45 protein-coding genes are annotated in these 54370 nt (G+C 48.8%); 31 read left to right on the top strand and 14 right to left on the bottom strand.

Annotated features, from left to right (window positions below; genetic code table 11):
* From AMS66_RS34060 to gcvPB, 11 genes are all read left to right on the top strand, one after another.
* A partial coding sequence (locus tag AMS66_RS34060; RefSeq protein WP_236703557.1) for an LTA synthase family protein occupies positions 1-1130 on the top strand: 1130 nt, incomplete at its 5' end.
* Positions 1131-1447: 317 nt separating this feature from the next.
* Positions 1448-3154, top strand: a complete 1707-nt coding sequence (locus tag AMS66_RS21410) for an amylo-alpha-1,6-glucosidase (protein WP_053782706.1) — start codon at positions 1448-1450, stop codon at positions 3152-3154.
* A 193-nt stretch (positions 3155-3347) separates the two neighbouring features.
* Positions 3348-5093, top strand: a complete 1746-nt coding sequence (locus AMS66_RS21405; RefSeq protein ID WP_053782705.1) for a sensor histidine kinase — start codon at positions 3348-3350, stop codon at positions 5091-5093.
* A complete protein-coding gene (locus AMS66_RS21400) occupies positions 5071-6255 on the top strand; it encodes a response regulator transcription factor (protein WP_053782704.1) in 1185 nt (394 codons plus the stop codon). Before AMS66_RS21405 ends, AMS66_RS21400 begins: the two co-directional genes overlap by 23 nt.
* Before the next feature lie 129 nt (positions 6256-6384).
* Positions 6385-7647, top strand: a complete 1263-nt coding sequence (locus AMS66_RS21395; protein ID WP_053782703.1) for an ABC transporter substrate-binding protein — start codon at positions 6385-6387, stop codon at positions 7645-7647.
* Between the two features lie 24 nt (positions 7648-7671).
* Positions 7672-8661: a carbohydrate ABC transporter permease gene (locus AMS66_RS21390; protein ID WP_053782702.1), complete on the top strand. Its 990-nt coding sequence runs from the start codon at positions 7672-7674 to the stop codon at positions 8659-8661.
* Positions 8661-9473: a carbohydrate ABC transporter permease gene (locus tag AMS66_RS21385; RefSeq protein ID WP_053782701.1), complete on the top strand. Its 813-nt coding sequence runs from the start codon at positions 8661-8663 to the stop codon at positions 9471-9473. The genes AMS66_RS21390 and AMS66_RS21385 overlap by 1 nt, the downstream gene beginning before the upstream one ends.
* Before the next feature lie 29 nt (positions 9474-9502).
* On the top strand, positions 9503-12628 hold the full coding sequence (gene ebgA / locus AMS66_RS21380; RefSeq protein WP_082350845.1) for a beta-galactosidase subunit alpha: 3126 nt from the start codon (positions 9503-9505) through the stop codon (positions 12626-12628).
* Positions 12621-13403: an SDR family NAD(P)-dependent oxidoreductase gene (locus AMS66_RS21375; RefSeq protein ID WP_053782700.1), complete on the top strand. Its 783-nt coding sequence runs from the start codon at positions 12621-12623 to the stop codon at positions 13401-13403. The genes ebgA and AMS66_RS21375 overlap by 8 nt, the downstream gene beginning before the upstream one ends.
* A gap of 49 nt (positions 13404-13452) precedes the next feature.
* Positions 13453-14853 carry an aminomethyl-transferring glycine dehydrogenase subunit GcvPA gene (gcvPA, locus tag AMS66_RS21370; RefSeq protein WP_053782699.1) on the top strand — a complete coding sequence of 467 codons (1401 nt, stop codon included), beginning with the start codon at positions 13453-13455 and terminating at the stop codon, positions 14851-14853.
* A gap of 27 nt (positions 14854-14880) precedes the next feature.
* Complete coding sequence (gcvPB, locus tag AMS66_RS21365; RefSeq protein WP_053782698.1) at positions 14881-16458, top strand: aminomethyl-transferring glycine dehydrogenase subunit GcvPB; 1578 nt, start codon at positions 14881-14883, stop codon at positions 16456-16458.
* 185 nt (positions 16459-16643) lie between these two features.
* On the opposite strand, the gene cidR is transcribed toward gcvPB, so the two are convergent.
* Positions 16644-17528 carry a cidABC operon transcriptional activator CidR gene (cidR, locus tag AMS66_RS21360; protein WP_053782697.1) on the bottom strand — a complete coding sequence of 295 codons (885 nt, stop codon included), beginning with the start codon at positions 17526-17528 and terminating at the stop codon, positions 16644-16646.
* A gap of 165 nt (positions 17529-17693) precedes the next feature.
* On the opposite strand from cidR, the gene AMS66_RS21355 reads away from it, so the two are divergent.
* From AMS66_RS21355 to AMS66_RS21335, 5 genes are all read left to right on the top strand, one after another.
* On the top strand, positions 17694-18065 hold the full coding sequence (locus tag AMS66_RS21355; protein ID WP_053782696.1) for a CidA/LrgA family protein: 372 nt from the start codon (positions 17694-17696) through the stop codon (positions 18063-18065).
* Positions 18062-18742 (top strand): CidB/LrgB family autolysis modulator, encoded by a 681-nt coding sequence (locus AMS66_RS21350; RefSeq protein WP_053782695.1) that lies wholly within the window; start codon positions 18062-18064, stop codon positions 18740-18742. Before AMS66_RS21355 ends, AMS66_RS21350 begins: the two co-directional genes overlap by 4 nt.
* Before the next feature lie 105 nt (positions 18743-18847).
* Positions 18848-19366: an AbrB/MazE/SpoVT family DNA-binding domain-containing protein gene (locus AMS66_RS21345; protein WP_053782694.1), complete on the top strand. Its 519-nt coding sequence runs from the start codon at positions 18848-18850 to the stop codon at positions 19364-19366.
* A 143-nt stretch (positions 19367-19509) separates the two neighbouring features.
* Entirely contained in the window at positions 19510-20205 is a 696-nt protein-coding gene (locus AMS66_RS21340) for a Crp/Fnr family transcriptional regulator (RefSeq protein ID WP_053782905.1), read from the top strand.
* Between the two features lie 78 nt (positions 20206-20283).
* A complete protein-coding gene (locus AMS66_RS21335; protein WP_053782904.1) occupies positions 20284-21120 on the top strand; it encodes a DNA alkylation repair protein in 837 nt (278 codons plus the stop codon).
* A gap of 122 nt (positions 21121-21242) precedes the next feature.
* Here AMS66_RS21335 and AMS66_RS21330 read toward each other — a convergent pair whose 3' ends face one another.
* The gene (locus AMS66_RS21330) at positions 21243-21629 is read right to left on the bottom strand and encodes a DoxX family protein (RefSeq protein ID WP_053782693.1); all 387 of its coding nucleotides are present in this window, start codon (positions 21627-21629) and stop codon (positions 21243-21245) included.
* A gap of 410 nt (positions 21630-22039) precedes the next feature.
* Here AMS66_RS21330 and AMS66_RS21325 point away from each other — a divergent pair, with 410 nt between their 5' ends.
* Complete coding sequence (locus AMS66_RS21325) at positions 22040-22324, top strand: winged helix-turn-helix transcriptional regulator (protein ID WP_053782903.1); 285 nt, start codon at positions 22040-22042, stop codon at positions 22322-22324.
* 114 nt (positions 22325-22438) lie between these two features.
* Here AMS66_RS21325 and AMS66_RS21320 read toward each other — a convergent pair whose 3' ends face one another.
* The 5 genes from AMS66_RS21320 to AMS66_RS21295 form a co-directional block, all read right to left on the bottom strand.
* Complete coding sequence (locus tag AMS66_RS21320) at positions 22439-23443, bottom strand: Gfo/Idh/MocA family protein (RefSeq protein ID WP_053782692.1); 1005 nt, start codon at positions 23441-23443, stop codon at positions 22439-22441.
* A gap of 68 nt (positions 23444-23511) precedes the next feature.
* The gene (locus AMS66_RS21315) at positions 23512-25170 is read right to left on the bottom strand and encodes a glycerol-3-phosphate dehydrogenase/oxidase (protein WP_053782691.1); all 1659 of its coding nucleotides are present in this window, start codon (positions 25168-25170) and stop codon (positions 23512-23514) included.
* Between the two features lie 392 nt (positions 25171-25562).
* Entirely contained in the window at positions 25563-27050 is a 1488-nt protein-coding gene (gene glpK, locus AMS66_RS21305; protein ID WP_053782689.1) for a glycerol kinase GlpK, read from the bottom strand.
* 23 nt (positions 27051-27073) lie between these two features.
* Positions 27074-27652, bottom strand: a complete 579-nt coding sequence (locus tag AMS66_RS21300) for a glycerol-3-phosphate responsive antiterminator (protein WP_053782688.1) — start codon at positions 27650-27652, stop codon at positions 27074-27076.
* Between the two features lie 254 nt (positions 27653-27906).
* Positions 27907-28674 (bottom strand): GTP cyclohydrolase II, encoded by a 768-nt coding sequence (locus AMS66_RS21295; RefSeq protein WP_053782687.1) that lies wholly within the window; start codon positions 28672-28674, stop codon positions 27907-27909.
* 323 nt (positions 28675-28997) lie between these two features.
* Here AMS66_RS21295 and AMS66_RS21290 point away from each other — a divergent pair, with 323 nt between their 5' ends.
* From AMS66_RS21290 to gntK, 4 genes are all read left to right on the top strand, one after another.
* Positions 28998-30272 carry an ABC transporter substrate-binding protein gene (locus tag AMS66_RS21290; protein WP_053782686.1) on the top strand — a complete coding sequence of 425 codons (1275 nt, stop codon included), beginning with the start codon at positions 28998-29000 and terminating at the stop codon, positions 30270-30272.
* 129 nt (positions 30273-30401) lie between these two features.
* Positions 30402-31268, top strand: coding sequence for a carbohydrate ABC transporter permease (locus tag AMS66_RS21285; protein ID WP_053782902.1), 867 nt, complete (start codon positions 30402-30404; stop codon positions 31266-31268).
* 21 nt (positions 31269-31289) lie between these two features.
* Positions 31290-32117: a carbohydrate ABC transporter permease gene (locus AMS66_RS21280; RefSeq protein ID WP_053782685.1), complete on the top strand. Its 828-nt coding sequence runs from the start codon at positions 31290-31292 to the stop codon at positions 32115-32117.
* A gap of 277 nt (positions 32118-32394) precedes the next feature.
* Positions 32395-33945 (top strand): gluconokinase, encoded by a 1551-nt coding sequence (gntK, locus tag AMS66_RS21275; RefSeq protein WP_053782684.1) that lies wholly within the window; start codon positions 32395-32397, stop codon positions 33943-33945.
* Positions 33946-34568: 623 nt separating this feature from the next.
* Here the strand turns inward: gntK and AMS66_RS21270 are convergent.
* The gene (locus AMS66_RS21270) at positions 34569-34958 is read right to left on the bottom strand and encodes a polyketide cyclase (RefSeq protein ID WP_053782683.1); all 390 of its coding nucleotides are present in this window, start codon (positions 34956-34958) and stop codon (positions 34569-34571) included.
* Positions 34959-35123: 165 nt separating this feature from the next.
* On the opposite strand from AMS66_RS21270, the gene AMS66_RS21265 reads away from it, so the two are divergent.
* Entirely contained in the window at positions 35124-35441 is a 318-nt protein-coding gene (locus AMS66_RS21265) for an ArsR/SmtB family transcription factor (RefSeq protein ID WP_053782682.1), read from the top strand.
* Positions 35442-35504: 63 nt separating this feature from the next.
* Entirely contained in the window at positions 35505-36326 is an 822-nt protein-coding gene (locus AMS66_RS21260) for a hypothetical protein (protein ID WP_053782681.1), read from the top strand.
* Positions 36327-36631: 305 nt separating this feature from the next.
* Here the strand turns inward: AMS66_RS21260 and AMS66_RS21255 are convergent, their stop codons facing one another.
* Positions 36632-38956: an ABC transporter permease gene (locus AMS66_RS21255; protein ID WP_053782680.1), complete on the bottom strand. Its 2325-nt coding sequence runs from the start codon at positions 38954-38956 to the stop codon at positions 36632-36634.
* A complete protein-coding gene (locus tag AMS66_RS21250) occupies positions 38956-39660 on the bottom strand; it encodes an ABC transporter ATP-binding protein (RefSeq protein WP_053782679.1) in 705 nt (234 codons plus the stop codon). The genes AMS66_RS21255 and AMS66_RS21250 overlap by 1 nt, the downstream gene beginning before the upstream one ends.
* Before the next feature lie 267 nt (positions 39661-39927).
* Between AMS66_RS21250 and AMS66_RS21245 the strand changes: the two genes are divergently transcribed.
* The 4 genes from AMS66_RS21245 (at position 39928) to AMS66_RS21230 (ending at position 42971) form a co-directional block, all read left to right on the top strand.
* Positions 39928-40296 carry a GntR family transcriptional regulator gene (locus AMS66_RS21245; protein WP_236703556.1) on the top strand — a complete coding sequence of 123 codons (369 nt, stop codon included), beginning with the start codon at positions 39928-39930 and terminating at the stop codon, positions 40294-40296.
* 7 nt (positions 40297-40303) lie between these two features.
* Positions 40304-41173 carry an ATP-binding cassette domain-containing protein gene (locus AMS66_RS21240; RefSeq protein WP_053782677.1) on the top strand — a complete coding sequence of 290 codons (870 nt, stop codon included), beginning with the start codon at positions 40304-40306 and terminating at the stop codon, positions 41171-41173.
* 10 nt (positions 41174-41183) lie between these two features.
* Entirely contained in the window at positions 41184-41852 is a 669-nt protein-coding gene (locus tag AMS66_RS21235) for a hypothetical protein (RefSeq protein ID WP_236703574.1), read from the top strand.
* A 159-nt stretch (positions 41853-42011) separates the two neighbouring features.
* Entirely contained in the window at positions 42012-42971 is a 960-nt protein-coding gene (locus tag AMS66_RS21230) for an MraY family glycosyltransferase (RefSeq protein WP_053782675.1), read from the top strand.
* Positions 42972-43165: 194 nt separating this feature from the next.
* On the opposite strand, the gene cydC is transcribed toward AMS66_RS21230, so the two are convergent.
* Genes cydC through AMS66_RS21210 form a run of 4 tightly spaced genes read right to left on the bottom strand, consistent with a single transcriptional unit; the run spans position 43166 to position 49408 of the window.
* On the bottom strand, positions 43166-45115 hold the full coding sequence (cydC, locus tag AMS66_RS21225) for a thiol reductant ABC exporter subunit CydC (protein ID WP_053782674.1): 1950 nt from the start codon (positions 45113-45115) through the stop codon (positions 43166-43168).
* A 1-nt stretch (position 45116) separates the two neighbouring features.
* Positions 45117-46991, bottom strand: coding sequence for a thiol reductant ABC exporter subunit CydD (cydD, locus tag AMS66_RS21220; RefSeq protein WP_053782673.1), 1875 nt, complete (start codon positions 46989-46991; stop codon positions 45117-45119).
* Between the two features lies 1 nt (position 46992).
* Positions 46993-48009, bottom strand: coding sequence for a cytochrome d ubiquinol oxidase subunit II (cydB, locus tag AMS66_RS21215; RefSeq protein ID WP_053782901.1), 1017 nt, complete (start codon positions 48007-48009; stop codon positions 46993-46995).
* Positions 47993-49408 carry a cytochrome ubiquinol oxidase subunit I gene (locus tag AMS66_RS21210; RefSeq protein ID WP_053782672.1) on the bottom strand — a complete coding sequence of 472 codons (1416 nt, stop codon included), beginning with the start codon at positions 49406-49408 and terminating at the stop codon, positions 47993-47995. The genes cydB and AMS66_RS21210 overlap by 17 nt, the downstream gene beginning before the upstream one ends.
* A gap of 428 nt (positions 49409-49836) precedes the next feature.
* On the opposite strand from AMS66_RS21210, the gene AMS66_RS21200 reads away from it, so the two are divergent.
* From AMS66_RS21200 to AMS66_RS21185, 4 genes are read left to right on the top strand one after another with little or no spacing between them, the layout of a single operon-like run.
* The gene (locus AMS66_RS21200) at positions 49837-51135 is read left to right on the top strand and encodes a tetratricopeptide repeat protein (protein WP_053782670.1); all 1299 of its coding nucleotides are present in this window, start codon (positions 49837-49839) and stop codon (positions 51133-51135) included.
* On the top strand, positions 51132-52043 hold the full coding sequence (locus AMS66_RS21195; RefSeq protein WP_236703555.1) for a glycosyltransferase: 912 nt from the start codon (positions 51132-51134) through the stop codon (positions 52041-52043). Before AMS66_RS21200 ends, AMS66_RS21195 begins: the two co-directional genes overlap by 4 nt.
* A gap of 1 nt (position 52044) precedes the next feature.
* A complete protein-coding gene (locus AMS66_RS21190; protein WP_053782669.1) occupies positions 52045-53478 on the top strand; it encodes a glycosyltransferase family 4 protein in 1434 nt (477 codons plus the stop codon).
* Positions 53475-54146: a class I SAM-dependent methyltransferase gene (locus tag AMS66_RS21185; RefSeq protein WP_053782668.1), complete on the top strand. Its 672-nt coding sequence runs from the start codon at positions 53475-53477 to the stop codon at positions 54144-54146. The genes AMS66_RS21190 and AMS66_RS21185 overlap by 4 nt, the downstream gene beginning before the upstream one ends.
* Positions 54147-54370: the final 224 nt, after the last annotated feature.

Genomic DNA, 54370 nt, shown 5'->3' with positions numbered 1-54370 from the left:
GACAGGGAAATACGTCGGATGCCGAGTTTGTGGTGAATACATCGTTTTACACACCACCCAACGGAGCCGCAACTACCGTCTATGCCAATAAGGAGCTGCCAAGTCTGCCCAGACTAATGTCCGCGAACGGTTACCAGACAGCCACATTCCATACGAATGATGTGCACTTCTGGAATCGCGATCAGTTATACAAGGCGCTTGGATTCGACCATTATTATGATATTAAATATTTCGGAACAGAGGATTCCATCGCCTTCTCAGCATCGGATGAGGTGTTGTACAGCAAGACACTGGATAAACTCGAAGCCATGCAGAACACAGGGCCACCCTTCTATGCACAAATTATTTCCATGTCGGCGCATCACCCTTATCATTTACCAGAAGATAAGGTCAGTCTGACGCTGCCAGAACGGTTCAATAATACGTTGCCTGGGGATTATCTTGTATCCCAGCACTATGCCGATCAGGCGGTGGGGCAATTTATTGAGGGACTGAAAGAACGCGGATTATGGGAAAATAGCTTGCTTGTTGTTTACGGTGACCATCTGGGTCTGCCTATCTACTCACTGGATCGGACCGATGAGAAACTCATGCAGGAAATCTACGGTCGGGAGTACACGTCCGCGGACATGATCAATATTCCATTGATTGTAACGGCTCCTGGCATCACGCCGGCAGCTCAGCTGGAGCAGATCGGTGGACAGGTGGATATTCTGCCAACGATCGCCGGGTTAACCGGTGCCTCTCTACAGAACCAACTGTATTTTGGGCAGGATTTGCTGCGTGAAGGAAATAATCTGCTGCCAGAGCGCTATTATCTGCCCTCCGGTTCGGTATTAAACGATGCTTCACTGTTCGTTCCTGAGACGGGATACGGTGATGGTACGCATTACTCTCTTGCCGATGCCGGGAGACAGGATTTCGTTTCGGCAGATCTTGATCAAGGGATGAATCCGAACAGCCTGAAGGATGAACCCGCAATACCCGCATCCGTCATGCCAACTGAAGAGAAAGAGAAATCGACCTCTTCCGAATATATTACGAAGGAACAGTACGAACGAGCTTTGGATCTTCTACATTTGTCCAACAGTTATCTAAGTCAGTTACCGAATCGAAATGCAGTGAAATGATTCAACATGCAAAATGCACTTATTTTATTCCTTTCAATCCATGATAAAAAAAGACAAGAGCCCATGAAAATGTCCGATACCGGCCTGATTCATGGGCTCTTTCCATTCCGTCTAATCTCAGAAATAATTCCAGTTGGTCAGCTATTTTTTACAATCTAACATTTCCTCCCCAATCCTCTAACAAAAAGACACCTATACCCACTCAAGTCATCCAATACCAACAAATTACCTCTTTAGCAAGAACACCTGGACGTTCCTCCTTCTTGAGCAGCAGGTTACAATGAAAGCGTATTATTCCTTGTTGAAGGAGGACTATCATGAAATTTGATCTGAACATTGTACCCTTCAGCCGCAGAGAGTCGTTCCTTGCAGTCTCTCTTCTGCCTGAAGGCAAGAATAGACAGCAGGGCCTCTACCTTCGAACTGTGCGGGGCGGAGATGATAAATTTGGCGAGGCGTTCCGTATTGAACTGCTGGATCAGCAGAATCAGACGATTCCATTTACGCCGGAGGCTTCTCCAGAAGCCGTGCGGCTAAATTCGTCGGGATCGGCAGTCTTTGCCGAAATCTGTATTTCGGATAGTCGTACCGTTCGATTCCGTTCAACAGGCTGCGGTATCCGGTTAACCTTTATCCCGGCAGCCTATGATTATGCATATGAAGTGAATATAAACAGCTGGGAAGTGAACAGCTTTACCCATGAATGCCGCTTCATGCTGACTGGACTTGTGGGCGATCAGAAGATGGAAGTACCGTGGGATAAGACCAAGAGCTCACGTGTGATTGCAGAGTTCAGTGTGGATATGGACACGAATACGGCGGAGTTTGCCGTTGAGGAGTTCCGTACAGTGTGGGAGCCTCGATTAGAATGGGAATCCTTTGATGATGATGTGGAAGCGACCCGAACTGAATTTAACCAGTGGCTTGACAATAGTCTTACGATCCCTGATCGCTGGCAAGAAGCGCGGGAACTGGCGGCTTACATTACTTGGTCCTGCCTGGTTCCGGCGGAGGGATGTCTGACGCGTCCTGCAATGTACATGTCGAAGAACTGGATGACAAATATATGGAGCTGGGACCACTGCTTCAATGCGATGGCGCTTGTACGCCATGATCCAAAGCTTGCATGGGACCAGTTCATGATCTTTTTTGATCGACAAGATGAGAGTGGCTTGATTCCTGACTTTGTGAACGATAAATATGAGCTGTGGAACTGCAACAAACCTCCTATTCACGGATGGACACTGGCTTGGATGATGCAACGTACAGATTATATCCGCGAGGCGCAGCTTCGAGAAGTGTACGGTCCATTATCTAAGTGGACGAAATGGTGGTTCCGGTATCGTGATGGAGATGGTGATGGTATTCCCCAATATAACCACGGCAATGATTCCGGCTGGGACAACAGCACGGCATTTAATAATGGAATTCCCGTAGAAAGCCCGGATTTAGCCGCCTTTCTGATTATCCAGACGGAGCTTCTTGCTGAAATTGCTGGGTTGCTTGGGCTTACCAAGGAATCATCAGAATGGAGACAGCTGGCCGAAGATACGCTGGAGAAGATGATCAGCCACTTCTGGAAAGATGGAAGATTTATCTCCTTACGTTCAGGTACACATGAGCCTTCAGCTGGAGATAGTCTGCTATTATTCGTTCCGATTCTACTTGGTAAACGCCTGCCGGAACCAATCAGAGATGTTCTTCTGAAAGGGCTCGGGGAGGAGAATCGCTTCCTGACGGAAAATGGTTGGGCGACCGAGAGCATAAGCAGCCCTTACTATATACCAGACGGGTACTGGCGCGGACCGATCTGGGCACCCTCAACCATGCTACTCGTGGAAGGCGTAGCCGCAGCTGGCGACCTGGAGCTTGCTCAGGAAGTATCACGCCGCTTCTGCAGTATGCTTAGCCGAAGTGGAATGGCAGAGAATTTCGACGCGCTGACTGGTGAAGGTCTACGTGACAGGGCATTCACATGGACATCGAGTGTGTTCCTGGTTCTGGGGCACGAGTACGCAACCTAAAACAAATACTGCACGTCTCCGTCTGCTGTTTTAAACAGCTTTCCGGGGACGTGCTTTTCCCGTTCACCCGAAAAATTATATTTGCAAACAGTAATTTGAAAGCGTTACCATGAAATGATTGGATTCTTCTATAGGCTCCCTGTCCATGCTAGAATGCAAGTAGATATAGTTATAGCGAGAGGGGAAATCGTTTATGAACGTCCAGTGGATCAGGCAGCTTAATAAACGCTTTTTCTCTGGTACCTACCGCAGTATACGGACCAAGCTGCTCTTCTGTTTTCTCATCGTGACTCTGATTCCTCTGCTCTCTCTTGGGGCGTTGTCCTATTACCAATCCGCCAAAATTATTAATTCGCAGTTTGGAAAATATGGTGAAAATGCCGTAGCACAGCTGGAACAACAAACGAGTGCATCTTTAAGCCGGATGAAACAAATGAGTGAAACGATCTACTCTTATTTGCTTGATCCAGCCCATACAGATCTAAGGAATCAGGCCCCTGTGAGCTATAGTGAAATCATTGAGAAGAATGACTTTGAAGCCCTACTCAAATCGCTGCGGACAGACCTAACCGCAGGAATCTATATCATTACACCCTCTGGCTATTATTATGGAGAGAACAATTTGAATGTTGATAAGCTGAGAGCTACTCCAGAATGGAAGACAAAGCCTGCTTCTTATAAAGGAATATACTGGCTCGGATTTTATATGCAAAATCATGAAATGAGCAGCTCAGGTGATTCGAATCTCCCCGTCCTTGGGCTCGCTGTTCCGATTCATAATTCCAACGGAACGCAAAACGGCAGTACTATACTAATTGAGGAAAATGCACAGGAACTGATCCATATGTTCAAACTATTTGAGACAGATACGAAGTCGCATCTGACCATTAAAGCTTCGGACGGAAGGATTATATATGAGAGTGCCTCAGCTTTTACGAAGAAGGATAGTGATATTACATGGAACCGGACGCTTGCCGTGAACCAGTGGACCATAGAAGCAAGATTACCTGCCAAAGCCTTCTACCTATCCTCGGGAATTATCCGGTCGAATACCATTGTCGTGGCAGTTATTTCATGTCTGCTTGCTTTTGGACTCGCCTATCTGTTCTCGTCAAGGTTTACAGCGCGTATTCGTACGCTAAAGGATTCAATGCAGAAGGTCAGCTTCGGTAAGCTGGATACACGAATGCCGATCGAAGGTAGAGATGAGCTAGGTAGCCTTGATATGAGTTTTAACCGGATGGTAAGTGGTGTCCAATCGCTCGTGCAAGAAGTGGAACAGAGCGAACGACTTAAGAAGGAAGCGGAGCTGAAGGCTTTCCATTATCAGATTAACCCCCATCTGCTGTTCAATACGTTGAACTCCATTCAGTGGAAGGCCCGTCTGGAAGGGGCTGATGATATTCGTCAGATGTTATATCACTTAACGATGGTGCTGGAAGGAAATCTGGATATATCGCAGGAACTGATCACGTTGGGCAGAGAACTACGCATGATTGAGCATTTCCTGAAAATTCAGGAGATCAGGTACGGAAATGTTTTCAGATATGAGTTGAATTGTGAAGACTCGCTGAAGCAATATCTGATCCCGCGTATGACGCTGCAGCCGCTGTTTGAAAATATATTTTTCCACGGCTTCACGGATGGGATAGGTGTAATCAAGCTGGATGTCATCGTAGAAAGGGATGAGCTTCTGCTGACTCTCAGGGATGATGGAGCGGGTATGACGGAAGAAAAACGGGAGCGGTTGCTTTTGCCAGATCCGAAACGTCGTGGACGCGGAGGATTAGGCGTACAGAACGCAGACCAGAAATTCAAACTGCATTTCGGCCCGCAGTACGGGCTTACGGTACATTCGACTAAGGGTGAGGGCACAGCGATTGTCATTCATTGGCCCAAAGAGGAGGAGCGTCCGGATGGATACAGCAAAGAGAATTAAGGTGCTGATTGCAGATGATGAGAGCATTGTACGGAAAGGTCTACGCTCGACCGTACCTTGGGAGAAATTCGGAATGGAAGTTGTAGCTGACGCGCCCAATGGACAAAAAGCTTGGGAAGCCTTTCTGGAGCATAGGCCGGAAATTGTCATTACAGATATTGTAATGCCAGAGATGGATGGCATTGAGCTGTCTCGCAAGATAAAGGAGATGGCGGCGATGACAAAAATAATTCTGCTCAGTTGCCACCGAGATTTTGAATACGCACAACAGGGAATTCAGCTTGGGGCATCCGGATATCTTTTGAAGACCGCTTTTGAGGACGAAGAGCTTGAAGAGATGCTAAAGAAGTTCCAGCAGGAACTGTCGATCTCCACTCCAGCCTCTCCTAAGGATGAAGAACGTATGGAAACGCTGCTCTTTGCATGGCTGAACGGGCATAGCTATAAATTTCCAGAGGAGCTGGAGAAGCTACATGGCGGGCAATGGCATTTTAATGGTGAGCCGCTGTTGATATATCTGATTCGGACGGCAGAATGCGGAGCATCTTGGACCGGGATACTACAGGATGCGGGGAAGGATGACCGCAGCATGTGCGAGGGTACGATCATTCCTTATGGAGAAGAATACTGCTATTGGATTGTTCCCAATTCGCTCCGGGGAGCTGCAGATAGTCTTCTGATAGAAAGTAAGAGTAAATGCGGTAAGCTGAAATGGACTCGTAAAGAATCCTTGCTCCATAGCCATGATCTGAAACAGGCGTTCCAAAACCTTCATAAAGAAGCTGAGCTAGAGAGGCTCTATGGGATATCCGTAAATCAGTGGCCAGATCCGATCTGGAAAGCCGTGAATCTACTATATGCTAATCCCGCAGCTGACTGGTCAGCCAGCGAACTGGCGGAAGAGGTTGGACTCAGCCGCAGTCATTTCTCCATTCTGTTTAAGAAGGCTGTCGGTGATAGCTTCATTGCGTTCCAATATAAACGTAAACTGCGCCTTGCTTATGGCTTACTGCGGGATACACACCTAACCATGCAGGAAATAGCCGAGCGAACTGGACTTGGTGATAGCAAGTATTTCAGTAAATGGTTCAAACGCTGTACGGGTCAGACACCGAGCCATTACCGGGCCCAACAAAAAGACGACGGGTTCCGAACAGATTGACACCTGCTTCACTAATTCGAACAAAATCACAACAACATTCGAATAGATACACGTTTTGAACCGCTTTCATTCGAGTTACGATGAAAGCGGTTCAATTATTATAAACCTCATTTACAGGGAGCTGACAATATGAAAAAGAGATCTCCACTCATTGTCCTTGCAACGACGCTGGTGGTATGTATGCTGTCTGCATGTGGCGGTAACGCCGAAACAGCCAATCCGGAGAACGGCGGTTCGAATCAGACGAATACGCTTCGCTTTGCAACCTGGGATACGGGGGACGCACTCAAAATTGAGCAGGATATTGCCAAAAAGTTTGAAGCGGAACATCCTGGAACAAAGGTGCAGGTTGAGGCCTATGCGGACGGATTTGACCAGAAGCTTGCCGCAGGTTTTGGAGCTGGTAACCCGCCGGACGTCATGTACATGTGGGACTTCCCTACCTACCATCAATCCCTGGAACCACTGGATAGCTACGCAGAAAAGGATAAAGACCTGAAGATAGATGACTTTTACAAAGGGTTGTTCAACTATGGAAAAATTGACGATAAGCTATACGGCATTCCGGCTGGCTTCACAACTCGGGTTGTCTACTATAACAAGAAGCTCTTTGATGCTGCCGGTGTCCCTTATCCTAAAGACGGATGGGAATGGAGTGAATTCCAGGATATCGCTAAGAAGCTGACGGACAAATCCACGAAACAGTACGGCTTCGGTGCCCGTGCAGAGAATGATACGTATGACTTGCAGGGCTTTGTCTGGAGCAACGGTGGCTCCTTTATTTCCCCGGATGGTAAAACCATCGAAGGCTACATGAACAGTAAGGAAACCGCTGAAGCTATCCAGATGTTTGGTGATATGGTGAAGAACGGCACCGCCGTGCTCACAGGTGGCAAAGGCCAGCAAAGCGGTGATGATATTTTTAAAGGCGGTAAGATCGCCATGTGGGAGAGCGGAATCTGGCCGCTTGAATCATTTAAACAAGCGGGAATTGATGTAGGCACGGTCGAAATTCCGGCTTTTCCTGGCAAACCGGTTAAAGGTGTACTGGCCGAATCTGCGCTGTCTATTGCCAAAGACTCCAAGCACAAAGATCTGGCATGGGAATTCGTTAAATTTTATGTCTCTAATGAATCGATCAAAATGCGCGTTGCTGACCTGCCAGTACGACAAAGTGTTGTAAATGAGCTCAAGAAGGATCAAGATCCGCTCTACAAACCTTATTACACCATGCTTGAACGTTCGGACAATACACCTGCATTTCTACTCAATCCGAAGTGGAATGAAGTGAACCGACAGCTGTCGGCTGCGGTGGAAGCAGTGATGCACGGTAGCAATGCCCAAGAAGCGTTGAATCAGGCGGTTAAGGACAGCGAGCGATATTTGAAATAACAATTGTAGAAAGAAGGTTAGGAGATGGCTCAGACCTACCTGCAGAATACATCGGAACCGACAGCTACCCTTAAGGCCTTGAAAAAGCGTCGTAAATGGGGTGGGGTTGCTCCCTACCTCTTTATCTTCCCTTGGATATTTGGATTTGTTGTCTTCACTTTAGGACCCCTGCTGTTTTCACTGGTCATTTCATTTTTTGATTGGCCCATCGTCGGTAAGGTGACTTTTATCGGTCTAGACAACTACGTAGAGATGTTTTCGAATGATCCGCTTTTTTGGAAATCTCTATTTGTAACACTGAAATTTGCAGCCCTGTTCGTTCCGCTCAATATTGTAGTCGCTCTCGGACTTGCGATGCTGCTAAACCAAAAGGTAAGAGGAAGCGCCATTTTCCGTACGGCATTCTATCTCCCATCTGTGATCTCAGGTGTGGCGCTTGCTATGATCTGGTCTTGGGTATACAGCGGAGACTATGGGATTCTGAACTATTTCTTGTCTGTCTTTGGCATTCAGGGGCCCGATTGGCTGAATGATACGAACTGGTCACTTGTTGCGATGGTCGTTGCCAGCCTATGGGGTCAAGGATCCATGATGCTTATTTTCCTAGCTGGACTTAAAGGCATTCCAAAGGATCTGTACGAATCCGCCTCAATCGACGGAGCAGGAAAGATCCGGAAGTTCTTGAGTATAACCATTCCGATGATTACGCCAACGCTTCTCTTCAATCTGATCACATCGATTATTGCGGCATTCCAGCAGTTAACTCTGGCTCTGCTCCTTACGGGAGGCGGGCCGTTGAAATCAACCTATTTCTATGCGATGTACATGTATGAGAACGCTTTCAAATATTTCAAGATGGGTTACTCTGCTGCCAACGCCTGGTTTATGTTCCTGATTGTGCTTACCTTGACGTTCCTGGTATTCAAATCGTCGGAAGCCTGGGTGTTCTATGAAGGTGAAATGAATAAGAATCCGCAGAAGAAGCTTAAAGCCAGTAAAAGGGGGCGGTCCTGATGAAAAAAGTATTTGCATACGCGTTGCTGATTTTGTTCTCACTGCTGTTCATCGCCCCACTCTTCTGGGCGGTGACCACGGCGCTGAAATCACCGCAGGAGCTTTATCTGTTTCCTCCTAAATGGATTCCGTCCGACTGGAAATTCAGTAACTTCGCAGAGGCATGGAACATCCAGCCCTTTAATTTATTTTTAAAAAACACACTGCTCGTTACGGTTTTATCCACCATAGGTCAGCTGATATCCTGTACGCTCGTCGCTTACGGCTTCGCCAGATTTCAGTTCAAAGGGCGTGATTTCCTATTTCTTGTCGTTCTGGCGACCATGATGATTCCTTGGGAAGTAACGATGATTCCGCAATATATGGAGTTCAACTATTTGGGTTGGATCAACACACTCAAACCGTTGATTATTCCGTCGTGGTTCGGCTCTGCCTATTATATCTTTTTGTTACGGCAGTTCATTATGACCCTGCCCCGGGAGCTGGATGAAGCAGCGACGATTGACGGCGCTAGTAAAATGACGGTTCTGCTTCGAATCATTGTGCCGCTAATGGGTCCTTCGCTGATTCTGGTCTCCGTATTCCAGTTCATGGGATGCTGGAATGACTATCTGGGGCCGCTCATTTTCCTGAATGATCAGTCAAAATATACGCTAACGCTTGGCCTATCTCAATTCAAGGGCATGTACGGCGTTGATATGCAGTCCATCATGGCTATCACCTGCTTAATCTCGATTCCGCCGCTTGCAATTTTCTTCTTCGCCCAGCGTTACATTGTCGGCGGAATTGCCACGACAGGCATTAAAGGATAAAACACACAGAGAGGATGGGAATGACTATCATGGATGTTATGAACATGGGGCGCGACTGGGATAACCTCAGCGTGCTGGAGAGAAATCGTGCGAAGAGTCGCTCCTATTTTATTCCTCATTCCAATAAAGAAAGCGCTCTGAACTATGACAGAGGAAGCTCTCCGTGGTTCAAATCGCTGAACGGTATTTGGAAATTCCAATTTGCTGAGGGGCCTGAGCTGGCCCCCCCGGATTTTCATCAAAATGAATACGATACCTCAGGTTGGGATGATATTCCTGTCCCTGGCCACTGGCAGTTGCAAGGCTACGGAAATCCGCATTACACGGACCTTTACTATCCCTTCCCTGTTGATCCTCCTCATGTGCCTAATGATAATCCAACAGGTAGCTACGTAAAGGAATTTACACTGCCAGACTATTGGGATGGAAGAGTTGTTTCACTTAAGTTCGACGGTGTAGATAGCGCCTTTCATGTATGGCTGAATGGGTCGTTTGTAGGGTACAGCCAAGGCAGTCGCCTGACATCAGAATTTGATCTGACCCCTTACCTGAAGGCGGGAGTTAACCGATTGGCAGTCCGGGTTTACCAGTGGTCTGATGGTAGTTATTTGGAGGACCAGGATATGTGGTGGATGAGTGGCATTTTCCGGGATGTCTATCTGGTTTCCGAGCCTTCAGCGTTCCGCATCACGGATTATCGAATTGTAACAGAGCTAGATACAGAGTTTACGAATGCGGTACTGTCGGTCCGATTAGACCTTGATGGAGAAGAAGTTCAGGGCAAGGTACAGTTGCAATTGCTGAATAAGGTTGGAGCGCAGATCCTGTCTGCTGAGAAGAATCTAAACCATCCTTCAAGGGTCGAGTTCAATCTGCCTGTGGCGAAGCCTTCCTTATGGAATGCCGAATCTCCTTATTTATATCATCTGATCATTTCGGTGGTAGATTCGAAGAATCAAATTATAGAAACAATTGCCCAGCGAGTCGGGTTCCGCCGTGTGGAAGTCAAGGATGGGCAGTTCTTGGTGAATGGCGTAGCGATCCTTCTCAAAGGTGTGAACCGACATGACCATCATCCAGATACGGGACGAACCGTTACGGTATCCACCATGCGCGAAGATATCCAAATGATGAAGCAGCACAATATCAATGCGGTGCGGACGGCACATTATCCAAACGACCCGCGGTTCTATGATCTATGTGATGAGTATGGGCTATACGTGATGGAAGAGACGGACCTGGAAACGCACGGCTTCGAGCCGCTGGGCAATATTTCACGTCTTAGCGACGATCCGGCTTGGAAGGATGCCTATGTTGACCGTATCCGCCGTATGGTGGAGCGCGACAAGAACCACCCTTCCGTAATTTTCTGGTCGCTTGGCAATGAATCCGGCTTCGGCTGCAATTTCCGCGCGATGTCTGAGTGGTGCAAAGCCAATGATTCCACACGACTTATCCATTATGAAGAGGACCGTGAAGCGGAAGTGTGTGATGTGGTGAGCACGATGTATTCTTCTGTGGAGAAAATGGAAGGCTTCGGCCAGCTGACAGATCATCCAAAGCCGCATATCCTATGTGAATTTGCTCATGCAATGGGCAATGGACCCGGAGGGTTACGAACGTATTTTGACACATTTGATGCTTATCGGCGCCTTCAAGGCGGCTTTGTCTGGGAATGGATCGACCATGGGCTTAGCAGAACAACAATCGATGGCAAGGCTGATTATGCTTACGGCGGCGATTACGGAGATGTACCGAATAACAGTAATTTTGTTATTGATGGGCTGGTTCGTCCAGACCGCACCCCCTCTCCGGGACTCATTGAATATAAGAAAATCATCGAACCTGTGAGGGTCCAATTGATAGATGCAGGAAAGGTTCGCGTAACGAATCGGTATGATTTCGTGACACTGGATCATCTCCAGGTCCACTACAGTGTCACGGCTGATGGACGAACGGTTAACAGCGGTGTACTCGTACTTCCGCAGGTTGGTCCAGGTGATAGCGCAGACTTGTTGATTCCAAATTTGGTAGATCAGCAGTCGATCCTTCTCGATCCGGGTACGGAAATGTGGCTGAATGTCGGCTTCACGCTGGCAGCTGACTGCGCTTGGGCGGCGCAAGGGCATGAAGTAGCTTGGGCACAGTTTGCACTGCCGACTCATTCAAGCTCAGCCGTATCTTCCTTGTCGCAGCTGTCTGGAGAGCAGAAATTGTCAGTCACCGAAGAAGGACGCGAGCTAGTCCTTGCGAATGATCGTTTCCGTATTTCGTTTAATCGTCTACGTGCAGGGTTTACGTCCCTTCGCCTGAACGGAAAGGAACTGATTCAAAAGGGACCACGGCTGAATTTCTGGCGCGCTCCAATTGATAACGATATGTATGTGCTTCCGGATTGGCGCAAAGCTCACCTCGATCGACTGACAGAGCGGATAGACGACTTTCGTTGGGAGCAGCTGGACGAAACGTCAGCACGTGTTATCTGGACTTCTCGCATAGCACCACCCGTCCACGATTGGGGATTCCGGTGCGAGACTTCCTATACAGTTACTGCAAGTGGACTAATCATTATGGATGTGAAGGGAATGCCGGAAGGAACACCCCCTGCTATGCTCCCGAAAATCGGTCTTCAAATGGAAGTTCCAGGTGATATAGACCGTGTGAAATGGTATGGGCGTGGGCCGGGTGAGAGCTATTCAGATAGCCGGGAGGCCGGACGCTTCGGCATATATCAGAGCAGTGTAGATGGGTTGTTCACGTCGTATATCTATCCTCAGGAGAACGGAAACCGGACAGATGTAAGATGGGTGTCGATCGCTGATGGAGCAGGAATTGGTCTGCTGGCAGCAGGAGTGCCGACACTTGATTTCAGCGCCAGACGTTACACGGACAGCGATCTGGAGAAGGCGCAGCATATGAGCGATTTGGCACCTCGTGATTTCATCACACTGAACCTGGATTACAGACAGAATGGACTGGGAAGCAACAGCTGCGGCCCAGCACAGTCGCCAGAGAATACGGTTACGCCGGAAGCGTTCCAGTTCCGCATCTTGCTTCAGGCATATATGGCAGAGGATAGCTCTCCTGAACGGCTTAGCCGCCGAATAAGTATAGAAGCGATGCAACATGAAATGGAGGAGAATAAGCATGCTTAATACACAGGACGTTTTGAATTTATCTGGCAAGGTAGCCGTCATTACTGGTGGGGCATCGGGCATTGGGCTGGCTACTGCTGAGCTTCTGGCAAGCTTCGGGGCACATGTTGCCTTGATTGATATCAATGGGGCTGCGGGTAACGAGGCAGTCGCCAGTATCCGTGAACAGGGCGGTGAGGCTAGCTTTTACTGCTGCAACGTGACCTCTTCCGCTGACTGTGAACGCACAGCATCAGAGATTGAATCAGTGCTTGGAGGGATTCACATCCTGTTCAATAATGCAGGCGTCATCCGCCGCAAAACGGTTACCGAGTTGGATGAAAGAGACTGGGATCTTGTACTGGATGTCTCGCTCAAAGGCGTCTTTCTCCTCTCAAAATATGTAATTCCCATTATGGAGCATAGCGGCGGAGGCAGCATCATTAACACTGGCTCAGGCTGGGGACTGAAAGGTGGAGACCGCGCAGCAGCTTATTGCGCGGCAAAGGCAGGCGTTGTCAATCTGACGCGTGCGATGGCTATCGACCATGGCGCAGCGAACATTCGAGTCAACTGTGTATCACCAGGGGATACGGATACACCGCTCCTGCGTGACGAAGCGAAGCAGCTGCAGCAAGATGAGTCAGCATTTCTGGTTGCCTCTGCAGGAGGCAGACCGTTGGAGCGTCTAGGTACACCACGTGATATCGCGAATGCCGTATTATTCCTGGCGAGTGATTTGTCCTCATGGGTAACGGGTAGTGTGCTCGTTGTTGACGGAGGCGGAATCGCTTAGGGCGGATAAGGAAGAATATTTTCTCAACATATGAACGGAGGCGTTAATTGTGGCTGACAACAAAATATATGCCCATCCCTATATTCCAAATACCGTTCCGGAGGTCCGGGACGCGATGCTAAAAGAAATTGGTTTAACGTCTATGGAGCAGCTCCATGACGCAATTCCTGACAGCCTGAAGCTGCAGCGGGAGATGGACATTCCGCCAGCCATGAACGAGTATGAACTGCGCCGACATATTGATGGACTGCTAGCGAAGAACAAGCACGGTGCTGATTATCTTAATTTTCTAGGCGCAGGATGCTGGCAGCATTTCATTCCGGCTGTATGCGACGAGATTAATCAGCGTTCTGAATTCGTGACAGCCTATGCTGGAGAGCCTTATGAAGACCATGGCCGGTTCCAAGCCCTGTTCGAGTATCAGAGCCTGCTTGCTGAGCTGGTGGACATGGATGTCGTGAATGTTCCAACCTTTGACTGGGCTCAGGCGGCTTCCACTGCGATCCGTATGGCGGGGCGTATTACAGGGCGCAAGATCGTGTTGCTCCCACGTTCCGTAGATCCAGACAAGGCGGCGATTATTCGAAATTACTGCACTCCGGTCATGGATATCCAGTATGTTGACATCGATCAGGCAACAGGAAGAATGGATCTGAATGATCTTCGTAGCAAGTTAAGCGACGATACAGCTGCGATATACTTTGAAAATCCCGGATACCTTGGAATCATTGAGGACCAAGGAGCTGAAATATCTGAGCTTGCTCATAAGATAAATGCGGTTTCTATTGTAGGTGTTGACCCCATATCACTCGGAGTTCTGGAGCCACCAAGCCGTTACGGAGCGGATATCATTTGCGGAGATTTGCAGCCGCTGGGTATGCATATGAACTTTGGAGGCGGTCAGGCTGGTTTTATCGCAACACATGATGAGGAAAAGTTCGTAATGGAATACCCTTCACGGCTATTTGGCATCGTGCCAACCGAGGTGGAGGGCGAATATGGCTTCGGGGATGTTGCCTATGAACGTACCTCATTCGCTCTTCGGGAGAAGGGCAAGGAATCGGTAGGAACCCAGACCGCTTTATGGGGCATTACAGCAGGAGTATATTTGTCTCTTCTCGGTCCAGTCGGAATGCAGGAGGTCGGCAGTACGATTATCCAGAAATCGCATTACGCTGCGAAGCAGATGTCTCTAATTCCAGGTGTATCTCTTCGCTTCGAAAATGGCACCTTCTTCAAAGAGTTTGTCGTTGATTTTAACGAGACGCATCTTACCGTTGATCAGATCAACCAGAGATTAATGGAGACAGGGATTTTCGGCGGTAAGGATCTGTCTTTATCCTACCCAGGGTGGGGTCAATGTGCGCTCTACTGCGTCACGGAAACGCATACCCAGGCGGATTTGGACCGACTTGTCGATGCTCTTCGTTCCATTGTTAGCACATCATAATGATTATATAGAGGAGGACTGAACGCCATGAAACGGATTCGCAGAGACCATAAGGTTCGTAAGTTTCACCAAGCGAAATGGGATGAGCCCGTTATCTTTGAACTTCATCGGCCAGGAGAGCGGGGCGTCATCCCGCCGGGGACGGAAGCAGCTGTAGCCGCTGAAGTAGGTAGCGCGGAAGACAGCATACCGGCGTCCATGTGGCGGCGCAATACGCCAGCTTTGCCAGAAATCGGGCAGGCCAAAGTACTGCGGCATTATCTGAGATTATCCCAGGAAACGCTGGGATCAGATATGAACGTGGAAATCGGGCAGGGAACCTGCACGATGAAATATATTCCCCGGATTAACGAAATGCTTATCCGCAATCCACGTATGACTGAGCTTCATCCACTACAGGATGTGGATTCTGTTCAGGGCATGCTCGAAATATTCCATAATCTTGATCTGGCAATGCGAGAGATTTCCGGTATGGATGCTTTCTCCTTTCAGCCGAGTAGCGGAACCCAGGCACTTCTGGCTATGGCCTCCATCGTCCGTGCCTATCATGATTCGCGCGGTGAAGGTGAACAGCGTGATGAGATCATTACAACGATCTTCTCTCATCCTTCCCAGGCCGCTACAGCTGCCGTTAAGGGATATAAGATTATTACGTTACATCCAGACGAAGACGGATTCCCGGACCTTGAGAAGCTGAAGAACGTTGTCTCTGAACGGACGGCCGGATTTGTTGTGGCTAATCCAGAGGACACAGGCATCTATAACCATCGTATCCGCGAGTTTACGGATGTGGTGCACGAAGCGGGTGGCGTCTGCTATTATGATCAGGCTAACGCGAATGGTCTGCTAGGGATTACACGAGCGAAGGAAGCGGGCTTTGATATGTGCTTCTTCAATCTTCACAAAACCTTTGCTGCGCCCCATATGTGCGGCGGTCCTGCAACAGGCGCTCTCGGGGTGACAGACGTCCTGAAGAGTTTTATGCCTGGGCCATTGGTGGATAAAGAAGCGGGCGGACGGTATATCTTGAAAGATCAAACTGAAGTCAGCATTGGTAAAGTGCGTAGTTTTCACGGTGTAGCCCAAACCGTACTCCGCTCCTACGCCTGGATTATGAGTCTCGGACCAGATGGTCTGAAGGATGTCGCCCAGGTTGCGGTGCTGAATAACAACTATTTATATCATAAAATTGTTCAAATACGTGGAGCGAGCGCCCCGTATGTTCAAGGACGCCGTTTAGAGCAGGTCCGCTACAGCTGGAAGCAGCTAACCGATGAGACTGGGGTGACGACGGAGGATATTACGCGGAGAATGTGCGACTTCGGCCTGCATTACTGGACCTCCCATCACCCATATATTGTTCCACAGCCGTTCACACTGGAGCCAACCGAATCCTATTCCAAGGAAGATCTCGACGAATATATCCATGCGCTGGAGCATATCTCGAATGAAGCCTATACACAGCCAGATATCGTCAAATCGGCTCCGCACAGCAGCACGGTGCATCGCAATGATGAATCATCTTTGGACGATCCGAAGCAGTGGTGTATTACCTGGCGTGCATATTTGAAGAAAACACAGCCCGAACTTCAGGAACAACATTAGCATGTATGCAGCACCCTACTTTAGTGTTCATATAGAGGAGCATTAATATTACCAGTTCTATAAATAGACAGAAAAAAATGACCCTCAACACGTGTTGAGGGTCATTTTAGTATACATTCCATAGCTTCAGTTGGAGTTAAGATACGATTTTTCCCGTCCCCTCTCCCCCATTCACACCGGATTTCTTACTCACTCAGCATGGACTGTGTGAAACTGATCCACTCCCGGGTGGCGAAGGACAAATATCGGTCCTTACGCCAAATCATGCCGAGCTGCCACGGAATTACGGGCTCCATCACGGGTATAATGCGTACACGCATATGATCCACCTCACGGCATATCGTCTCTGGCAGCAACGCCACACCTAGATTGGCTGCTACCATCGCACTGAGCAGATCCCACTGGGAGCTCTCATACACTACCCGGGGCTGAAATCCCACATGCTGACAGGCTGCAATAATCCGGTCATGCAGCGCAAAATCTTCCCGAAACAGCACAAATGCATCATGCTCCAGTTCACGCAGAGCAACCGACTCTTTACCCGCAAGCGGGTGCGAAGGATGGACGAGCAGATTCAGCTTCTCTTTCACAAAAACAAAATGATCCACTAGTTCATCCACCGTTGGCAGTACAGCAACACCAATATCCAGTGCACCGCTGATGACATCTGCCTCCACTTTTTTGGCACCATCCTCGAAGAGTTGAATGGTCACTTGCGGATAGGCTTTGTGAAATTCACCGATAATCATCGGAAAAAAGCTGGACCCCACCATCGGTGGCAGACCAATCCGCAGATGTCCTTTCTTCAGATTCATCAGATCGTCCAGCTCGGACGACAGACTGCGAAATGATTTTTCAATCTCCAGCGCCTGCCGGAAAAAGACATGTCCCGCATCCGTCAGCGCTACCTTCTTGCCATAACGATCCAGCAGAGTTACGCCCAATTCTTCTTCTAGGCTTTTGACCGTTTTGCTAATCGTCGGTTGTGTAATGAACAGCACTTCGGCTGCTTTGGTGAAGCTTTGCTGCCGGGCAACTTCCAGAAAATATTGCAAATGGCGGATATCCATCGTCTGATCCCCATCTCTCATAGATAAATGGAATGGTAAACATTCTTAATATGCATTTTACTCATGAAAGAATGCGATGTAAAATTTGTTATATCAAACAACGTTTCCATTCATTTTCATAAACATCTCAAAATCATTATGTTAATTATACAAGGAGGGATTAAAGTGAAGAAATGGGGCCTTGGCATTTTGCAAGTTGCGCTCTTAATGGCCTTTTCACTGCTCATGGACCAATTGGCCCGTGCTCTCCATCTACCTGTACCCGGTTCCATAGTTGGCATGATCGTGCTGTTCATTCTGCTTCAGACCCGGGTTGTGAAGCTGCGTTGGATTGAAATTGGAGCCGCCTGGCTGCTCGGTGAGCTGTTGCTGTTTTTTATTCCCTCAGCCGTCGGCATTATGAACTACATGCCCATGTTGGAGCAAGACGGACTGCAAATTCTGTTTATTGTTCTGCTTAGCACATTTTTGGTCATGGCCTGTACGGGACTTGTTGCCACCCGAATCGCCAAACGAAAGGAGCGCCATACCGGATGATTGGATTTCTCTGTCTCTTGTTAACCGTCGGTATATATTGGGTCGCCAAACGCATGTATCGTAACCTACCCAAAGTTTATCTGTCTCCGCTGCTGATTACGCCGCTGCTTGTCGTCGGTGTGCTGCTCGCAACAGGTACGGATTACGCAGCCTACAGCAGTGGCGGCAAATGGCTAAGTCTTCTGCTTCAACCGGCAACGGTGGCCTTTGCCATACCGCTCTATACGTTTTTCCATGTACTCAAAAAACATATTTCCGAGATCGTCTTCAGCGTTATGACAGGCTCCGTGGTGGCGGTCCTCTCTTCTGCCCTGCTCGCCAAATGGCTGCGTCTGGATTCCGGACTCATTCATAGTCTGATCCCGAGATCGATTACGACTCCCATTGCGATGAATGTATCGGCTACCATTGGAGGCATTCCGGCTGTTACGGCGGTTTTTGTCATCATGACCGGTCTGCTGGGGGCAATTATGGGGCCTTCCATTGTGAAAATGCTGCGTATTGATGGCGAAATCGCACGTGGAACGCTGCTTGGAACCGGTGCCCACGGAACAGGCACATCCAAGGCATTTGAGCTCAGTTCGCTGACGGGAACCATCTCCAGCATCTCCATGGTGCTGGCTGCGTTGTTCACTTTAGCAGTTGCACCTATACTTTCCAAACTTATTTTCCCATAATAGCTGGAAAGATCCCTTTTATTTGAAATATTATTGTTGTATTAAAGCCCTTTCTTCCTTACAATAAAGACAGGTTTTAATTGAGAATATTGCGGGGGAGATGCGATGAAAAGAACCGGAATGAAGAGATCTCTGGACCGCCTCGGACGAATCGTCCTTCCCAAAGAAATGCGGGATACGATGGAAATCCGTATTGGCGATCCGCTCGAGTTTTTCATTGAAGGGAAAGAGTTGATTTTGAGAAAGTACAAATCAACGTTATGTATTTTTTGCGGTGATGTGGATACGGAAATGTATTTCAAAGAGCAATTCATCTGCCGGACTTGTGCAATTCAATTAAAACACCCGGATGACACTCCCGACTGGTTCGTACCTCCGAACAAACAGGCTCCTGCACCCATGGAGCGTCCTGCTATCGAGTCCGCAACAGTCCCACCTCCTTCAAGGGAAGAAGGGACCACAGCTGCCAACCATGAGTACCCAGACCTGCGGCCGAAAACCGCACGCATGTTGCAACAGATGAAGGAAATTGTTGAACAGAATCCCGGTTTGGCTCAACAGCAAATTGCGGAAAAGCTTGGCATCAGCCAAGGACGCGTCTCCCAATTAAAAAAATTGCTATAAGAAAAACGTCTTTCTAGGGAATTTTTTCGATTATTTATAATCTGGAGACCTTCCGAATGAAGGAAGTCCTACTGCAAGAGAACCCTTTGATCACTGTGGGTTCTTCTTTTTTTTATACTCATACGGCAATGGAAAGGAGTTCTATGGATAAAATCCGGTATTTGTCACAATTCAACCTTATGTCCTGCCTATCAGAGGCAGACCTGGCGGAAATGGACAGCATGACATCCATTACAACCATGCCGAAGAATACAATCATCCAGACACCCGATACATTTGCAGAAGGCTTCTATTTTGTCAAAAAGGGAAGAGTCCGTCTGTACACGTTAAATGAAGAGGGAAAGCAGTTTACATTCGATATTTTGGGTGAAGGGAATGTGTTTGGCGAAATGAACGGCATTTCACTTGGCACACGTTCCGTATATATCGAAACTATGGAGGAATGCGATATTTGCCTGATGAACAGGCAGCGTTTTGAACAATTTCTTATCGACCACCCCAAGTTTATGATGAATCTGATGAAAGTACTCAGCGAGCGAATCAAGGGCATGAGTGAGTTGACACAGAAGCTGGCCTTGGGTAACCTGCATGACAAAATTATGCATAATCTCGTTCGACTGACTGATCAAATAGGATGGGTGGAAGAAGACGACTTCTGCCGGATCAATCTTGCACTGACCCATCAGGAGATTGCCTGGATGGCTGGAGCCACGCGTGAGTCTGTCAGTGTTACCCTGCAAGATCTCGCAAGGATTGGTCGTATTCGAACCGGATTCAAATCCGTTGCTGTGCATCGCAACGAACTATCCGCATCATTCCGAATTCACACCCAGTTGTAAGGTGCATTACATCTTGTTTCTGCTGCCTGCTGTATCGTGTAGACAATGAATCTACATACTACAAGGAGAGGTACAATGATGGATGCAAAGATAGACCTGGATATACCCGAGGACGTTCTTCTACGCAAAGGCGCCCGTAAAGGGGCTGACATTCCTGATCACGTCCGCAATCTGCTGCAATCTGGACATACCGAATCGGTAAACCTGACGGAGTGGCTTGCTGTGGACCACATTCTCCTTTTTCAGCAGGTTACCCATGAACTAGGAATGGATGCCGAATCCCGCGAGATCACGGAGCAGTTAACACAGATGAATGAACAGCGAATCATGAAAATCATCCCCGCTATTGCCATTCAGTGGCTCGCACTTCTGGAGCGCCGGGGAGACGATGAGCGAATGCATCATTTTCGTTCCCTTGCAGATCATAGATCAGATAGTGTACGCTGCTGGGCAGCCTATATCATCGGATTCGATTCCAACTTGAATCTGATTGAAAAGCTGGATCGTATCAGACCCTTTGCAGCGGATCATCACTTTGGTGTAAGAGAGATCGCCTGGATGGCTGTTCGTGAGCCAATCACGACTGAACTATTAGACGCTTTAGCGTTTCTCTCGGATTGGGCGATAGATCCTGAACCGCTGATCCGCCGGTTTGCCATAGAATCGACAAGACCGCACGGTGTGTGGGCCAAGCATATTCAGGAGTTAAAAGAAAACCCAGCGATCGCTCTTCCCCTGCTCGATCATGTTAAATCCGATGCTCATAAATATGTGCAGGACTCTGTCAGCAACTGGCTGAACGACGCTGGCAAAACCAACCCGGAATGGGTTCGTAAGGTATGTGACACTTGGATACAGCAATCGGATACCAAGCATACACTGCGGATCATCGCACGTGGTCAAAGACGCCTTTAATTTTTAAGCAATCCGTGTACGGGAAACTCCCCTCGGCAATAAAACACGAAAAAAAGATGACTATCGCTACATCACAATGGTCATCTTTTTCAATATCTTCACTCCAGAGTTCTTCCCTTCCCTTAGACCTGCACGAGATCCATATCCAATTCTTCTGCTTCCAGTTTACGCATGCCCATAATCAGAACGACAATGTTGGCAACCAATAATACTGCCGGGAAAGGAACAGCTGCATATTGTCCATAAATCAGATGACTTCCCACAGCCCCAATCAGAATGAACGTCAATACTCCTGAAGCCAGAACACGAGTACGTGGAATCAACAGTCCCACTGCACTGAGCAGTTCCGCTGCGCCAATGAGATACATCGTCCATGTAGGATAGGAGAAACCTTCGAAAGTCTGCACCATCATCTCTGCTCCACTAACCTTGTTAAACCCCGCCATTACAAACACACCCGCAAGCACCACCAACGCTATATATCCCAAAATTCTTAAGCCCTTGTTCATATGTATAATCCTCCTGAAAATGAATGTCCATATCCATCTGTTGTATAAAACGATCTATGTAAAAGTTACAGCGTAACTCTATTTTAAAAATTAGCAATTTTCACTACGAAATTGGTATGTGTTGATATTGTACATATTAATAATCATTAACTTACTTTTATGAAGTGAGTATATAATAATAACATTATTTATTCAAGTAATTTTTTGACGATTAGTGTATAATACATACAAAAGGTTTGTTACAGTAATATCTGTAGTAACATGTTGACTTCGTCCCTTACTTTGGTCAGAGCGGCAGAAAGCCACGTACTTTTATATATACGAACAAATCCATCCATACTTGAATCGAGGTGAACACGTTGAAGCTGAGAAAAGTAAAATCGCCAAGTCCCTGTCTGATTACTCAAGCCATGGATATCATCGGTAAGAAGTGGGTGCTGCTGATTATGTACCAACTGTTATCCGGACCCAAACGATTCACAGAGCTGGAAGCAGAAATGGCGATTAGCGGTCGTTTGTTGTCCGAACGTCTGAAGGAAATGGAAATGGAAGGTATCGTAACCCGGCATATGTATCCTGAAATTCCGCCCCGCGTAGAGTATGAATTGACGCCCAAAGGCAGAGCCATTGAACCCGTCATCAATCAGATCTACAACTGGTCCTCAGACTGGTTGAAACAGCAGCAGTCTACGTAGAGCCAGATTCTGATTCATGTTCAACATAAAGACGCCTGAATTGAACTGATCTTCAGATCAGTCCAATTCAGGCGTCTTTTTCATGGATTTATATTTCTTGTTACGTTATAAGAATTAATGAGAGAGATGTTTAGAGCGCTGAAGCTGTACCGGCAATCCCGAATCTGCCGAAACCAATGCGGCCGTTGTAATCTCCTGTGTACGGCAGGCATCCGCATAATCGGACAAAATCCGTGAACGATCTCCGGTACGAAGGGCATGAATGAATGCTTCATTTTCCCGCTCATACGGGTTATGCCCAGCTGGTATCTCCAGACCTGCCATCGCATGAGGGGCAGCACTTGGCAGAAGAAGACGTTCAGGCGTCCAATCCCAGACTCCGGCATCCGTGTAGAACTGGAGCCCTGCGCCGCCCTCACCATCTGGCAGCAGGCAAGTGTTGGCAATGCTTGCGATGGCCCCACTCTCCAACTTAAGCGTTACATTCGCTACATCAGCTACCGTGACATGTTCATGTTTCTCATGCATGCTACGCTGGGCCGCTACTGCATATACCTCTGTCACTTCGCCAGCACAATACCGCAGCAAATCCACGATATGGGTCGTCTGTTCCACAAATTGCCCTCCAGAACCGTCCTGACGACGCCACCAGGCGACTCCCGGCATTCCACCCATCCAGCGTCCAAGCGCCATGCCGACGGTCTGCTCCTGCATCGCTTGTTGCAGTACCTGTGCAGCCTCCTGATAACGGAAATGATAGCCTACGGACGTCAATAATCCGGACTTCTGTACCTGATCCAGCACCTGACGAGGAATATCCATGCCTGTACTCAACGGTTTCTCCACCAGGAACGGGATACCCCGGCGAATCAATTCAGCTTCAATCGAGCCGTGAGACATCGGAGGCACACAGATATAGACCGCATCCAGCTTTTCACCATCCAGCATATGTTCAAGTTCACCGTAGCCAACAGCATCATAGACGGAAGCCATGGCCTCCGCCTTCTCCAGCGTTGTTCCACAAACAGCTGCTACACGAACGCCTTCCATTCGTGCCAGAATATCTGCATGTACCTTGCTGAACCAACCTGTTCCAATGATTCCAATCTGTAATGTCATAGATGTGATCCCCTCTCCTTGTTACACGCTTACATGTTCCATTCGACCCCCAGATGCGAAATCCTGCATTAAATTTGGCCCGATGCTTCCAAGAGTAACTGATCCAGCTCCTGCGTAAACCACGTGGCTTGCTCCTCAGGCCAATCCATGCGTTCAGCCATATACTGAATCACCGCTGCCTTATACTGACGGACTTCATCAATGCGGAAAAACAGGTCACCGGTGCGTCTCACAAAAAAGTCTGCCGGTGTTACAGCCATCTCCTCGTCGATGGCATAACTCAGCATCAGGAGCAGTTCCTGCGGCAGACCATGCAGCTCGGCCTTTGCCCGCGGATCAGGCATTCGCTCGTACAGTGCATCCACATTGGAACCATACCTACGGGCTAATCGCTCCGCAGCAGATCGGTCGAGTCCCAGTGAGACCCCGTCCTTGATCTTGCGTTCAGCATACGTACCAAATCCAGTGGAACCGCCAACATGGCCTCCGGAGATTGGCATCTCTTTCGTTATACATGGCTCAACGGATCTTCCCGTCTCCTGCTCCAACTGGCGGGCAGCCAGATCAACAACCATCTCGGCCATTTTGCGATACCCGGTTAATTTGCCCCCGGCAATTGTAATCAACCCCGAAGGGGCTACCCAGACTTCATCCTTGCGTGAAATTTCAGAAGGCCCCTTGCCTTCTTCATGAATAAGAGGACGTACACCCGCCCAACCGGACTCCACATCCTCGGCACGAATCCGTACGTCCGGGAACATTCCGTTGACGGCATCAATGACATAATCCCGATCTGCCTGGGAGATTAACGGGTGTGCGGGATCATCTTCAAAGACGGTATCTGTGGTTCCTACATAGGTTTTCCCATCCCGCGGAACAGCAAAGACCATTCGTCCATCCGGTGTATCAAAATATACGGCCTGCCTTAACGGGAAACGTGTGCCGTCGAATACCAGATGAATACCTTTGGTCATCTGCAATGTTTTGCCTTGGCGGGACCCATCGATCTTGCGCAGCTCATCCACCCATGGACCGGATGCATTAATCACTTTGGTTGCCCGCAGATCATAAGATTGACCGCTAATCTGGTCCACCGCCTGAATGCCTGCAATCACCCCATTCTCCTTCAGGAATGCGGCTGCCTTTACATAGTTGGTTGCCTGTGCGCCGCGCCGTACTGCTTCCTTCATCACTTCAATGGTAAGCCGGGCATCATCCGTCCGGTACTCCACATAGCGTCCACCACCCAGTAGCCCCTCCTTGCGCAGCAAAGGCTCACTGTCCGAGACAGCTCCGGCATTTAACATTTGACGTCGTTCACTGCGCTTTACTCCGGCAAGCCGGTCGTACACCATCAGGCCAATGGATGTGCTGAAGCGGCCAAACGTGCCTGCCGTATAGATGGGAAGCAGCATCGGTTCGGGTGTCGTCACATGCGGCCCATTCTCGTACACCACCGCTCGCTCCCGCCCCACCTCAGCCACCATCTTCACTTCAAACTGCTTCAGATACCGCAGACCGCCATGCACCAGCTTGGTAGAGCGACTGGAGGTGCCTGCCGCAAAATCCTGCATTTCCACCAGTGCTGTCTTTAATCCGCGGGATGCTGCATCCAGTGCAATGCCAGCACCCGTGATTCCTCCGCCAATAATCAATATGTCAAAATGTGCATTCGCCATTCGATCCAGATATTCGGTACGCTTTTCTGCCGAGAACGATGCTGTCATCCCGATTCCTCCCATTCATTACCTTTGTTTTACCCACAAAAGCACAAAAAAAGACCACGTCATTCGCTGCAGCAATTGCTGAGCGGTACGTGGTCTCTCCCGATCTCCAGACATCATTTTTTTAACTTGTGCCTTAATCCTATCACACATTTCCGGCGGCGTGAAGGCCTGAAATGACACATTATTCAAAAAAAATTCAAAAAGTTGTTCTGCCTGCGGATGGAATTTCAAGCTGATCCACTAATCATTTATTTTTCCTTATAGTGGGTATATGTTTTCTCTTCTCCAGGAAAATAACCCCTGTAAGTTATGCATCATTTTCCACCAATAAATATCATTTATTGTATAAGTTTAACGAAAAAGTACAAATGTCCATTTCACGTACTCTCCACTCATTTAAAGACCATCGCTGCCTTCACCGCACGTTGCCACCCTGCATACAGTTCTGTTCGCTCTTCTTCAGCCATAACTGGATGGAAGATACGCTCCGTATTCTCGTGATCCGCCAATTCTTCAGCGCTATTCCAATACCCAACTGCAAGTCCTGCCAGATAAGCCGCACCTAATGCCGTCGTTTCGTTCACAGTGGGACGCTCAACAGGAATATTCAGAATGTCACTCTGGAATTGCATCAGAAAATCATTAGCCGCTGCTCCCCCATCCACGCGCAAGGCATTCACCGGAATACCTGAATCGGATTCCATTGCCGCCAGTACATCCTTGGTCTGATACGCCAGCGCTTCCAGAGTTGCACGGATAAAGTGTTCTTTGGTCGTTCCTCGCGTCAAGCCAAACACCGCTCCCTTAACCTCACTGTCCCAATAAGGGCTTCCCAGACCCACAAATGCTGGCACCATATAAACGCCATCTGTAGAGGGTACGCGTGCTGCATACTCCTCACTATCTTTGGAGGAACGAAGCATCCTTAAGCCATCACGCAGCCACTGTACTGCTGAACCTGCAACAAAGATGCTGCCTTCCAGGGCATACTCGATCTTGCCATTCATTCCCCAGGCAATGGTTGTGATTAGCCCATGGTGGGACTGCACCGGCTGTTCTCCGGTATTCATGAGCATGAAACATCCGGTCCCGTACGTATTTTTCATGCTTCCCTTTGTGTAACAGCCCTGACCAAATAATGCCGACTGCTGATCTCCTGCTGCTCCGGCAATCGGAATCCGATGACCGAAGAAGTGATATTCAACCGTATGTGCGTACACCTCAGATGAACCGTGCACCTCCGGCAGCATCGCTTTGGGAATGTCCAGAATCTGCAGCAATTCCTCATCCCATTGCAGATCATAGATGTTGTACATTAAGGTGCGGGAAGCATTGGATACATCGGTGACATGTGTACCGCCGCTCAGCTTCCAGATTAGCCAGCTATCGATCGTACCAAACAGGAGTTCACCCTTCTCTGCACGCTCCCGGGCACCAGGCACATGATCCAGAATCCACTTTACCTTGGTTCCCGAGAAGTAAGGGTCAATGAGCAGTCCCGTTTTGCGATGAAAAAGGTCACCCAGTCCCTTCGCTTTCAACTCATCACAAATATCAGCCGTTTGTCTCGACTGCCAAACTACTGCATTATAGATGGGCCGCCCCGTCTCTTTGTCCCATACCACAACCGTTTCCCGCTGATTCGTAATGCCGATACCGGCAATCTGAACCGGCTTGATTCCACTTTCGGCCAGACATGAAGCCATCACCGCCAGAATGGAGCTCCAAATTTCATTGGCGTTCTGCTCCACCCAGCCCGGCTTGGGAAAGTACTGCGGAAATTCCTGCTGTGCAATATGCACAATCTCCCCGCTCCGGTTAAACAGAATAGCCCGGGAACTCGTCGTCCCCTGATCAAGAGCCAATATATATTTTTCCATACAGACAACCTCCTGTTGTGGGATTACTGCTTATATTCTGTATGCGATTTCTTGTAGTGCCGAATCAGGTCCATGTTGGAAGTGGTTACTGCGGTAGCTCCGGCTTCCAGCGCCAGCTCAACCTCTTCGGGTGAGCGGATCAACCCGCCTGCAATGATGGGGATACCTGTCCGTATAGATACTTCTGCAATAATATGCGGGATAACACCAGGCAGTACTTCAATATAATCCGGCTGGGTCTTGGACAGCAAAAGATAACTTTTCTCCAGCGCATTTGTATCCAGCAGAAAAACGCGCTGAATGGCTGTAATCCCTTTCTGCTTTGCCTTCTGAATTACACTGGCTCGCGTCGAGATCAGTCCTGCCGGGCGAATATGCTGGCATAAATACTCCGCGGCATATTCATCGTTTTTCAGTCCCTGTACCAGATCGGCGTGCAGTAATATTTTCTTGTCACGCCGCCGCCCTTCCTCAATCAGACTGTGAAGCTGAGCCATGTGCGTATCCAGCATAACCCCATAGGTGTAAGGGCCTTCAATCATTGCTTCGAACTGCTTCATGCTCTTGGCAGCCGGTAACACATATTGTCCCTCAAATGGCACCCTCGTTCCTCCCGCATAAATCAGATGCCTATATTGTATAGTTCGTATGGTGTGAACAGCAAGCGAAGTCAAGGTTGAAAAATAATTTCTTGGCGTAAGACTGGACCGTTTCACGCTCTAAACTCAAAAAAAGCTGTTCATGTATACCCTGGAAGGAGCATACACGAACAGCTTAAATTGTCCTGTCTATTGAACAGTATTACAAACAGACTTCATGGCAAAATCATGCTGAATGATCCATCAGGTTCATCCTTTTAAGCCTGGGCATGCGGAAGCAAGGTTTCTTCTCCAGCCCAGCCATCATTCTCTGCCAAGTGACCGGAACGGCTCACTTTGGTCTGCAAATATTTTTCGTTGAAGGACGAACGATCTCCCCACAGCGGCACACGTCCACCCACATTCAGTCCCGCTTCCTGCAAAGCAGCAAGCTTGCGTGGATTGTTGGTGATCAATGTAACGGGTGCTGAACGAAGCGCACGCAATACGGCAATGGCATCATCATAATTACGAGCATCGTCTGTGAACCCAAGTTGCAGGTTGGCATCAACGGTATCCAGACCTTCTTCTTGCAGCAGGTATGCCATCGCTTTGCTGAACAGACCGATGCCACGGCCCTCATGGTTCGCCAGATAGAACAGTGCGCCTGCTCCGTGGGCGGCAATCATCTTCATCGATTGCTCCAGCTGGAAGCCGCAGTCACAGCGTTTGCTGCCAAAGATATCGCCTGTATGACAGATGCTGTGCATCCGAATCAGCGCTTCTTGCGCTTCGGCAAAGTCTCCATAGACTAATACGCTGGATTGCTGGCGTTCTGCCAGTTCGGCAGTAGCAAGCGATTCGATCAATTCGCCACTTTCCATGGCTTTCTCCGATTTCATCCAGCTGTACCACTGGAACGTATGTGTCTCTCCATCGAGATTCACCGGAAGTTTGATTGGACCCACGAGGTATATGAATTCTTTTCCACTCGGAAAAGTCTGAATTTTGGGGGCAAGCAGTTGAATAATATGTGAATTAATCATTAGTAAGTTCCTCCTGTTAAGCTATCTTTGATTATGAATTGATTCGCATCCAGACGAAAAATGGATCACTGAACGGCATACCATACGTATCTATATTATTGTCATCATCATTAGTTACTTTATGTAAGCAAGTTTAAAATAAAAATTATATTGTGTCAAGTAACTTTTGTTTTTAAAGTAACTAATAAATTTATGATACGTAACCGACACAAATTTGTGTTTCATTTCAGGAATATTGGGTATGAGTTTATAAACTGCTCATACACTTATGTTGTAGTCCATCGCACTTCATGCCTCGAACTTAACGATGAGGGGGTTATCACATGATCCGCCGGAAAAGAACATGCTGGACAGCCATTCTGCTAGTCTGTGTCATGCTGGTGAGCGGATGCTCCATCTGGCCGGGACAGAACGATTCAGTGAGCAACAAAAAGGTAACGCTTACATTATGGTACTGGAACCGTTCCATCGATGATAAGCTGATTGCCAAGGCCAAGGAAAAGTTCCCCAATATTGAACTGACCGCACAGAAAATCGGTGGTGATTTCAAGGCAAAACTCAAAACGACACTCGCTGCGCGCTCAGGTGAGCCCGACATTGTCGCATTGAACGATTGGATCATGGAGCTCTTTCCCAGCGAGGACCGTTTCTATAATCTGTATAATCTCGGCGCAGGTGACGTCGAAGACCAATATCTGGATTGGAAATGGAAGCAAGGCGTTACGCCGGACGGGCAGATGATCGGCTTCCCCATGGATACGGGACCTACAGCTCTCTTCTACCGTGCAGATCTGTTTAAGGAGGCCGGATTGCCTTCCGAGCCTGAAGAAGTGGCTCGCCAGATCAACAACTGGGATGCCTATTCTGCTGCCGGAGAAAAGATCAAAGAGAAGTTCGGAGGCAAGGTATTTCTAACCGACAATATTGGAACCGTTTACAATCAAGTGTTGTCGCAAGGAACCGAACGGTATTTCCGTCCGGACGGCTCGTTTATCGGCATGGATTCACCACTCGTCAAGCAGAGCTGGGATACCGCCGTATCCTTCAAGCAAAAAGGGCTGCTCGCCAATGCAGACGGCTGGACCCCGGGCTGGAACGCAGCGATGAATAATGGTGAGATTGCTTCCTTTGTGGGAGCGGTCTGGATGAAGCAGGTATTGCAGGAAGCCGCACCGGATACATCGGGCAAATGGCGGGTCGCCCGCGCTCCTGGTGGAGATGGCAATAACGGCGGGTCATTCCTGTCCATTTTGAAATCGAGCAAACATCCAAAAGAAGCGTTCGAAGTCATCCAGTGGCTGCAAAGCCCGGAAAACCAGCTTGAACAGTATAAAACGTTGAACCTGTTTCCTTCGGCACCGGGTGTGTTTGATACACCGGCGATGAAAGAAGAAGAGCCCTTCTTCGGCGGACAGGCAACAGGGCCTGTATTTGCCGAATCGGCACAGCATGTGCCAGAAGCGTTCTTTGGCGAACGATACCCTTCGGTGCACAACATCATTACTCGGCGGCTGAATGATATTGCGAAGCAAAATGCCAACCCAGAGCAGGTCTGGCCCGATACGGTTCACCGTGTTGAGCGGGAGTTACAGCGTTAATTCAGACACTCTTACGAGATGGCAATCCGCAAAGGAGGAATTCATATGGCTGTAACCGAACCTCGCCTCACCCCGGATCCCGGAAAGGTACGTCCGGATTTGGATCGGCAGAAATCACTCTTGTCCCGGATGTGGGAACATCGTGCACTCTATGTGGCGATCTCCCCGTTTTACATTCTGTTTGCCGTGTTTGGACTGTTTCCAATCGGGTTCTCCTTATATCTGGCCTTCCACAAATGGGATGGCATTGGCGTAATGACCTATAACGGACTTAACAATTTTAAATATATGCTAACCGATGCTGAATTCTGGCAAGCGGTGGGTAACACGTTCATGATCTGGATTTACTCTACCATTCCAATGTTGTTCTTTGCCTTAATTGTTGCATTCTTGCTCCATGCACCGTTTGTTAAGTTCCGTACGCTGTTTCGGGTGGGCTATTTCTTGCCGAACGTGACGTCTATCGTGGCCGTCGCCATTATCTTCGGGGCCCTGTTTGCCAACAACTACGGGTTTCTCAACTACCTGTTACAGTCCGTCGGACTTCCGGTAGTGGAATGGCTTAATGCGCCATGGGGCATTAAAGTAGCGATCTCCTCCATGGTCGTCTGGCGCTGGACGGGATACAACGCGGTCATCTATCTGGCCGGACTTCAGAGCATCCCCCAGACATTGTATGAGGCTGCCAAGATTGACGGTGCATCCGGGATACAGTCCTTTTTCCGCATTACAATTCCGATGCTGCGTCCTGTCATTCTATTCACTGTTATCACATCAACGATTGGCGGCATGCAGCTGTTCACCGAACCGCAAATTCTCGTGGGCAATGATGGCGGCGCAGGTGCAGCCGGGATGACCATTGTATTGTACCTTTACCGCGAATCGTTCATTAACAACTACTTCGGCTATGGTGCTGCAGTTGGCTGGGGCATGTTCCTCATTATCGCCCTGTTCTCGATCGTGAACTGGAAGCTCGTTCAAGGCAAGTCATCCTGATGTGACAAGGGGGGAGCGCTCATGACGTCCAAATCTCTCAAATCGCTGGTGTTGTATACCGGTCTTATCGGGGGCATGCTCATTTCCATGTTCCCGTTCTATTGGCTGATTGTAATGTCTACCCGGACGACGTCCGATATCTATAAGTTCCCACCTCAGCTCTGGTTTGGGGGCGAACTGTGGAACAATATCAGTCGGGTGCTTCAGCAGATTGACTTCTGGGGCGCATTCATGAATACGTTGTTTGTGTCGGGCTTAGTGACGATACTGGTGCTGTTTTTTGATTCACTGGCGGGGTTTGCGTTTGCGAAGGTTGAATTTCCGGGTAAAAAATGGCTCTTCGTCCTACTGCTTGCCACCATGATGGTGCCTTCCCAGCTGTCGCTGGTCCCTTCCTTTGTGCTTATGGCGACGTTCGGTTGGGTCGGTTCCTTCAAAGCCCTCATTATTCCCGGCATGGTGAACGCCTTCGGCATCTTCTGGATTCGCCAGTATGCCACGGAGTCTATTCCGAATGATCTGCTCGACGCTGGTCGGATCGACGGCTGCAATTTTTTTCGACTCTATTGGAACGTGGCATTGCCCATACTGCGGCCTGCCTTTGCCTTCCTCGGCGCGTTCACGTTTATTGGCGTATGGAATGATTATCTCTGGCCCCTGATCGTCCTGACAGATGCACGAAAGTATACGCTGCAGATTGCGCTGTCCCAATTAAACGGACTATACAATACGGACTATGCGATGGTTATCGCGGGTACACTGCTTGCGGTTATTCCGCTGATCGTCATGTTCCTGTTCATCAGCCGCCAGTTTATCTCCGATATTGCCGCAGGGGCGGTAAAGGATTAGGCGCAGATGCATTTTGATCCATCCCTCAAGTCTGATATTCTTATCTATAGATAAATACCAGATACCATATAAGTTGGGTGAATAGCGCCACGTGGGCGGAGGGGACAGAAAAGGCCTGAAGAAATGAAATGTTCGCATTTATAACCAAATTTCTCCCTTTGAAGAGGCAATCAAAGAAATTTGGGGATAACGGCGATCGGAAGGCTTTCTGTACCCGGAGTGTAAACGTGTAACAGCATTTATTTAACTTATATATTCAAGAAAGAGGGATGACAAAATGGCTTCTTCACCCTATATGATCGGCGTAGATATCGGCACCACCTCCACCAAGGCCGTCCTGTTTGAAGAGAACGGAACCATCGTGGCTCAAGGCGGTGCCGATTACCCGCTGTATACCCCTACTCCTGCGATTGCAGAGCAGGATGCGGAAGATATTTTTAAAGCCGTCGTAGAATCGGTTAAACAGGCGACCTCCAAGGCGGGCATCAAACCGGATGAAATCCTGTTTGTCTCGTTCAGTTCAGCTATGCACAGCATTCTGCCTGTCGATGAACATGGCAAACCGCTGATGCGGGCGATGACATGGGCAGACAATCGCAGTGCCGAGTGGACGGAAGCACTCAAAACCGAAATGAACGGTCACGAAATCTATTTGAGAACAGGCACACCGATTCATCCGATGTCACCTCTGACCAAAATCATGTGGCTGACCCGAGATCAACCGGAACTGTTCAAGCAGACGCACAAGTTCATTTCAATGAAAGAATACGTATTTTATAAATTGTTCTCCGAGTATGTGATTGACCACTCCATGGCCTCTGCCACGGGAATGATGAATCTCGAAAAGCTCGACTGGGACGAGGAAGCTCTCCATGTCGCAGGCATCACTCCAGATCACCTGTCCCGCCTTGTGCCGACGACACATCTGCTTAAGAAAGGCTTAAATCCTGAGCATGCCAAAGAGATGGGTATTGCGGATACGACGCCATTTGTCATCGGGGCTAGTGACGGTGTGCTCTCCAATCTGGGCGTAAACGCCATTGATCCAGGCGTCGTGGCGGTTACCATCGGGACCAGCGGAGCGATTCGTACCGTTGTGGACAAGCCGGTCACTGATCCGAAAGGGCGCTTCTTCTGTTATGCACTCACCGAGGATGCGTGGGTGATCGGAGGTCCAGTGAATAATGGCGGGGTTATATTCCGCTGGATTCGGGATGAGTTTGCAGCATCTGAGGTAGAGACCGCGAAACGACTCGGGATTGATCCGTATGAAGTATTGACCCGTGTTGCCGAAAATGTACCTCCAGGCTCAGAAGGCCTGTTGTTCCATCCATACATGACGGGTGAGCGGGCTCCACTATGGAACCCTAATGCCCGCGGCTCGTTCTTCGGCCTGACGCTGCATCACAAGAAGGAGCACATGATCCGCGCTGCTCTTGAAGGTGTCTTGTTTAACCTGTACACCGTCATGTTAGCAATTGAAGAAAAAATCGGTCGTCCCCAAAAAATTCAGGCCACAGGCGGCTTCGCCCGCTCTGAGCTATGGCGCCAGATGATGGCTGATATTTTCGATCAGGATGTCATCATTCCCGAAAGTATCGAGAGCTCCTGCCTCGGAGCAGCCGTACTGGGGCTGTATGCCCTTGGCCGCATCGATTCCCTCAGTGCCGTCTCCGGCATGATTGGATCGACGCATCGGCATCAGCCAGACCCGAATAGCGTTCGCATCTATCGCGAGCTGCTGCCAATCTTCATCCGCATCTCCCGCAAGTTTGAAGAGGAGTATGCCGATATCGCTGCTTTTCAGAATAAAACGATGCAGAAGTGAGTGGATTGGGTGAGTGAGTAGGCAAGGGGGCGAGTTCATCACAGGCCGCGCCTTCCTTCTGGCAAACGCCATAGGCTAACGAACTGTGCGCACCTTATTAGAGGTTTAAAGCTCGGTCTAGTATTCTAACGAACTTCAGCCACCTTATATCGGCTGATCGCAGCTTATATCTGCCTATAATTTGCAAATACAGGGTAATAGCGTACCTGAAATTCGTTAAAAACTTGATTATACCGAATACCCTCCATTAGCGGGTGTGAGGTTCGTTGGAAGTAGCCGTCCACCCTATCCATGCTATGGATGGCCACTGGGGGCTGCGCCCGGTTCGTAATAACATATGACATCCCGATGACCAGTCTGATGCATATTCATGAGGGCCGTCCCCGAGTGCAATGGGGGATGGCCTTTATCATGCAGGCTTTTTTTCCACAAAATATAATAAGAAGATCCACGTTACTCCTTCGCTCCCTTCACACTTAATAACGTGCTGATGAGCATGTTAAGCAAAACAGTGGCAATCAGCTTGCTGAATAAAAAAACAAATGATTGACATATGGGCATAACAAAACTCCACAGCATGAAGCTGCTGTGGAGTTTTAGATTGTCTACAGGTTACCTGAGAATTACTGGTTATATTTGCTGAATGCATTCTTATCTGCCTGCACATTTTCCAAATATACAATCTGTCCAGCCTCGTTCAAACGAGCGATATCAATGCCTGTCTTGGCATACACCGTTCCGTCCGCAGCTTGTCCGCATACCGCCCAGTTGGTCTGGTAGCTGCCATCCGGCTGAATCTCCCACTGATCCCACATGTGTTTCACATCGCTGTTGTACTCATAGAATGTCTTCATAAAACCAGCGAATCCTGTTCTACTGGTGCCGTTCAGCACAATCTCTGCATCCAGTGTAAACAGGGACAATAGATCCTGCATCGCACGTTCATCTGTACGGGAAGCGTCAAATAAACGGAAGTAGTTGTTTAACATTGTCGTAATGCTTGTTGTGCTCATTCATATTCCTCCTAAAAGTATACAATCCGGTTTTGCATCATATAGTTCGAAAAATTTCAAACTAACTGAGATGAAATGTATCACACTTTCCATTCCCAGAACAACCATTAGTTCGAAAAAAATCAAACATTGAAAGAGATTGTCGATTATGCTACCTTCATAGATATGAAAACTCCAACAATGCCTATGGCTTCGGAATTAAATCTGACCACGGTCTGCAACGCACTGGGCGATCCGGTACGGATGAAAATTGCACACTGTCTGGCCAGCTCTGGCGAGAAAAACTGTTCCGCCTTCGAAGTAGACCATATTTCCAAATCAACGTTGTCTCATCACATCAAAATCTTACGTGAAGCAGGCCTTATCCGGCCTCGCATTGAAGGTAAACAGCACTTTTATTCTCTGCGAAAGGAAGACTTGAACTCCCGTTTTCCCGGTCTTGTTGAACTGATTCTGAATACAACCGAGGAATATGTACATTAAGGAAAACTAAGCTTGAATCATGCGATCCATCATCTTATGGATTGTATAAAGGAGGCTGATTTCTTGGATAAAAAAGCGGCAAAAATTTTGCTGGGCACCTTCTGGGGAAGCGGCGGCTGGAAAACGGCATCTGCTCCCTTCTCGGGAGAAGACTTTGAATATGCAAAAAGCAAAGGCGTTATGTTCAATCCGCTGACCATCACCCATGATGAGATCGTCGCCCGTTTGCATAAGATTCATCAGGACAACTCCATCAAGCAACGGGTGGTATCGGCATTTCTACACAGTTTATCTACCAAAAAAGTGTACCTGCGCAGCGCGCTTTCCAGCTGGGCTTTAACATGGCAGCTACCTTTGCATACGTACGAGGAGCGTCGCGCACTGCATGCCAACACCAGCTCCTGTGGGGATTGCAACTTCCTGCGCCTGCAATCGGACCAGGCGTATATGGACGTCGATCTGAACGTATTGAACTTTGAACGGGTCAAATGGGGCGGGGTTCGCCACAACAACCTGTTATACTGCCTGATGGATCTGGATGTATTGCTGGGCAGCAAGGAATCTGTCTACGAAGTGACTGACCAGGACATCGCTATACTGGTTAGCATGCTTGAGGCAGCGCAGACCTGCGAGCCGCATGAGAGCGCACGCGGGCTAGAAAAGCGGTGGAAAGGTTTGTTGCCATCCAGCAAACAGGAGCGCGACGCAATCCTCGAAATCTGGGGTGCATCTGGTCTGCTTGTTCCACAGGATACACCACGAAAAGGCAGAGGCGGCTACAGCGACTTCCACTTTGCCGCAACCTGGCAGGGCGATGACGGTTATAGCGCAGATGCGGCGATTTCCCTCTTTGGCTCCTATCTGCCCCAGACTCTAACCCCTTAACCAGCCCAGCCCTAGATCTGTTTAAGCCTGGTTATATGAATGACAAACAAATACATAGGTGGATATAGTAAAAAACACTACAGCTCGAAGGCTTGCAGTGTTTTACCAAAATTTACCATTAATTCCCCAATAGGCATCAAGACATATTTGAAGGACGACTTACTATGTGTGGAATCAATTCACACTTGTCGTTTTTTATATAATTGGCAATAATTCACTCTTTACTACCCGATTCAACCCCAAACACCAATAAAACGGATTATGCATTTAAACTATGCAGTACTAGACGCCCCGTCCTGCCCGATTTATTCTAAACTTTTTAACGATTCAATCATATTAATTCGGGATACCTTTCTCTGAAGCATCAAGTTAGAGAGCGTGGTAAGCAAAAATGCAATCATGATTGATACCAGCATAACAAAAATATTTATTTGATCCGGAATTTGTTGATGGGTACTCGACAATGCCTCAATAATAATCGAATACATGTATACGCTGATCGGCAGAGCTATAATGACCGCAAAGGTGGTGAGTATCATATTCTCAGAAAAGATAAGTCGATTTATTTTATATTTTTGATAACCCAATACCTTAAGAGTAGCCAGCTCGCGATTCCTTTCATAAATGTTGATGGAGGATATGGTGTAGATGGCGCCGAACGAAAGAATAACAGCACTAATGATAAACATAATGAAGATAAAACTATTTTGCTTCATAATAAATTGTGCAGATTTTTTCAAATCATCTTTATCCGCGATTGTATCTACCTGGCTATCTTGTTCAAAAAACTGTCGAACGTTAGGAAGCTCTGCGGCATTGTTGGCTTTTACTAGAATCGATGTTGGCTTATAGTCGATGTCAAAACTATTCAGATACGCTATCGAACAAAAGAAAGATGGATTGGAATACTGATTGGATATTTGTGCAACCTTCATATCGACCGTTTTATTTTCAAACGACGGATCGGTAAATCGAATTTGAATCGTGTCCCCTATCGTAACTTTATATTGATTTGCATACGATTTGGGTATCAGCACGCCGCTGTCCATAAGCGTCATCGGATTGTCTTTCTCGTCGAAAAATTGGATAAGAGTATTGTCCTTCTCCGTAACGGTCAACGTGGCATTCTCATGTTCATCGCCCTTGGTAAACTCCACAGGAAAGGTCGATTGGACATAGCTGCTTTTAATCCCGGTGGGTAACTCCACCTTTTCTAGCTCTGCGCCTTTCGTGTATTCGACCTTCAGATCATAGGTATTCACCTCTTCGATCTGGTCCGCGACCCTTTGTAAGGACGTTTGAGTACCGAACGCAGTGATCAACAACACCGTGCTCACCACAACGCCTACCGAGCTTGCTATCGCCTTTTGCTTATTAAGAAAGATGTTTCTCAAAATAAGTTTATTGCTATAGGAAATACGTCCCCACATTTTCGGAAGCCGTTCAATAAGCAGTTTTTTCATCTTCCTCGGCGGTTTGGGCCTCATCGCCTGTGCTGCGTGTTCTCGCAGAATACCTATGCCGCTCAAGTAACAAGCCAGCATGCCGAATGCACTCGAGAACAGGATAGGCATAATGATCGAGAAGGGGGATAAGGAGAATGTTATGTTCGGCAACGAGTAGGATCTAGCATTTGACGCCTCAATCATTGGAACAAATATGATTGCCGAAACGATACAACCAAGAATGGAACCTATGATACCGACCAGTATCGGGAACCCCATGTAATGGAGCATGATGCTGCTGTTCTTCACTCCTAAAGCCTTCATGATTCCTACCTGGTTCCTTTGCGAATCGATGATCCGAGACATGGTGAGGAAGAGAATGATCGCTTCGATTATAAAGAGAACTAGCGGAATAACCTTACTCATCAATTTATTGTTATAGACTGTTTGTTGAAGCTGCGAGTAATTGAATGTTCGCTCTTTACTTATTTGACTTACATAAGAAAGCTGTTGGGACTGCGCTTCAACGTTTTGGCCTAATCGTTCTATATTGTATCCTTCTTCCGCATCAATCAAAACCTCATTATAATAAAGGTTACCGGCGATTCGAGGAATTCCCGCTTCAGCCACATATGCGAATCCAAAAGTTTTATGATCTTGGGTTTCATTTTTTTTGGCATATTCCACATTTTCCCCCAAACCACTGATGGTAAATGCCACATTCGCGTTATTAACAATTAAATTTATTTGATTTCCAACACTGTACTGATGTTCCCTAGCGTAATGGGAATCCAGCAAGATTTCATCCATGCTGGAGGGAATCTTGCCTTCAACTATCGTAGGCGTATTAATGCTATTGACCGCGGGGATGGAATGGATCTTTAAAGCTGCTTTCGTATCACCAAATGATTGCGCCGCATCAAAGGTATACCGTCCCTCAACCTTCTTTATCCCTTCAATTCCACTCAACTTCGACATATCCTGCTTGGATAATTGGTCGTAGTAAACGTTTAAGTCACTTAAATTATGTGTTTGAAAGTAATCCTTCGAATAAGAGCTAAGGTTATCACTTAACGTAACTAGCCCCGTGTAGAAAAAAGCCCCTATGGTGATAACCAATACAAAGGCCAGGAATTGACCGATTGATTGCTTGATATCCCTTAACAATTTTTTTAGTAATTTCATCACCACTCAATCCCTTCAACGCTTTGTTTATGCTCATTAACTGTTACGCTTTCGATTCTCCCACTTTTTACTCGAATGATTTTATCCGCCATCGGCACAATCGCGGAGTTATGCGTGACCAGCACAACACACTTTTTCGTTTCCGTATTCAAATCCTGAAGTAGCTTCAAAACGGACTTGCCGGTCACATAATCCAAAGCACCGGTCGGCTCATCGCATAGCAATAGCAAAGGGTTCTTTGCAACGGCGCGTGCTATAGCAACTCGCTGCTGTTCTCCTCCGGAGAGCTGGGACGGGAAGTTTTTTATCCGATTATTTAAGCCGACTTTATTTAATATCTCTTTGGCATCCAAATGGTTTTTACATACTTCAGTGGCAAATTCAACGTTTTCTAAAGCATTCAAATTGGGGATTAAGTTATAGAATTGAAAGACAAATCCTACCTTCTCGGCGCGATATCCCGTAAGCTTCTTCTCGTTAAAGCCAGTAATATCCTTATCGCCAACAGTCACTTTACCCGAGGTAGCCGTATCCATGCCACCAAGTATATTCAGAATCGTGCTTTTGCCTGCTCCGCTTGCACCTAGAACAACGACGAATTCGCCCTCGTTGATGGAAAAGTCAACGCCGTTCAGCGCCTTGATTGGCACTTCGCCAATTTTGTATTCTTTCGTTACGTTTTTAAATTCGATTAATGTTTTCATAAATTCTCTCTCCCCGTTATCTATTTGTCATACTTTTGGAGCTCCCTTTGGCAAGTATATTTTTATTTATGTAGGTATGTTAGTGTATGAGTATGTCACTCATGTAGCATACTATAATTCCATCGCAATCAATTGTCAATAACTGGACTCTGTGTAAAAAAAATCATCACTTACCCTTCAGAATCATTGTTTATTGACAAATTTTCGCATATAAGTTATCTTTTCCTGCTAGATGTGTAACAAACTACAATGCTGAGTGGTGAGGTAATGAACGTCACTTTCGACGAAAAGCAACCAATTTTTCAACAAGTTGCAGATATCATTGAGGACGATATTCTCAACGGAACTTACCGAGAGGACGAGCAAATTCTTTCCGTTGCTCAGTTTTCTCAGCTCTTTCAAATCAATCCAGCGACTGTTGTGAAGGGGATCGGCCTGCTCGTAAATGAAGAAATATTGTATAAAAAAAGAGGGCTTGGCATGTATGTCTCGTCTGATGCCAAACAAAAGATTAAGAATCAGCGAAGAAATCGTTTTTATAAGGAATTGCTATCCAATCTCATATGTGAAGCTGACAAACTTGAACTGGCAACAGAGGAGATCATTGAGATGATTAAACAATTAAGGAAGGAATGAATTCATTGTGAGCATCTTGGTCAGTTGCGACAAATTAAATAAGAAATATGGTCGAACCTATGCTTTACGGGATCTGGATATACAGCTCGAGGAAAACGTTATTTACGGCTTGCTCGGACGAAACGGCGCTGGCAAAACAACCTTGCTAAACATCATAGCAGGTGGACTTTTCGCGAACGACGGCACCATTGAGGTAAGAGGTAAAAAGCTGGGTAAAGGAGTCCTCCCAGAAGATTGCTGTTTCGTACGGGAGAATAACAAGTTATTTGGAGGAGCGCGATTGATTGAGATTTTGCAGTTCGCTGCAAATTTTCATCCCAATTGGGATTGGACGTTTGCTCATAAGCTGCTTCAAACGTTTGGGCTCGATCCCAACAAAAAAATCAAGCAGCTCTCAAGAGGCACAGAATCACTCGTAGGAAACATCATCGGTCTGTCTAGCCGATCGTCGTTGACATTATTCGACGAACCAGTGCTTGGACTCGATGTATTGATGCGGGAAAGGTTTTACAAAGAGCTTTTGGAGGATTACGCCAATCACCCCCGTACGATTTTACTTTCTACGCATTTGATTGATGAAATCGCCCCAATCGCAGAGCGAGTTTATATCATTGATGAGGGTTCCATCCTGCTTCATGACGAGATGAATCGGATACGCATGGCAGCTTATTTGATTCGTGGAAATTCGGATGCCGTTGCCTTGTTTACAAAAGGAAAGCGAGTATTACATACAGAGTCCTACGGCCATGGGAAGCTTGCCGCCATTCACGAAAAATTTAACGATGAGGACAGGCTGCATGCCCGCAAACTAGACATAACTATTGAAAATTTGACGCTTCAGAAGTTTTTTTCGTATTTGATTGAAGGAGGTCGTTAAATTGGGGGCAATGTCCGTACATTTAAAGGCAACCTATTTGCAATTGAGGATATACATATGGATGGTCATTAATTTGATCCTCCTTGGCAGGTTGGCGGAATTCATTGTTGGCCTTTTTACAGACAGCAGCCAAAACAGAGGACTTGCGGATGGCAACCTGCTACTGCTTATTTTGCTCATTATCGCAATCGTACTTCCGCTTAGTTATTACAACCGCATCGTGCATTTAGGTGCAAGCCGAAAACAATATTTTTTCGGGCTTCAATTCGTTTATGCCGTGTGGGCAATGGCCCTTGCTTTATTCAATTCTTTATGGCCCATGCTTGAAGTGAGCCTGCTCCACAAAAACACCGTTAATCTCATTGAAGCGTTTCATTGGAATGAGTTTGGCGTGGCAGGTTCTTTTCTCTATCAAACCATTTTTTATTTGATGACGATGGCGCTCCTAAGCATGCTGATCTCCGGCTACCACCACCTTGTTGGTTGGCTGCTGTGGGTGCTGTTCATTGTGGCGATTCCGACCGGAACGGCAATTCCTGCGCTACGCACTCATGTTGTTTCTTTTTTCGAAGCATTGATATTCAACGACTCACTACTCCAAGGCGTCGGATTTAATCTTGTGCTTTTCTTCGTTTTCGTGGCTGGCGGTTGGTTTTTCACCAAGGGAAGAACACACTAAATATACTCAAATATAAGATCAGAGGCAGCCTAGAACCGAACAGTAGTAAAATGAAGAGCTGCGCATCTTGCCCATGGTTACAATAATGACATCGACAGATTTCCTGTTTAGCTCGTATAATAGGGGAAATTGGTAGATAGGAGTGAATCAAGCGAATTTATGGTATACATACTGGCTTTTATGCTGTCTTTTGCTGTCGTGGTTCTGCTTATTCCGCCGCTTGGTCGACTGGCACATCGGCTCGATTTTGTGGACAAGCCCCGGCAAGACGTGGAGCGCAAGCTGCACAGGCAGCCCATTCCACTGACGGCGAGTTACGCGATATTTACTGGATTCTTCCTGACATACATTGTTCTGACGAAAGAAATTTCATGGGAAACCGCGGCCCTGGTCGCTGGCGGCATGCTGCTGTTAACGATTGGCACAGTCGATGACTGGTACAAAACCAAAGGCAAAGACTTCCCTGCCCTGCCCAAGATGATTATTCAGGTCTCGGCGGCCGTGCTCGTATTTGCTTCCGGCATTGCTTTCACGGGATTCGTGAATCCCTTCAACTCCGAATACATCATGCTCCCGATCTGGCTGCAATTCATTCTGACGATCCTGTGGATCTTCGGTGTGACGACAGTCATTAACTTCACGGATGGCATGGATGGGCTGGCAGGCGGTTTGTCCGCTATCTCGGCCATTACGTTGTTCATCGTTGCAATGACCAAAGGCCAAACGGATTCTGCCCTCATGGCCATTACCCTGGTTGGCGTAACTCTCGGTTATCTGAAATATAACAAAGCTCCCGCCAAGGTGTTCATGGGAGATGCAGGGGCTACGTTTCTCGGCTTTATTCTGGCGGTAATCGCCCTGGACGGTGCATTCAAACAAGCGACCATGCTGTCCATTTTCATCCCGATTCTGGCACTCGGTGTGCCGATCTTCGACAATATTTTCGTGGTCATCAAACGTTTCATCCAAGGCAAAGCCATCTATCAGGCAGATGCAAGTCAAGCACATTATCGCTTGTTGCGTGCTGGCCTGAATCACAAACAGGTGGTTGGCGTCCTGTATCTCATCAGTACTTGCCTTTGCCTCTCGTCCATTATTTTGATGCTGGTAGAGATGTAAATATTAGAAACGTTACAACATAAGGTTGTAAACAAAAGAGACGAGCCCACTGCTTATGTGGCTCGTCTCTTTGCTATGTCGCTAAGTAAGCGAATTAACCTTCTAACGGAGTAGCTAACGTGTCGTGCACAAACCTCTATCTACGCACTCTACCCTATCCGATACCTGCCCCTACCTGCACCTTATATTCGCCCTTATCTTGAAGCTACAGGTGGCAGCGGAACCGCAGGTTGCTGCCCATCTGCCCATCCCGGTCGATCAAGTTCGAGGAGACGGCGGTAGCGCTCTTCCCGATCCAGCAATTGTTCGTGAGAACCCTGCATGGTGATCTGTCCATTTTCCATAAAAATAACTTCATCCATCCGTTCTGCTCCCATCAGATGATGGGTGACCCAGATCATCGTTTTGCCCTGCATGCTGTCCAGAATGGTTCGCATGAGCGCTCGTTCCGTCACAGGATCAAGACCTACGGTCGGTTCATCGAAAATAACGACAGGCGTTTGGCGAAGCAGTACCCGGGCCAACGCAATCCGCTGTCTTTCTCCACCAGAGAAACGAAGTCCTGTCTCCAGCATCGGAGTATGATAACCCTGTGGTAAAGATTCAATAAGGTCGGATAGGCCTACTTGCATAGCCACTCGCTGGATCTCCTCATCTGTTGCATGTGGACGACCGATCCGCAAGTTGTTGGCTACCGTTGTATCAAATAGATGCGGACTTTGATTCAGCACTGCAATGACATCCGTTACATTCTCGCCTAACGTCTGTACCGGAAGATCATTGATTAACACGTTCCCGACGGATGGGAGCAACGTGCCCTGAATCAGCTTCAGGAGGGTCGACTTCCCTCCTCCACTACGGCCAAGAATAGCCAAACGTTTGCCCTGAGGAAGATGAAGGGATACATCCTGCACTGCAAATGGAGCATCTGGCGTATAACGATAACTCACCTGATCGATCTGAATATCAGCTCGCAGCCTCGGCGGAATACGCAAGCGAATACGTCGGGCCGATGCACTCTCCGTGCGCTCTAGGGAACCCTGCTGCTGTCCAGCTACCGGATTGCTGCCTGATACACCTGAGGTCATAACCTCTTTGGCTCTGGCTGCTGTATTCGCTTCTTCGGTTCCAGACTGTTCTGGCTTATGCTCTTCACCTTCCAAGTGCTGCAATCGTTCCAGCGATTCACGATACTGCGGGATATGTTCCACGGCATCGCCTACGGGCAGCAGTGCTTCCGTGAGTGGAAACAACACCAGCACAAATGCAGCAATCATGACCGCAGGCAGCTGCCCGGCAGAAGCCGCACTTCCCGCCCATAATGTTACGGATACGATCATTAGTCCAATCACGCACTGAGCCATCAGATCACGCCAGCGCGTCCATTGCCGTAATCGGAGCCGAATAATATCTGCCTTTCCTTCTGCCTCTTCCTGCCGAAGTACGAATTCAGCGGCTCGTCCACTCGCTACCCAATCCCCAAGGCCAAGCACACCATCTGTTAGACGAGTGTATAACTTGGCGTTCTCCCGTTTCAGTTGCACCCGCAATTTCCACGTCACTCGGAGTGAGATGGCAGGCAGCACGGCAACCAGAAACAGCATATACAAGCTCATCCACAGCGCAAACCCCAGATCAACGCTGCCAAAAGCCACAACAGCTCCACCGTACATCACGAGCGCGGTAACCGCCGGAAATACTGTGCGCAGGTAAATATCCTGCAGTCGTTCTACGTCCTCTGCGAGAGCACCGAGTACGTCTCCCGTCTGCATGCGGGAGCGCAGGAACAGTGCCTGCGGCTCCAAAATCCGATACAGCTTCACGCGCTGATCCGCGAGTACACGCAAAACGGCATCATGTCCGGCCAGACGTTCGGCATACCGGAATACGGCACGGAAAATGCCAAATGCACGAACACCCACGATCGGTACATACACCATCAAAATATTTTCAGGACGGAGGGCCGACTTGGAGATCAGAAACCCGGAGGTGAAAAGCAGCAGCACAGCACATAACGTAGCGCATATCCCCAGCGCAATGACTGCCCCGAGTCTCCAGCGGTACTGTGCCACGTACGGAGTGATCCAGCTATTCTTTTTGTCACCGCTCCGGGCTGTTTCTGTCTGCTCATATCCGGCTTTCATCTTACACCGCCTCCATTTGGGCCTGAATCATCTGGTAATATACGCCTTGTCGTGCCAACAATTCCTCATGTGTTCCTGTCTCCGCAACCGTGCCACCATCCATCACGATAATGCGATCCATATGCGGCATCCAGTGCAGTCGATGTGTTGCCAGAAACACCAGCTTACCCTCAAACAGCGGCAGCATCGTCTGTTTCAGTTCATACTCGGTCTCCACATCCAGATGCGCGGTCGGCTCATCCAACAGCAGGATCGGGCGCGCACTAAGCAGAGCTCTCGCCAAAGCCACCCGCTGTTCCTGCCCGCCGCTGAGCTGCCTTCCCCCAGCCCCAATCGGCTCCTGCAACCCATTCGGCAAAGAGGAGACAAGCTTATGCAGACCTGCTGCGTAAATGGCGTCAGTCACCTCCACATCCGAAGCTTCGGGCATATAGAATCGAACATTATCCGCCAAACTGCCACTGAAAATAGTTGGATGCTGCGGGATAGCAGCCGTTTGTTTTCGCCAATTTTCCATCATCTCTGGAGGTAGGGGCTGGCCGTTGTATAAGATTTGACCTGAAGTAAGCTGCTGGAAACCTGCCAATACATCAATCAAGGTTGATTTCCCTGCTCCGCTGGCTCCGATAATTCCTACTTTTTCAAGTCCCGAAACCTGAAACGTCACATCATTCAGCGAGCATGGCCCATTATCTTCATGCCGCACTTGTACGTTGGTGAGCGCCAATCTGCTGGTCACCTCCCAGAAGGATTTCGATGAGGGAGCAGCGACGCCACTTCGAGCACTTACCTCACGCAAGACCACCCGAATAGTGGATGGAGACACATCGCTTGGGCCAGAAGAAGGCTCAGACGAAGAGAATTCTCCATTCTTTTCTGACACACCATGTAGAACAGCGCTCGTGTACGCTTCCTGCTGCTTACTTTCGGCCAATTTCCCTCGTTCAATCATCTGGCTTATCGCTTCTCCTGCCTCTTTGCCATCCAATGTGGCATGGTAATCTGCACCTACCATTCGTACAGGCAGGAAGTATTCCGGTGCGAGAATGAGTACAGTCAGCGCTGGTCCAAGCAGCATATGTCCTTCCGTCAGCCGCAGCCCCAAGCCAACCGCCACCGAGGCCACCGACAGCATGGTGAAGAAATCGAGCGCAAACGAAGAAAGAAAAGCCATGCGCAACGTAGACATTGTAGCCTTCCGATAACGCTGGCTGACCCGAATAATCGTCTCTCCATGTCTGCCGCTCTGTCCCAGTGTTTTCAGTGTCTCCAGTCCTCGCAGCGTATCCACGAAATGGTTCGCCAGCGCTTTGTAGGACTTGAACTGCCCATCGATCTTCCGCTGTGCAGCCAAACCCACCAGAATCATAAACACGATCAGGATTGGCAGCGTCAGCGTCAAAATAACCCCGGACATCATATCCAGTTTGAAGACATAGAACAGAATAACGATTGGCGTGAACCCCATCCCCAGCATTCGGGGAATAAACAGTTCCAGATACGTCTTATACTGGGCTGTCCCTTCGCGGGCCAGCGTTACCAGGTGCCCTGTTCCTTCCGTTTTGGTAAAACGCGGCCCCAGCCGGAACCACTGCTGCACCATCTGTCTGCGCAGATCGTTTCCTGTCTTCTCCGCATATCGCGAAGCGATGAGCTGCAACCAGAAGGAGATGGCATAGCGGGCGGCAAAAGCGGCCAGGAACCACAGCAGCACCGGGTACTGCTCCGTTACGGGTGAACCTTCAAACAATGCCGTAATGGCCTGTGCCAGCCATTTGGCCTGCATGATAATTGTCATCGCCTGCATCAGTACCAGCGCTGAGGCCAGCGCCAGTAACGGCCGGATGCCCGGCAGCTTCAGCAGCCCCCGGCCCATGTTAGTACTCCAGGTGATGCTGATCGTTCAGACGTTTGCGGAAAATGTAATAACTCCAGATCTGATAGCCGAGTACAAACGGAAGCAGCGTACACGCTACAATCGTCATCACTTTCAGCGAATATGCACCGGATGAAGCATTGTAGACCGTCAGGTCAAACGCCGAACCCATTGAACTCACCATGACCCTTGGGAACAAGCCGATGAATACGGAAGCAAACGCGATTGCAATCACGGCTCCCGTCATGCCGAAGGCCCAGGCTTCACGCTTCTGACGCACGAAGTAAGCCGCCAAACCCAATGAAGCAGCACCTAGGACAACCATAATCCAGAGTGCCCAGCCACGTACGGCGAACACATCGGTCATGAAGTATGTCATTACAGCGTAGACCGCGAGGATCACGGCCAGCGGCAGCATCAGTTTTTTGGCCATATTCAGGGCACGCTCTCTAAGATCTCCGACGGTCCGTAATGAAGCAAACAGCAAACCATGCACCAGACACAACAACGTCACGCTCAAACCACCTACCACCGTATACGGATTTACGATGTCCAGGATGCCGGGACGAAGCTGCATCTGCGCATCAATAGGAAGACCTTTCATCAAGGTGGCAAATACAACGCCGAACAGGAACGGTAGCAATGCACTGGAGACAACGATGATGACATCCCATGTTTTGCGCCAACGTTCATGTCTCATTTTGCTACGGAATTCGAAGGCTACCCCTCGACCAATCAAGGCCAATAGCACCACAACCAGCGGCAGATAAAAACCGCTAAACAGCGTGGCATACCAGTGTGGGAAGGCTGCAAACATTGCACCCCCCGCCGTAATCAGCCATACCTCGTTACCATCCCAGAACGGGCCGATTGAGTTGATCAGGGTGCGACGTTCACGATCCGTTTTACCGATAATTGCGGTGGACATACCCACGCCAAAATCAAAGCCTTCCAGAAAGAAGAAACCGACAAACAAGACGGCAATCAGCAAAAACCACAGTTCACTTAGTGACAACAGAATAACCCCCATCCATGCCGAACGGATCGGCCGATTCGTCTTGATCTTCCGGCTTCTCTACTGCGTATGGTCCTGCTTTGATTTCACGGACGAACAGATAGACCATTACAGCGCCCAGAATTGCATAAGTGACTGTAAACGCAATGGTGGAGAACAAAATCTGCCCTGCAGACACATTCGGTGACACGCCCGCTTCAGTCGTCATATAACCAAATACCGTCCACGGCTGCCTTCCTACCTCGGTCATAATCCAACCTGATGTATTGGCGATAAACGGCAGGGAAATGGCGAACACCATCAGGCGCATAAACCACTTGCCTGCCCCCTCCAGCTTCCGTCGAATCGCCAGATAAGTACCGTATAAAGCAAGTAAAATCATTAGCCCACCCGCAGCAATCATGACACGGAAGCTCCAGAATGTCGTCCGTACCGGCGGAATGTAGTCTCCTGGACCATACGTCTGCTCATACTCCGCCTGCAATTCCTTCATGCCTTTGACACTACCGGAGAACTTGCTGTAGGACAGATAACTGAGCAATCCAGGGATCTTGATCTCGCCTGAATTCTCCTGTTTGTCCGGGTCGATAAAGGCTACCACCGTCCATGGTGCAGGGTCTTCCGTTGTCGTCCATGTTCCTTCACTGGCAGCCATTTTCATCGGCTGCGTCTCCACCAGATATTGCGCCTGGAAGTGACCCGAGAAAGCAACCCCCAGCGAGGAAACCAGACCAATAATGATGGCGATGTTAAATGATTTGCGGAAAATCTCCACATCCTGCTTCTTCATCAACTTGTAGGCACTAATCCCGGTTACCACAAATGCGCCTGTCATCAGGGCACCAAAGATCGTGTGCGGGAACTCTACCAGCAGTTGACCATTCGTGATCAGTGCAAAGAAATCATTCATCTCGGCACGGCCATTATTAATCTCGAAGCCAACCGGGTGCTGCATGAATGAATTGGCTGCCAGAATCCACAGCGCGGACAGGAATGTGCCGACAAACACCAGCCAGATACATACCAAGTGCACTTTTTTGGACAAACGATCCCATCCAAATATCCAGAGTCCAATAAAGGTAGACTCCATAAAAAACGCCAACAAGGCTTCAATCGCCAGTGGCGCGCCGAACACATCCCCGACAAAACGGGAGTACTCGGACCAGTTCATACCGAACTGGAATTCTTGAAAAATGCCTGTAACCACGCCGACAGCAAAGTTAATCAGGAACAATTTTCCCCAGAATTTGGCCATCGTTTTGTAAACTTCCTTACCCTTCACTACGTACAACGTCTCCATAATCGCTACCAGCAGCACAAGGCCGATAGACAGCGGTACAAAAAAGAAATGAAAAATCGTTGTGAGCGCATATTGGATACGCGATAACATGATCGGATCCATACCGTTACCCCTTCTTTCTGTTCACATCGCAGTTTTCGTATTTGGCATTGAAGCCCCTTCTTCAGTTTCTGTCAGCCAAACACGTATTGATGAACGTATTGTGCCAGATAGGCTATTTTATACATGTGACAATTATCACAAACCCTGCCATGACAGCAAAAAAAAGTGACGATGGTCACACAATAGAAAAAATTAAACCTAATCTTCGGGCTTGCCAGCTTCGTCTATTCACGGAAGATGCTCATGTTTGGGACGCAACGCCCATATGTTAGTGTCAGGCATAAAATACGCTGGGCAAAAAAGCATTACATATTGAATCATTGGACTCATTGATATCATGCAAAGCAACGCCAATCCGATAATCATCAGATGGTGCTGCTTCGATCCATGAACGGACAAAAATGCAAAACAAGTGAGGTGATTCATCGATGGAAGAGCTGTCTCCTATCCCGGACCCGGAGCCTCATCAGGCGATAGATGCAGAACAGTCAAGTCTGGCCCCTCCTCCCTTTCGTTATGTTCTTTTCCCCCGGAAGGGAGGATGGTCTGCTTTTCCCTATCCAGACATCGCTGCTCTGATGGTCGCGGAAGGGCCTGTCTATTATGTCAGCAGCCTGGAGCGCCCCGAGGGAATGCCTGCGAATATCACCGTCATCACGCTTCCCAAAGCTGAACAACTGTTACAGGAACCCCGTACGGTTGCAGTAGTTGCTCATCCCTACTGGCTGACCGCCACAGCCTCGCTCAATCCGGAACTCTGTATTGTGCTTCTTCCTGAGCCGGTTGGTGAAGAAGCAGAGTCCCCCTTATGGGAGAGCTGTATTTCAAGACTGGTTGGTATCGCCGATCTGGTGGGCGCCACTTCAGAAACACGCTATATGAAACTGGTATTCCAGGGTGTACGCGCCATCTGGCTAAATGGAGAGGATACCACCCCTGCTGGTGTCATGCAAAAGGATGATCTAGAAGTCCCTCTCCGGGACTATGAACTGCTATTCCTGCATGCGCTGCGGCAGACCCTCTCGGGTGTTCAGGATACGGTTACCCAGCTACAATGCAGTGTGCGCGCCGACTTCTATCGTCAGCTTCGCTCCAAAGCAGGAGCGCATGAGACGATTTCCTTTTTGCTAGCCGCCTATGAATATGTGCTCGAAGATTCCAGAGCGGTCGCTTCTCTCAAGGAAGCCTTCTCCCACGCAGTATTAAACGGCCGCAATGATTGTGTGAGCTCCCACTATCGATTCCTCTCCGCAATTCATGCGAGGACCGGGGAAATCGAGAACGCGTTGCAGGTGTATGGAATCAGCGCAGGCAACGAGCAGGAACGGCACCATTATGAACAGCTCTGTCGCTGGTTGGAGGCCGGAGAAGACGAGCTCGTCCGGGCAGAACTGCTGCGTCTGAATGATGATTACGGAAATGCATTGCACATTTTGGATGAACTCGGCGGGGAAACGGCACGACATTGGAAATTTCGTATCTATCAGGAAACTGGGCGTGTGGAAGATGCATTGGATTTAGTGCACGCAGTGGATATTCAGGATAGCGCCAGCCGACAGGATTATCGGCAGTTGTCGGGTCTGGCCCTGGCGCTGCGTGGAGAACGACACGGAGCGGTGAGACAATTTTTGGAGATAGCGCTAGAGGATGAAGATGCTCTTGCCCGAGTCGTCGAAATGGAGCTGCTGGATCATGCCGTCCAGCAATTGCTGGGGGAGGTGCCATGATGCTGGACCCGAAGAAACGCAGACAACATGTGAATGGACCAATTGTGCATAGGGATATACGATCCGAAGCAACGCATACTCCAATTGAAACGCCGGAATCGCTGCACGCTGACCCAGAGGGACAAGGGGATCAGTATGCTGCAAAACACCAGGAAACGGGCCTATCCAGAGAGCCGTTCTCGATTCGTCGGGTACGTAAAAGTCAGGGTAATAAACTGACCGCCATGCTACAGGTTCGTAACGAGCGCGGACGATATCTGGAGGAAGTGCTGAATGATCTGAGTGAATTCGTGGATGAGATCGTCATTGTGGACGATGCCAGCACCGATGGAACACCAGATATATGCAGAGCCTATCCAAAGGTCGTTCGCCTGGAAGTGTTGGAAAAGCCGTTATTTGCGGAGGAATGGCGATTACGTAACGCTCTGTGGCAGGCAGCGGCTGGAACCTCGCCAGACTGGTTGCTCTCGGTCGATGCAGATGAGCTGTACAGTACGGAAGCCAAGAAAGCGATACGCGCGCTGATTAATCAGGAGCATTCAGACTGGATCGCTTTCCGCTTCTACGATATGTGGGGCGGCCGAACCCACTATCGGGAAGATAATCTTTGGGGGCTTCACCGACGGCATACCGCTTCCTTGGTTCGTTATATGCCGGGTTATCCCTACTTTTATCCGCAGCAAAATCATCATGTGCCTCGTCTTCCCTTGCCCTGTACCGTATTGCCCGGAATCAGCACGGAATTGAAGGTGCAGCACCTTGGCTGGGCAGGAAGTCTGGAGGATCGGGTTCGGAAATACTTGCGTTATAAACGAATTGATCCACACGGCGAGTGGGGCAGCCTGGAACACTATGAATCGATTCTTGATCCGGAGCCCCGACTGATTCCGTGGAAGGAGGAGCAGTGAGATGGGCGTGGTCAGCATATTGACACACAGCTTCACCGATGGATATAACCGTGAATTCAGCCGGGTGTTCGGGGGCGGGCTGGAGCGTTACGTCCTTGATTTGTGCAGCGTAATCCGCGGATTGGGACACATCCCCGAGGTTCATCAGTTGTCCTATTTTGAAGCATTTCAGACTCGTACGGAACAGATCGATGTATATGGATATGCCTACGATATGAATGATGTGCCTGAAGCCTTTGCCCGAATGGCCGCAGCAGCACGGGGACCTGTAATCTATGCAAGCTGCCTGTGGCAGCCCATTGCCTACAAGCCGGGGAGTCTCGGCATCTGCCACGGAATTAACTGGGATCGTCCTGCGCTGCCGCTGGAAACCAAGCAGCAAGTCGCTGAACATATCCAGCTGGCACTGGATGGACTTGTACGCATTGTGTCGGTAGATTCGCATTTTCAGACCTTTTGTCGTGCTGCTTGTACGTTTACCGATCCCGGTCAGGTTGTACTCATTCCCAATGCAGTGGATACCTCCTACTTCACGCCTGCTCCGCCAAGGCGTACGTTCGAGCATGAACAGGAAGAGGAATGGCTGGCAGCATGGAAGAAAGATCTTGCAAGCCATGAAGATCATGCTGGAGCCATCATCTCCGGGTTGAGTGCTGCATCATCCGGCAGGGAAAGAAACGATGGAGACGGCATAGTGCGGACGGACAGAGCCGAGGTAACCGTGATTGCTGAAGAACTGGACTCGAGGGATATCAGACAGAACGGGGCTGGTACGCAGCCTGATGAGCTGACGGGTGAATATTTGAAGAAGCATGCCGAGGATACAACGACTGCAATCCATGTGAACCCTCCGCGTCCCCTGCGCATTCTATATCCGCGCCGTATCAGCATGGAACGGGGAATTATTCCAATGATGCTGGCGGCTGACCGACTGCTTGGTGCCTTTCCCGATTTGGAGGTCGAATTTGCCGGAGAACTGGTTGAAGGAAGTACGGTGGGCCGATCGTTCCGCTATTGGCATCGCACGCACCCCCATGCGGATCGAATCAAACATCGCACGTATGATTTTCGGGATATACGCGAGGCCTACCATCAGGCAGATATCGCCGTGATTCCGACCGTCTTCTCGGAAGGAACGTCCTACGCTTGTCTGGAAGCGATGAGCTGCGGGCTGCCAGTTGTTGCTTCCAATGTCGGCGGGCTGAATGATCTGATTCAGGATGGCTTCAACGGGCTGCTGGTACCTCCAGGTGAAGAAGCGCTGACCGCCGCGCTGGTACGTCTCGTTCAGGACAGGGCCGAGCGGGAGCGGCTGGGTATCTATGCCCGCGAGACGGCGCTGTCCTACGATATATCCCACTGGCGGCGCAGGTGGAGTACGGTATTGGAATCTTTTCTGGCAGAAGCAGGATTAAAGGAGGGAATTCGGGGATGATGGATACGCCAAATGCAACGGATTTTATAGAATCAAGATACATTCGGGAGGGTGACCCCAAAACGGATACATTGGTCTTTCCACTGCATCCTGCATGGTGGAGCCGTCCGTATGAATACGAATGGGCGCGCCAGTTTGCACGTCAGGTGGACGTCGTACTCGACGCCGCCTGTGGTATATCCCATCCCTTCAAATTTTGGCTGGCAGAGTACTGCCGGGAAGTTCATGCCTGTGATTGGGATGAGCGCATTTTATCCAAAGAAGCGATCCGGCTGGATATCGCTTCTGATTTTGGCGAGCAGGCAGCACGTGATCTGCCGGAATCGAGCCTGGACAGATTGCATCTTGCGCAGGCCAACCTGGCTCAGCTTCCGTATGAATCCGAGAAGTTTGACAGCGTATTCTGTATCTCCGTGTTGGAGCATCTGGATACAGGCACGATGCTGCGGGCCTTTCGCGAATTCGCCAGGGTGCTAAAGCCGGACGGACGGTTGATTGCCACGTTTGATGTGCCCGAAATGCGCCCGGATCTGCTGGAGACGATTATGGCTGTCACCGGCCTGACGATCGAGGGCAAGCTAAGTGTGAAAGAACCCGAGGATGCCATCTGGTCTGACATGTATGGCCCGCCAATCCGCTGTTTTCGTGCTGTTATTCGTAAGGAATGATGGATGGAATAGCGGATCATAGATGAAGAGCAACTCTAAATTCTTTGATTACCGAAGTGATTAGAGATGAACCAGCAGCATTCTGCACTGGCTGGCGTATGCTTCGGTGGATGCTGCGCCGGGTGATGTCAGGCGCAGCAGGGTGTGCAGGCCCGGCGGAATTGTCGTCGCCGGGCTGCCGGAGGCGGCAGGTTGCCGTGCCGTGATGTGGGCCCTTTCGGCCC

This window comes from Paenibacillus xylanivorans (genome assembly GCF_001280595.1).
Taxonomy (GTDB): Bacteria; Bacillota; Bacilli; order Paenibacillales; family Paenibacillaceae; genus Paenibacillus; species Paenibacillus xylanivorans.
The sequence above is the reverse complement of the archived record's forward strand: the minus strand, read 5'-3'. Positions and strand labels throughout refer to the sequence as shown.

Coding starts and splice junctions, on each gene's coding strand:
- AMS66_RS21280 (WP_053782685.1), top strand. CDS start 31,290: ATGACGTCCAAATCTCTCAAATCGCTGGTGTTGTATACCGGTCTTATC.
- AMS66_RS21295 (WP_053782687.1), bottom strand. CDS start 28,674: ATGATTAATTCACATATTATTCAACTGCTTGCCCCCAAAATTCAGACT.
- AMS66_RS21320 (WP_053782692.1), bottom strand. CDS start 23,443: ATGACATTACAGATTGGAATCATTGGAACAGGTTGGTTCAGCAAGGTA.
- AMS66_RS21250 (WP_053782679.1), bottom strand. CDS start 39,660: ATGAAAACATTAATCGAATTTAAAAACGTAACGAAAGAATACAAAATT.
- AMS66_RS21190 (WP_053782669.1), top strand. CDS start 52,045: ATGGGCGTGGTCAGCATATTGACACACAGCTTCACCGATGGATATAAC.
- AMS66_RS21340 (WP_053782905.1), top strand. CDS start 19,510: ATGGATAAAATCCGGTATTTGTCACAATTCAACCTTATGTCCTGCCTA.
- AMS66_RS21385 (WP_053782701.1), top strand. CDS start 8,661: ATGAAAAAAGTATTTGCATACGCGTTGCTGATTTTGTTCTCACTGCTG.
- AMS66_RS21335 (WP_053782904.1), top strand. CDS start 20,284: ATGGATGCAAAGATAGACCTGGATATACCCGAGGACGTTCTTCTACGC.
- AMS66_RS21350 (WP_053782695.1), top strand. CDS start 18,062: ATGATTGGATTTCTCTGTCTCTTGTTAACCGTCGGTATATATTGGGTC.
- AMS66_RS21255 (WP_053782680.1), bottom strand. CDS start 38,956: ATGAAATTACTAAAAAAATTGTTAAGGGATATCAAGCAATCAATCGGT.
- AMS66_RS21235 (WP_236703574.1), top strand. CDS start 41,184: ATGTCCGTACATTTAAAGGCAACCTATTTGCAATTGAGGATATACATA.
- gcvPB (WP_053782698.1), top strand. CDS start 14,881: ATGAAACGGATTCGCAGAGACCATAAGGTTCGTAAGTTTCACCAAGCG.
- ebgA (WP_082350845.1), top strand. CDS start 9,503: ATGGATGTTATGAACATGGGGCGCGACTGGGATAACCTCAGCGTGCTG.
- AMS66_RS21405 (WP_053782705.1), top strand. CDS start 3,348: ATGAACGTCCAGTGGATCAGGCAGCTTAATAAACGCTTTTTCTCTGGT.
- AMS66_RS21395 (WP_053782703.1), top strand. CDS start 6,385: ATGAAAAAGAGATCTCCACTCATTGTCCTTGCAACGACGCTGGTGGTA.
- AMS66_RS21245 (WP_236703556.1), top strand. CDS start 39,928: ATGAACGTCACTTTCGACGAAAAGCAACCAATTTTTCAACAAGTTGCA.
- AMS66_RS21285 (WP_053782902.1), top strand. CDS start 30,402: ATGTGGGAACATCGTGCACTCTATGTGGCGATCTCCCCGTTTTACATT.
- AMS66_RS21410 (WP_053782706.1), top strand. CDS start 1,448: ATGAAATTTGATCTGAACATTGTACCCTTCAGCCGCAGAGAGTCGTTC.
- AMS66_RS21325 (WP_053782903.1), top strand. CDS start 22,040: ATGGATATCATCGGTAAGAAGTGGGTGCTGCTGATTATGTACCAACTG.
- AMS66_RS21230 (WP_053782675.1), top strand. CDS start 42,012: ATGGTATACATACTGGCTTTTATGCTGTCTTTTGCTGTCGTGGTTCTG.
- AMS66_RS21390 (WP_053782702.1), top strand. CDS start 7,672: ATGGCTCAGACCTACCTGCAGAATACATCGGAACCGACAGCTACCCTT.
- AMS66_RS21270 (WP_053782683.1), bottom strand. CDS start 34,958: ATGAGCACAACAAGCATTACGACAATGTTAAACAACTACTTCCGTTTA.
- AMS66_RS21315 (WP_053782691.1), bottom strand. CDS start 25,170: ATGACAGCATCGTTCTCGGCAGAAAAGCGTACCGAATATCTGGATCGA.
- AMS66_RS21195 (WP_236703555.1), top strand. CDS start 51,132: ATGATGCTGGACCCGAAGAAACGCAGACAACATGTGAATGGACCAATT.
- AMS66_RS21210 (WP_053782672.1), bottom strand. CDS start 49,408: ATGGATCCGATCATGTTATCGCGTATCCAATATGCGCTCACAACGATT.
- AMS66_RS21330 (WP_053782693.1), bottom strand. CDS start 21,629: ATGAACAAGGGCTTAAGAATTTTGGGATATATAGCGTTGGTGGTGCTT.
- cydC (WP_053782674.1), bottom strand. CDS start 45,115: ATGAAAGCCGGATATGAGCAGACAGAAACAGCCCGGAGCGGTGACAAA.
- AMS66_RS21185 (WP_053782668.1), top strand. CDS start 53,475: ATGATGGATACGCCAAATGCAACGGATTTTATAGAATCAAGATACATT.
- AMS66_RS21375 (WP_053782700.1), top strand. CDS start 12,621: ATGCTTAATACACAGGACGTTTTGAATTTATCTGGCAAGGTAGCCGTC.
- AMS66_RS21265 (WP_053782682.1), top strand. CDS start 35,124: ATGAAAACTCCAACAATGCCTATGGCTTCGGAATTAAATCTGACCACG.
- AMS66_RS21290 (WP_053782686.1), top strand. CDS start 28,998: ATGATCCGCCGGAAAAGAACATGCTGGACAGCCATTCTGCTAGTCTGT.
- cidR (WP_053782697.1), bottom strand. CDS start 17,528: ATGGATATCCGCCATTTGCAATATTTTCTGGAAGTTGCCCGGCAGCAA.
- AMS66_RS21345 (WP_053782694.1), top strand. CDS start 18,848: ATGAAAAGAACCGGAATGAAGAGATCTCTGGACCGCCTCGGACGAATC.
- AMS66_RS21400 (WP_053782704.1), top strand. CDS start 5,071: ATGGATACAGCAAAGAGAATTAAGGTGCTGATTGCAGATGATGAGAGC.
- gntK (WP_053782684.1), top strand. CDS start 32,395: ATGGCTTCTTCACCCTATATGATCGGCGTAGATATCGGCACCACCTCC.
- glpK (WP_053782689.1), bottom strand. CDS start 27,050: ATGGAAAAATATATATTGGCTCTTGATCAGGGGACGACGAGTTCCCGG.
- cydD (WP_053782673.1), bottom strand. CDS start 46,991: ATGGGCCGGGGGCTGCTGAAGCTGCCGGGCATCCGGCCGTTACTGGCG.
- AMS66_RS21200 (WP_053782670.1), top strand. CDS start 49,837: ATGGAAGAGCTGTCTCCTATCCCGGACCCGGAGCCTCATCAGGCGATA.